Source organism: Klebsiella sp. CN_Kp066, from assembly GCF_040065135.1.
Lineage (GTDB): Bacteria > Pseudomonadota > Gammaproteobacteria > Enterobacterales > Enterobacteriaceae > Klebsiella > Klebsiella oxytoca.
In genome coordinates this window covers 1-57,671 of record NZ_JBEAIU010000001.1, presented here as the reverse complement: position 1 = coordinate 57,671, position 57,671 = coordinate 1, and the positions used below count along the sequence as shown (strand labels likewise).

48 protein-coding genes and 1 pseudogene (1 of these 49 running past the window's edge) are annotated in these 57,671 nt (G+C 56.8%); 24 read left to right on the top strand and 25 right to left on the bottom strand.

Annotated features, from left to right (window positions below):
- Both ABLV75_RS00245 and ABLV75_RS00240 read right to left on the bottom strand, forming a co-directional pair.
- Positions 1 to 752, bottom strand: partial view of a hypothetical protein gene (locus tag ABLV75_RS00245; RefSeq protein WP_004099976.1) — the 5' portion only. It extends 286 nt beyond the left edge of the window; only the first 752 of its 1,038 coding nucleotides appear in the window; its start codon is at positions 750 to 752; the stop codon falls past the left edge of the window.
- A 193-nt stretch (positions 753 to 945) separates the two neighbouring features.
- Positions 946 to 1,812, bottom strand: a complete 867-nt coding sequence (locus ABLV75_RS00240; protein WP_004099973.1) for a helix-turn-helix transcriptional regulator — start codon at positions 1,810 to 1,812, stop codon at positions 946 to 948.
- A gap of 109 nt (positions 1,813 to 1,921) precedes the next feature.
- Here ABLV75_RS00240 and ABLV75_RS00235 point away from each other — a divergent pair, with 109 nt between their 5' ends.
- A complete protein-coding gene (locus ABLV75_RS00235) occupies positions 1,922 to 3,349 on the top strand; it encodes an MFS transporter (protein ID WP_004099971.1) in 1,428 nt (475 codons plus the stop codon).
- Positions 3,350 to 3,426: 77 nt separating this feature from the next.
- Complete coding sequence (locus ABLV75_RS00230; protein ID WP_004099968.1) at positions 3,427 to 4,671, top strand: mechanosensitive ion channel family protein; 1,245 nt, start codon at positions 3,427 to 3,429, stop codon at positions 4,669 to 4,671.
- A 3-nt stretch (positions 4,672 to 4,674) separates the two neighbouring features.
- On the opposite strand, the gene ABLV75_RS00225 is transcribed toward ABLV75_RS00230, so the two are convergent.
- Positions 4,675 to 5,655: a LacI family DNA-binding transcriptional regulator gene (locus tag ABLV75_RS00225; RefSeq protein ID WP_004099966.1), complete on the bottom strand. Its 981-nt coding sequence runs from the start codon at positions 5,653 to 5,655 to the stop codon at positions 4,675 to 4,677.
- A gap of 211 nt (positions 5,656 to 5,866) precedes the next feature.
- Here ABLV75_RS00225 and ABLV75_RS00220 point away from each other — a divergent pair, with 211 nt between their 5' ends.
- On the top strand, positions 5,867 to 6,265 hold the full coding sequence (locus ABLV75_RS00220; RefSeq protein WP_032704823.1) for an NUDIX domain-containing protein: 399 nt from the start codon (positions 5,867 to 5,869) through the stop codon (positions 6,263 to 6,265).
- A 279-nt stretch (positions 6,266 to 6,544) separates the two neighbouring features.
- On the opposite strand, the pseudogene ABLV75_RS00215 reads toward ABLV75_RS00220, so the two are convergent.
- Both ABLV75_RS00215 and ABLV75_RS00210 read right to left on the bottom strand, forming a co-directional pair.
- A pseudogene (locus ABLV75_RS00215) lies at positions 6,545 to 7,158 on the bottom strand (helix-turn-helix domain-containing protein); the annotation flags it as partial.
- A gap of 258 nt (positions 7,159 to 7,416) precedes the next feature.
- Positions 7,417 to 8,346, bottom strand: coding sequence for a LysR family transcriptional regulator (locus tag ABLV75_RS00210; RefSeq protein ID WP_016809118.1), 930 nt, complete (start codon positions 8,344 to 8,346; stop codon positions 7,417 to 7,419).
- A gap of 180 nt (positions 8,347 to 8,526) precedes the next feature.
- Here ABLV75_RS00210 and ABLV75_RS00205 point away from each other — a divergent pair, with 180 nt between their 5' ends.
- Together ABLV75_RS00205 and ABLV75_RS00200 are read left to right on the top strand one after the other, a co-directional pair.
- Positions 8,527 to 9,276: an SDR family oxidoreductase gene (locus ABLV75_RS00205; RefSeq protein ID WP_004099957.1), complete on the top strand. Its 750-nt coding sequence runs from the start codon at positions 8,527 to 8,529 to the stop codon at positions 9,274 to 9,276.
- A gap of 127 nt (positions 9,277 to 9,403) precedes the next feature.
- Complete coding sequence (locus ABLV75_RS00200; protein WP_004099955.1) at positions 9,404 to 9,820, top strand: Exc2 family lipoprotein; 417 nt, start codon at positions 9,404 to 9,406, stop codon at positions 9,818 to 9,820.
- A gap of 36 nt (positions 9,821 to 9,856) precedes the next feature.
- Here ABLV75_RS00200 and ABLV75_RS00195 read toward each other — a convergent pair whose 3' ends face one another.
- The 9 genes from ABLV75_RS00195 to ABLV75_RS00155 all read right to left on the bottom strand — a co-directional run bounded on the left by ABLV75_RS00195 (position 9,857) and on the right by ABLV75_RS00155 (position 21,701).
- The gene (locus tag ABLV75_RS00195) at positions 9,857 to 11,008 is read right to left on the bottom strand and encodes a Gfo/Idh/MocA family oxidoreductase (RefSeq protein WP_004099953.1); all 1,152 of its coding nucleotides are present in this window, start codon (positions 11,006 to 11,008) and stop codon (positions 9,857 to 9,859) included.
- Positions 11,005 to 12,033, bottom strand: coding sequence for a sugar phosphate isomerase/epimerase (locus ABLV75_RS00190; protein ID WP_004099952.1), 1,029 nt, complete (start codon positions 12,031 to 12,033; stop codon positions 11,005 to 11,007). The genes ABLV75_RS00195 and ABLV75_RS00190 overlap by 4 nt, the downstream gene beginning before the upstream one ends.
- A gap of 16 nt (positions 12,034 to 12,049) precedes the next feature.
- Positions 12,050 to 13,291: an MFS transporter gene (locus ABLV75_RS00185; protein ID WP_004099949.1), complete on the bottom strand. Its 1,242-nt coding sequence runs from the start codon at positions 13,289 to 13,291 to the stop codon at positions 12,050 to 12,052.
- A gap of 150 nt (positions 13,292 to 13,441) precedes the next feature.
- A complete protein-coding gene (gene pheP, locus ABLV75_RS00180) occupies positions 13,442 to 14,818 on the bottom strand; it encodes a phenylalanine transporter (protein WP_004099947.1) in 1,377 nt (458 codons plus the stop codon).
- 140 nt (positions 14,819 to 14,958) lie between these two features.
- A complete protein-coding gene (locus tag ABLV75_RS00175; RefSeq protein ID WP_004099945.1) occupies positions 14,959 to 17,160 on the bottom strand; it encodes a TonB-dependent siderophore receptor in 2,202 nt (733 codons plus the stop codon).
- Positions 17,161 to 17,217: 57 nt separating this feature from the next.
- Entirely contained in the window at positions 17,218 to 18,300 is a 1,083-nt protein-coding gene (locus ABLV75_RS00170; RefSeq protein ID WP_004099942.1) for a YncE family protein, read from the bottom strand.
- Between the two features lie 341 nt (positions 18,301 to 18,641).
- Positions 18,642 to 19,595: an aldo/keto reductase gene (locus tag ABLV75_RS00165; RefSeq protein ID WP_004099940.1), complete on the bottom strand. Its 954-nt coding sequence runs from the start codon at positions 19,593 to 19,595 to the stop codon at positions 18,642 to 18,644.
- A 131-nt stretch (positions 19,596 to 19,726) separates the two neighbouring features.
- Positions 19,727 to 20,503: an ABC transporter substrate-binding protein gene (locus ABLV75_RS00160; RefSeq protein WP_004099939.1), complete on the bottom strand. Its 777-nt coding sequence runs from the start codon at positions 20,501 to 20,503 to the stop codon at positions 19,727 to 19,729.
- Between the two features lie 19 nt (positions 20,504 to 20,522).
- On the bottom strand, positions 20,523 to 21,701 hold the full coding sequence (locus tag ABLV75_RS00155; protein ID WP_004099935.1) for a M20 aminoacylase family protein: 1,179 nt from the start codon (positions 21,699 to 21,701) through the stop codon (positions 20,523 to 20,525).
- A gap of 1,473 nt (positions 21,702 to 23,174) precedes the next feature.
- Here ABLV75_RS00155 and ABLV75_RS00150 point away from each other — a divergent pair.
- From ABLV75_RS00150 to ABLV75_RS00130, 5 genes are all read left to right on the top strand, one after another.
- Complete coding sequence (locus ABLV75_RS00150; protein WP_004099933.1) at positions 23,175 to 23,732, top strand: fimbrial protein; 558 nt, start codon at positions 23,175 to 23,177, stop codon at positions 23,730 to 23,732.
- A gap of 161 nt (positions 23,733 to 23,893) precedes the next feature.
- A complete protein-coding gene (locus ABLV75_RS00145; protein ID WP_004099932.1) occupies positions 23,894 to 24,604 on the top strand; it encodes a molecular chaperone in 711 nt (236 codons plus the stop codon).
- A 128-nt stretch (positions 24,605 to 24,732) separates the two neighbouring features.
- On the top strand, positions 24,733 to 27,180 hold the full coding sequence (locus ABLV75_RS00140) for a fimbria/pilus outer membrane usher protein (protein WP_227499026.1): 2,448 nt from the start codon (positions 24,733 to 24,735) through the stop codon (positions 27,178 to 27,180).
- Between the two features lie 16 nt (positions 27,181 to 27,196).
- Positions 27,197 to 28,528, top strand: a complete 1,332-nt coding sequence (locus ABLV75_RS00135; protein WP_004099930.1) for a fimbrial protein — start codon at positions 27,197 to 27,199, stop codon at positions 28,526 to 28,528.
- Positions 28,529 to 28,557: 29 nt separating this feature from the next.
- Positions 28,558 to 29,250, top strand: coding sequence for a molecular chaperone (locus tag ABLV75_RS00130; protein ID WP_348854868.1), 693 nt, complete (start codon positions 28,558 to 28,560; stop codon positions 29,248 to 29,250).
- A 95-nt stretch (positions 29,251 to 29,345) separates the two neighbouring features.
- On the opposite strand, the gene ABLV75_RS00125 is transcribed toward ABLV75_RS00130, so the two are convergent.
- On the bottom strand, positions 29,346 to 29,843 hold the full coding sequence (locus ABLV75_RS00125) for an RcnB family protein (RefSeq protein ID WP_004099918.1): 498 nt from the start codon (positions 29,841 to 29,843) through the stop codon (positions 29,346 to 29,348).
- A 311-nt stretch (positions 29,844 to 30,154) separates the two neighbouring features.
- The gene (locus tag ABLV75_RS00120) at positions 30,155 to 30,544 is read right to left on the bottom strand and encodes a hypothetical protein (RefSeq protein ID WP_004099916.1); all 390 of its coding nucleotides are present in this window, start codon (positions 30,542 to 30,544) and stop codon (positions 30,155 to 30,157) included.
- Positions 30,545 to 30,933: 389 nt separating this feature from the next.
- Here ABLV75_RS00120 and ABLV75_RS00115 point away from each other — a divergent pair, with 389 nt between their 5' ends.
- From ABLV75_RS00115 to ABLV75_RS00095, 5 genes are all read left to right on the top strand, one after another.
- The gene (locus ABLV75_RS00115; protein ID WP_348854864.1) at positions 30,934 to 31,857 is read left to right on the top strand and encodes an aminoimidazole riboside kinase; all 924 of its coding nucleotides are present in this window, start codon (positions 30,934 to 30,936) and stop codon (positions 31,855 to 31,857) included.
- Positions 31,858 to 32,021: 164 nt separating this feature from the next.
- The gene (locus ABLV75_RS00110) at positions 32,022 to 33,539 is read left to right on the top strand and encodes a carbohydrate porin (RefSeq protein ID WP_004111112.1); all 1,518 of its coding nucleotides are present in this window, start codon (positions 32,022 to 32,024) and stop codon (positions 33,537 to 33,539) included.
- Positions 33,540 to 33,674: 135 nt separating this feature from the next.
- Positions 33,675 to 35,045: a sucrose-specific PTS transporter subunit IIBC gene (locus ABLV75_RS00105; RefSeq protein WP_004111111.1), complete on the top strand. Its 1,371-nt coding sequence runs from the start codon at positions 33,675 to 33,677 to the stop codon at positions 35,043 to 35,045.
- Positions 35,045 to 36,445, top strand: a complete 1,401-nt coding sequence (locus ABLV75_RS00100; protein ID WP_017146431.1) for a sucrose-6-phosphate hydrolase — start codon at positions 35,045 to 35,047, stop codon at positions 36,443 to 36,445. Before ABLV75_RS00105 ends, ABLV75_RS00100 begins: the two co-directional genes overlap by 1 nt.
- Before the next feature lie 30 nt (positions 36,446 to 36,475).
- The gene (locus ABLV75_RS00095; RefSeq protein ID WP_004099902.1) at positions 36,476 to 37,480 is read left to right on the top strand and encodes a LacI family DNA-binding transcriptional regulator; all 1,005 of its coding nucleotides are present in this window, start codon (positions 36,476 to 36,478) and stop codon (positions 37,478 to 37,480) included.
- A gap of 1 nt (position 37,481) precedes the next feature.
- Here ABLV75_RS00095 and ABLV75_RS00090 read toward each other — a convergent pair whose 3' ends face one another.
- From ABLV75_RS00090 to ABLV75_RS00075, 4 genes are all read right to left on the bottom strand, one after another.
- The gene (locus tag ABLV75_RS00090; protein WP_004099899.1) at positions 37,482 to 38,321 is read right to left on the bottom strand and encodes a PRD domain-containing protein; all 840 of its coding nucleotides are present in this window, start codon (positions 38,319 to 38,321) and stop codon (positions 37,482 to 37,484) included.
- A complete protein-coding gene (locus ABLV75_RS00085) occupies positions 38,318 to 39,742 on the bottom strand; it encodes a glycoside hydrolase family 1 protein (protein WP_004099893.1) in 1,425 nt (474 codons plus the stop codon). The genes ABLV75_RS00090 and ABLV75_RS00085 overlap by 4 nt, the downstream gene beginning before the upstream one ends.
- Positions 39,739 to 41,619 (bottom strand): beta-glucoside-specific PTS transporter subunit IIABC, encoded by a 1,881-nt coding sequence (locus ABLV75_RS00080; RefSeq protein WP_004099888.1) that lies wholly within the window; start codon positions 41,617 to 41,619, stop codon positions 39,739 to 39,741. Before ABLV75_RS00080 ends, ABLV75_RS00085 begins: the two co-directional genes overlap by 4 nt.
- 211 nt (positions 41,620 to 41,830) lie before the next feature.
- Positions 41,831 to 42,760 (bottom strand): LysR substrate-binding domain-containing protein, encoded by a 930-nt coding sequence (locus ABLV75_RS00075; RefSeq protein WP_004111106.1) that lies wholly within the window; start codon positions 42,758 to 42,760, stop codon positions 41,831 to 41,833.
- Between the two features lie 171 nt (positions 42,761 to 42,931).
- Between ABLV75_RS00075 and ABLV75_RS00070 the strand changes: the two genes are divergently transcribed.
- From ABLV75_RS00070 to ABLV75_RS00040, 7 genes are read left to right on the top strand one after another with little or no spacing between them, the layout of a single operon-like run.
- Positions 42,932 to 43,882, top strand: coding sequence for a branched-chain amino acid ABC transporter permease (locus ABLV75_RS00070; protein WP_032705050.1), 951 nt, complete (start codon positions 42,932 to 42,934; stop codon positions 43,880 to 43,882).
- A 10-nt stretch (positions 43,883 to 43,892) separates the two neighbouring features.
- Complete coding sequence (locus ABLV75_RS00065) at positions 43,893 to 44,999, top strand: ABC transporter ATP-binding protein (RefSeq protein ID WP_004111103.1); 1,107 nt, start codon at positions 43,893 to 43,895, stop codon at positions 44,997 to 44,999.
- Entirely contained in the window at positions 44,996 to 45,763 is a 768-nt protein-coding gene (locus ABLV75_RS00060; RefSeq protein WP_016809094.1) for an ABC transporter ATP-binding protein, read from the top strand. The genes ABLV75_RS00065 and ABLV75_RS00060 overlap by 4 nt, the downstream gene beginning before the upstream one ends.
- Positions 45,756 to 46,475: an ABC transporter ATP-binding protein gene (locus tag ABLV75_RS00055; RefSeq protein WP_004099871.1), complete on the top strand. Its 720-nt coding sequence runs from the start codon at positions 45,756 to 45,758 to the stop codon at positions 46,473 to 46,475. Before ABLV75_RS00060 ends, ABLV75_RS00055 begins: the two co-directional genes overlap by 8 nt.
- Before the next feature lie 27 nt (positions 46,476 to 46,502).
- The gene (locus ABLV75_RS00050; RefSeq protein ID WP_004099869.1) at positions 46,503 to 47,660 is read left to right on the top strand and encodes a branched-chain amino acid ABC transporter substrate-binding protein; all 1,158 of its coding nucleotides are present in this window, start codon (positions 46,503 to 46,505) and stop codon (positions 47,658 to 47,660) included.
- 17 nt (positions 47,661 to 47,677) lie between these two features.
- The gene (locus ABLV75_RS00045; RefSeq protein WP_004099867.1) at positions 47,678 to 48,160 is read left to right on the top strand and encodes an L-2-amino-thiazoline-4-carboxylic acid hydrolase; all 483 of its coding nucleotides are present in this window, start codon (positions 47,678 to 47,680) and stop codon (positions 48,158 to 48,160) included.
- Positions 48,157 to 49,401 (top strand): Zn-dependent hydrolase, encoded by a 1,245-nt coding sequence (locus ABLV75_RS00040; RefSeq protein ID WP_004099863.1) that lies wholly within the window; start codon positions 48,157 to 48,159, stop codon positions 49,399 to 49,401. The genes ABLV75_RS00045 and ABLV75_RS00040 overlap by 4 nt, the downstream gene beginning before the upstream one ends.
- A 45-nt stretch (positions 49,402 to 49,446) precedes the next feature.
- Here the strand turns inward: ABLV75_RS00040 and ABLV75_RS00035 are convergent, their stop codons facing one another.
- The 4 genes from ABLV75_RS00035 to ABLV75_RS00020 form a co-directional block, all read right to left on the bottom strand.
- Positions 49,447 to 50,469 (bottom strand): ABC transporter permease, encoded by a 1,023-nt coding sequence (locus tag ABLV75_RS00035; protein WP_024273870.1) that lies wholly within the window; start codon positions 50,467 to 50,469, stop codon positions 49,447 to 49,449.
- A 19-nt stretch (positions 50,470 to 50,488) separates the two neighbouring features.
- A complete protein-coding gene (locus tag ABLV75_RS00030) occupies positions 50,489 to 51,973 on the bottom strand; it encodes a sugar ABC transporter ATP-binding protein (protein WP_004099860.1) in 1,485 nt (494 codons plus the stop codon).
- 24 nt (positions 51,974 to 51,997) lie between these two features.
- Positions 51,998 to 52,921, bottom strand: coding sequence for a sugar ABC transporter substrate-binding protein (locus tag ABLV75_RS00025; protein ID WP_004099858.1), 924 nt, complete (start codon positions 52,919 to 52,921; stop codon positions 51,998 to 52,000).
- Positions 52,922 to 53,370: 449 nt separating this feature from the next.
- Positions 53,371 to 54,390 (bottom strand): LacI family DNA-binding transcriptional regulator, encoded by a 1,020-nt coding sequence (locus ABLV75_RS00020; RefSeq protein ID WP_004099857.1) that lies wholly within the window; start codon positions 54,388 to 54,390, stop codon positions 53,371 to 53,373.
- Positions 54,391 to 54,493: 103 nt separating this feature from the next.
- Between ABLV75_RS00020 and ABLV75_RS00015 the strand changes: the two genes are divergently transcribed.
- Positions 54,494 to 55,501, top strand: coding sequence for a Gfo/Idh/MocA family oxidoreductase (locus tag ABLV75_RS00015; RefSeq protein ID WP_004099856.1), 1,008 nt, complete (start codon positions 54,494 to 54,496; stop codon positions 55,499 to 55,501).
- Positions 55,502 to 55,544: 43 nt separating this feature from the next.
- Here ABLV75_RS00015 and ABLV75_RS00010 read toward each other — a convergent pair whose 3' ends face one another.
- Positions 55,545 to 56,576 (bottom strand): Gfo/Idh/MocA family oxidoreductase, encoded by a 1,032-nt coding sequence (locus ABLV75_RS00010; RefSeq protein ID WP_004099855.1) that lies wholly within the window; start codon positions 56,574 to 56,576, stop codon positions 55,545 to 55,547.
- Between the two features lie 161 nt (positions 56,577 to 56,737).
- On the opposite strand from ABLV75_RS00010, the gene ABLV75_RS00005 reads away from it, so the two are divergent.
- Complete coding sequence (locus ABLV75_RS00005; RefSeq protein ID WP_004099854.1) at positions 56,738 to 57,607, top strand: extended-spectrum class A beta-lactamase OXY-2-4; 870 nt, start codon at positions 56,738 to 56,740, stop codon at positions 57,605 to 57,607.
- Positions 57,608 to 57,671: the final 64 nt, after the last annotated feature.

Sequence of the window (57,671 nt, the reverse complement as noted above, 5' to 3'; positions counted from 1 at the left end):
TCATAGTTGCCAAAAATCGACAGGATCCACAGGGCGATAAACAGATAGATCAGCCCCATCGCTTTACTGACGGTAAACAGCTGGCGCTGGCGCAAAGCGTGTTGCGCGCCGTAGCAGAGCGCAAGCAGCGCGCCGCCGAACAGCACGAAGCGGATCGGGTAGTTCATGCCCAGCCAGTAGGCGCCCCAGCCCGAAACGTAGCCGGTTTCTGCACCGAACCAGTTGCCCAGCGACAGCAGAAAAAAGAGCCACACCAGCCCGGAGCGAGCAAAAAAGCCAATCGCGCCGTAAATCAGGCATCCGGCCAGGAACAGCGGCGCGATATGACCGCTGCCGGTATCCAGACGTTCGCCAAGCTGCCACAGCGCCACGGCGGTAAAAATAACCCCCAGAAAGAGGATCGCCTCAGTGCTGTAGTGCCACTGCGTTTCCCGCCGCTGGCGGCGAAAACCCCAGGCGTAGCAGGCCACCGCCAGCAGCGCGGGCAGGATGATTCGCGTCAGCGCCGAGCGGCTGAACAGGCTCAGCAGAAGCTCAATCAGGGCGCTGTCGGCAAACAGGCTGCCCAGCGCGACCAGCACGCAGGCCAGCGCGGTCCAGAACGCATAGCGGCTCAGCCGCTGCCAGTCGAAGGGAGAGACGCGCAGCGTTTGCGCCAGCCGCTGGCTATCCTCAGGGGCTAAATCGCCGCTGGCCTGCCACGCCTTTAGCGCGCGCTGAATAATGCGCTGCTCTTTACGGGTAATATTCATGGGCATTCCTTGAGACTGATGACAAACCTTTTTTTGGCTATTGTGCTCGCATTTCTGCCGGGCGGCGCCTTGCCGGGCCTACGAAAAACCGCAATATCAACCTGCTATGCAATGCGCTGTAGGCCTGCGCAAGCATCGCGCCGCCGGGCAGTTCCTGAAGATTGAACTTTGTCAGCAATCTGATTCCTTGTCATTAGTGTTTATCCAGCCACGCCAGCGCCCGTTCGCCCATTTCATCCATCGGCAAATAGACCAGCAGGCGCGAGCCGTTACGCGGGGCCGAGTACCAGTACATCTGCTGCAGGCTGAAGCGTCCGAGCTGCGGATGGTTAAAGTTTTTCACCTGATTTTCCACCCCGCGCACCTCATAGCGCTGATGCCAGAGGGACTCAAACTCCGCCGACGCGGCAAAAAAGCGCGCCAGCTTATTCTCCCACAGCGGATCGCCGCGGTGCTCCGCCATCGCCGCGCGAAAATAGGAGACAAACGTCGCCAGCACATCGCGATTTTCAATACGGCTGCGCCAGGTTTCATTGGTCAGATACAGATAAATACAGTTGCGATCCTCTTCCGGAATGGTGGCGAAATCGATACCCATCAGGCGGCAGAAGCTGTCGTTCCAGGCCACAATATCGAAGCTCGGCTTCTGAATACTGGCGGGCTGCGGCATCAGGCTATCAAGCATCCGCCGGGTGCCGGGGCTGATGCCTTCGCATACCGTGACCTGCGCGGCTTCCGGCGGCGTCAGTCCGGCCAGGACAAACAGGTGCCGGGTCTCCAGCGGGCTGCACTGCAGCGCGTTCGCCACCGACACCAGCACGGCCTCGGACGGATTAACGTCCCGCCCCTGCTCCAGCCAGGTGTACCAGGTGACGCCGACCTCCGCCAGCATCGCCACCTCTTCCCGCCGCAGACCCGGCGTGCGTCGTCGGCCAACGCGCGGCAACCCCAGGCGCTGCGGATCGAGGCTCTCACGCCGGGCGCGCAGAAATGCCCCCAGCTGTTTACGGGCATCATCGGGCGCGGCGATCGTCGATTCACGTTGCGGCATGGTCGTCATAAAACCTCCAGCATGGTAGTGCCAATACCAGTATAAGCAGGAACTGGTACCCGTTTAATTTATCGGTGATGCTACGGCCATCCGCTGAATGACGCAATGGAGAGATCCGATGAATTCGTCTGCTGTTTCACCCGGCCGCGCCGGTTTATTCCTTCTGTTGACCGGCCAGATGCTGCCGCTGATCGACACCTCGATCGCCAACGTCGCGCTGGACTCCATCACCCAATCGCTGAACGCCAGCGCCACCCAGCTGGAGCTGATCGTCGCGCTGTACGGCGTCGCCTTTGCCGTCTGCCTGGCGATGGGCAGCAAACTTGGCGATAACTATGGCCGCCGCCGTCTGTTTATGTGGGGCGTGGCGATTTTTGGCGTCGCCTCCCTGCTGTGCGGAATGGCAAACTCTATCACCACGCTGCTGGCGGCGCGCACGGTCCAGGGCGCCGGCGCGGCGCTAATCGTGCCGCAGATCCTCGCCACGCTGCATATCACCCTCAAAGGCAACGCCCACGCCCGGGCCATCAGCCTGTACGGCGGCATTGGCGGTATCGCCTTTATCGTCGGTCAGATGGGCGGCGGCTGGCTGGTCTCGGCGGATATCGCCGGTTTAGGCTGGCGGAATGCCTTCTTTATTAATGTGCCGATCTGCCTGCTGGTGCTGGCCTTTAGTCCGCGATACGTCCCGGAGACCCGGCGCGAAGCGCATTCGCGCATCGACTGGCAGGGCACCTTCAGCCTTGCGCTGATCCTCTGCTGCCTGCTGTTTCCGATGGCGCTGGGGCCGGAGCTGCACTGGCCGTGGACGCTGCAGCTGATGTTAGCTGCGGTGCTGCCGCTGCTGGTCTGGATGCGGGCCAGCGCGCTGAGCAAACAGCAGCGCGGCGAGCAGCCGCTATTGCCGCCTCGCCTGCTGAAGCTCACCAGCATTCGCTTTGGCATGGCCATCGCCCTGCTCTTTTTCAGCGCCTGGTCCGGATTTATGTTCTGTATGGCGTTGACCATGCAGGCCGGTCTGGGAATGGCGCCGTGGCAGTCCGGGAATAGCTTTATCGCGCTCGGCGTGGCCTACTTCATCTCCGCGCTGTACGCGCCGAAGCTGATTGCCCGCTACAGCATGGGACGCATTTTGCTGACTGGCCTGTCGGTGCAGATTGTCGGCCTGCTGCTGCTGTGCGCGACCTTTTATCGCCTCGCTACCCACACCAGCACCCTGGCGCTGGTCCCCTCCACGGCGCTTATCGGCTACGGGCAGGCGCTGATCGTGAACAGCTTTTATCGCATCGGGATGCGCGACATCAGCGCTTCTGACGCCGGGGCCGGGAGCGCAATTCTCAGCACCCTGCAGCAGGCGACGCTGGGCCTGGGCCCGGCAATTCTCGGGTCGCTATTCTTAACTCTCGCCCAGCGCAGCGGCGGCGACTATCCCCGGGCGCTGATCGATTTCCTGGCGGTGGAAGTGGTGATGATGCTGGTACTGGGCGCCATCGCGCTGTGGCTACGCCGACACCTTAACGTCCGTCCGGCGGTAGCGACGCCATAATTCACATCGGCGTAACCTGCGATTTGCATAATAGACATCCAGCGGTCATCATAACCGCTGGATGTAAAGGAGACGTTATGCAGGAATTAATATCGCACATCGCCGCATTAGGCATCAAAATTACCCCCACCACCTCACTCATTATTATCTTCGGCATTATTTTTCTGACGGCGATTGTCGTTCACCTTATTCTGCACAAAGTGGTGCTGCGTACCTTCGAAAAGCGGGCGCAGGCCAGCAGCCACCTATGGTTGCAAATTATTACCCAGAACAAATTATTTCATCGTCTGGCCTTCACCCTGCAGGGGATTATCGTCAATGTGCAGGCGGTGCTATGGCTACAAAAAGGCAGCGAGGCGGCGGAAATACTCACTACCTGCGCGCAGCTGTGGGTGATGATCTACGCGATGCTGTCCTTCTTTTCGCTGCTGGACGTAGTGTTCAATTTATCGCAGAAATTCGCCACCGCTTCTCAACTGCCGCTTAAAGGGATATTTCAGGGAATTAAGCTGGTCTGCGCGATTATTGTCGGCATTCTGGTTATCTCCTTACTGATTGGCCAGTCGCCGGCGATTCTGATTAGCGGCCTCGGCGCGATGGCCGCGGTACTGATGCTGGTGTTCAAAGACCCGATTCTCGGCCTGGTGGCAGGTATTCAGCTCTCCGCCAACGATATGCTCAAGCTCGGCGACTGGCTGGAGATGCCGAAATATGGCGCCGACGGCGCGGTGATCGACATCGGCCTGACCACGGTGAAAGTGCGCAACTGGGACAATACCATCACCACCATTCCCACCTGGTCGCTGGTTTCCGACTCGTTTAAAAACTGGAGCGGTATGTCGGCATCCGGCGGTCGCCGGATTAAGCGCAGCCTGAATATCGATACCACCAGCATTCATTTTCTCGATGAACAGGAGCAGCAGCGCTTAATTCAGGCCCGGCTGCTGAAGCCGTATATGGATTCGCGTCATCAGGAAATTAGCCTGTGGAACCAGCAGAACGCCACCGACCAGTCGGTGCTAAACCAGCGCAAAATGACCAATATCGGCACCTTCCGCGCTTATTTGCAGGAGTATTTACGCAACCATTCGCGCATCCGTAAGGACATGACGCTGATGGTGCGCCAGCTGGCTCCGGACGCCAGCGGCCTGCCGATTGAGATTTACTGCTTCACCAACACCGTGGTGTGGGCGGAATATGAGAGCATTCAGGCGGATATTTTCGACCACGTTTTTGCCGTGGTTGATGAGTTCGGCCTGCGTATTCACCAGTCCCCCACCGGCAACGATATTCGTTCGCTGGCGGGCGCGGTATCCGGGTAAAACTCAGGTGCTGGCGCGGGGGATCACGCGCCAGTCCATCATCACCCGCTCGACCGCAGCGTCGGGATTATCGATTCTCTTCATCAGTAGCGTCACGGCGGTACGGCCAATCTCGCGCGAAGGCTGTTCCACGGTGGTCAACTGCGGTGATACCACTTCGGCCAGTTCGGTACCATCAAAACCGATTACCGCAATATCTTCCGGCACCCGCAATCCGGCCTGAGCGATAGCCCGCAGCGCGCCCGCCGCCAGCGAATCTGAGACCGCAAATACCGCATCCGGTTTCTCTTTCTGCGCCAGCAGCGTTTCCATCGCCCGGGTACCGGCGGCGGCGCTCAGGTCGCTGGCGTAAGTGACCTGTTGATACGCCAGTTCGCGAACGTGCAGCACGCTTTTGTAGCCGCGCTCGCGCAGGCGCGAGTAGCGATAGCTGAGATCGTGGTTGATTAAGGCAATGCGTTTTCGCCCGCCGTCAACCAGCCGGGAAACGGCGCCCTGCGCCGCGTCGACATCGTTGATGCCGACGCAGGAGATGCTGCCGTTATCGGCATATTCCGCGCACTGTACCCAGGGCGCGTCGCCGATCATGGTGGTCAGTTCCGGCAGGCTGGAGAGCGCGTTCATGGTGATGATGCCGTCGACCATTTTGCCGGAGAGCAGCTGCAGGCCAGAGGTAGAACGGGCCAAATCCGAGCCGGAATTACACAGCAGGATCCGGTAGCCGTTCTTTTCCGCCTCTTCTTCAATACCCTTGACCACCTCGGCGCAAAAGGGGTTAGCGATATTAGAGACCATCACCAGAATCATATTGCTGCGGGCCGTTCGCAGCTGGCGGGCCAGCAGATTAGGCTGGTAGTTACTCTCTTTGATCGCCTGCAGCACACGTTCGCGATTCTTCGCTTTAACGGTATCGCTGTTATTCAATACCCGCGATACCGTCGCCACCGAGACGCCCGCCAGGCGAGCGATTTTCTGAATTGACATAGAGGCTGCACTTCCCGCATAGACGTTATATTTCGCAGGCTATCATAAATGAGCGCCGCCCGCGCCGTCAGCAGGTTTTGCGAGAATTGACGGGATTGATTAGCACGCTAAGGCCGTTATCATGATGGCCCAGGCGTTGTTTCGCGAGAAGCGAAACGAACGCGGGTCGTTGAACACTATCGGTATATAACTGGGGTATCTCTTGAACACCATAAAAAATATTCACATCGCGGCGGCAACGATCGTCGACGGTCAAGGACGCTGTCTTTTAGTACGCAAACGAGGGACTGAGTACTTTATGCAGCCCGGTGGAAAGCCTGAAATCGGGGAAACCCCGGAAGCGGCGCTGATCCGCGAGCTCGAAGAGGAGCTCAACTTTAGCGTTTCACCTGAAGAACTGGTTCCGGTCGGCCGTTTCACCGATACGGCGGCAAACGAGCCGGGCCATACGGTCTCTGCGGATATCTTTCAGATAGCCACCAACAGAGCGAATTTTACGCCGACGGCCGAAATAGAAGAAGTTATCTGGTATACGCCGGGCCAGGATCGGCATATTAAGCTTGCTCCTCTTACCGAGAATCACCTGCTTCCTCTGCTGAAAGAGGCGTAAGCGCCCGGGCGCATCGAAAATATTGGCTCATTTGTCTGCAAGTCAAAATCCACGCTGCCATCGTCCCGGTGGCGCTACGGCGGCTTCCAGACAAAGCCAGTTCAGGCTGAAGCGCCCCATTTCACCGAGAAGCATTGCCCGCTTCTTCCGGTGAAGATTTAGCACATCCTTCTGATTTACTTCCCTGCAAACTGCGACGTGTTTTAGCGCTTAAAAACGCCCGGTTTTGTACGCCAGATCATATTTCGCCAGACAATCCTTTCCCCTATAATCCAAAAGAAAGCGGTAGACGCTGCGGGTATCGCACGCCATGATGTGGGCGATATCCTGACTGGAGTGCCCGTCCGCCAGCAGGCGCAGCGTCTTCATTTCATGCTCCGTCAGCGACGGTGTGCGCCGGCAGCGAAGATTTCGCCCCAGCATGATGCGTTTTATTTTCTTGATTAAGCTGCTTAAGCTATCGTTGACCTCTACCACCGACCATAATAACCCGGAGCGCAGCATCCAAAAATTAGCCATGGGCAGCATGCTCTTATCCGCGAGTAAAATAACTTTCAGCCCGGTCTCCTGCAGTTTTTCAGCCCACTCCTCATGCAGAAAATACAAAATATTGTCGAGGGAGAAATCCACCACCACCATTCCTTCAGGCAGAAAACAGGTAATTTCACGGAAAACCAAATCATTAACCGCTCGCTTAAAATAATAGTTTTTATCTGGCCATACAGAAAATTTCCTCTCTCCGCAAAGGGATCGCTCCATTTTATCTTCCGCTTCAATAGGGCAGTTTAAACCACACGCCATACATTTAATCTCATGGTCACCTGCCGGCATTACGCTTACCTCTTGAGTGGCTAAAAATATTTTCCAAAAGATACAGATGGAATATCAAACATACTATAAACAAAAATCCCTGCCGCTATTATATTTACTATAAATATAGAAAACAAAAGACTAATTTATACTTCCAGACCGCAAGGAAAATAACGTTAACAGATCCTATTAAATATTTTAATAGAATCTCCATATAATTTAACTATATCATATAATATATATCAAAACATATCTGACCTGATTCCCTTAGTCGAAGCGAGCATAATATTTTTTGTGACTTAATTTATCATCACGCAATACATAAAATTCGCAGGCTATCATCATTCTTTGGTTCTTGTGGGCAATGACCCCTTCACCGCCGCCGGGAATGTCTCCGCCAGCCAGTCGATAAATACGCGCAGTCGGGATGTGACATGGCGATTCTGCGCATAAACCACGTGAAAGGGATAAGGAGCCGGACGCCATTTATTCAATATTTCCACCAGTAATCCGTTCGCCAGCGCATTTCTCAGCGAATATGAGAAGGTCTGAACAATCCCCAGCCCAGCCTCCGCTGCCGCAATATGCGTGTTGCTCTCATTTACGCCAAGGTGATGTTCCGTTTTGATCTCTTGCGCGATGCCGTTAGCCAGAAAGCGGAACGGGAAGGCTCTTCCGCTGGCGGGAGATAAATAGCTGACCAGCCGATGTCCGTTCTTCAACTCATCGGGATACGCGGGAACACCATAAAGCCTGAAATAGTCCGGCGTGGCGCAGGTCACGATCGTCGCTTCGCCGATTTTGCGCGCGATTAGGGTCGAGTCGTCCAGCGGACCTCCTCTGATCGCGCAGTCGATATTGCCGCTGATAAGGTCCGAGGGGCTGTCGGCAACCGCCAGGTCGATACGAATATCCGGATAGGTTGCCATAAAATCAGCCAACAGCGGGATCAGCACGTCGCGAGCGGTGGAGCCGCCTACCGCGACGCGCAGATGCCCTTTTGGTTTATTGCGGGCAGCGCGAAATGAGGCATCCACCTCATCCAGTTCTTTCAGAATCCGCACCGCTTTTTCATAGTATTCACGCCCTTCCGGCGTGACGGTAATGCGTCGGGTCGTGCGCTGCAGCAGGCACACGCCAAGATGCGATTCAAGCTGTTGAATCGCTTTACTCAGGGTGGCATTGGGCATATTCAGGGAGTCTGCGGCCCGGGTAAAACTGTTGGCTTCGACAACGCGCGTAAAAACTTTAAGGGCTGAAAACCGATCCATTATTCATTTTTCCTGATAATAGCCGCTGATTATTCACCAGTGTGAAGAGTGTTTTTCACATTACTCCGTTTTTTGCATCCGTGGCTGACGGTAGAGTGACTCCCGTACTCAGTCGCCAGGTGGTCACGGTAAGTGGATGACTCAATTGGCATATTCATACTTTAGTTAAGGAAGTGCACCATGAGTAAAAAACTTTCGGCAAAAATCGCGTTAGTCACCGGCGGCACCTCGGGTATCGGCCTGGCATCAGCCCGGGAGCTGGCCTCGCAGGGAGCGACGGTCTATATCACCGGTCGCCGTCAGGAAGAGCTTGATGCGGCGGTCGCGTTAATCGGTCCCGCCGCCAGCGGGATCCGCGCCGATGCCTCGATATTAAGCGACCTCGATAGGGTGTTTTCGACCATTGCCAGTGAATCAGGGCGACTGGATGTGCTTTTTGCCAATGCGGGCGGCGGCGATATGATGCCGCTGGGCGCCATAACGGAAGAGCACTTCGATCGCATTTTCGCTACCAACGTGCGCGGCGTGCTGTTCACCGTCCAGAAGTCCTTGCCGCTGTTGACCCAGGGGGCTTCCATCATCCTTACCGGCTCGACCGCGGCGGTGAAAGGCACCGCGAACTTCAGCGTGTACAGCGCCAGTAAGGCCGCCGTGCGTAACCTGGCCCGCTCATGGGCGCTGGACCTGAAGGCGCGCGGTATCCGCGTGAATGTGGTCAGCCCGGGGCCCGTCCGTACGCCCGGCCTGGGAGGACTTGTCGCGGAAGAGCAGCGCCAGGGACTCTTTGATATGCTGGCCGCCGACGTCCCGCTGGGCCGCATTGGCGAGCCCGAGGAGGTCGCTAAAACCGTCGCTTTTCTGGCGTCAGACGACGCGAGCTTTATTAACGCCGCTGAAATCTACGTTGATGGCGGGCTGGCGCAGATCTAAAAAATGCTGCCTGAAGACCCTTGGATTCATAGGTCTTCAGGTGCTACCGTGCATCTATAATTAGCCGTTTTGTTCTGTAGCCGAATGATCGGTGTACCTGTTCTAATAATTATGGATGATGATATCAATGAAACTTCAAATAGCGCTTATCGCGCTCGGCTGTTCGCTCACCGCCCTTTCCGGTTGTACCTCCTCAAAATCTTCACCGGAACGCCACGCTTACTATTTTGTCTCACACCGCAACGATTTCGTCGGCGGTAACTTCGCCACTAACCGTCAGGAAAACTACCGCTTAAATCTGCCGACCTTTACCGAAATCTATGCCCGTGGCCAGCAGGACAAAAAATCGGGAATGAGCGAAAGCGATGCCCGCCGTACCGCCGACGCAATCAGGCAGCAGGTGGCTGAGGGCACAAAAACCCAGCACGCGTTCACCGGTAACGCCAGCGATAAATGGGACAACGAAATGGAAAATAAGGATGCCGTATTGTTCGGTAACGAACTGGCCGGGACGTATCTTGATGGCTATTTTGGCGTGAAATAACACAGCGGGTGCGCGAAATGCGCACCGCGCCTTCTGCTATCTTTCCACCTTCACCCAGCGCTGCTGCTGATGGCTTTTCACTATCGCCGCAATGATGTACATCACGTCCGCCCCCTCGTAGAACGAAGCGAAACGCCGCGACGATGCCGGCGGCATTCGACCGGCGCGCACCGCCTGATAAAAGCTCAGCATCATATTTTTAAACGCATCGGGCCAGCCTTCATTATGCCCGCCGGGGAAATGGGCGCTGGCGGCGGCCTCGCCGAGCATCAGACTCGGATCGTCGCTGAGCAGTTGGTTTGGCCGCTGGCGATGACCAATCCACAGCCGCTGCGGCACCTCCTGATCCCAGGCCAGCGAACAGCGGCTGCCGCCGATCTCCACCGTCAGGCCGTTTTTTCTCCCGGCGCTGACCTGCGAAACGATAAAGCTCCCCTTGCTGCCATCGTCGAAGCGAAACAGGACCGACCCCAAATCTTCGGTATCGACGGGCCGCGCTTCATACGCGGTACCATCGCGATGCTGGCTGAACGTCGCGTCGCCGGCCACGGGCACCTGGCGCGTCGGCCAGACGATAGACAGATCCGCCATCACCTCCACAATGCGTCGGCCGGTCATAAACTGCACCGTATCGCACCAGTGGGAACCAATGTCGGCCATCGCCCGCGAGGCCCCGCCCTGCGCCGAATCCACGCGCCAGTTATAGTCACTCTCCAGCAGCATCCAGTCCTGCAAATAGCTGCCGTGCGCCGCAAACAGCCTCCCGACGTCGCCGTTGCGCATCATCGCCGCCGCCTGCTGCACCATGGCAAACTGGCGATACACAAAGCTGACCCCATGAACCACCCCGGCGCTTTCCGCCAGCGCCACCAGCTCGCGGGCCTCCTCGATGGTCATGCAGAGCGGTTTTTCTGAAAAAACGTGCAGACCGGCGGAGAGGATCTGTCGGTTAATCCGCGCATGCAGGTGGTTCGGCGTACAGTTATGCACCACCTGCAATCCGGGATGCGCCAGCAGCGCCTCGACGCTACCGTAGGCGTGCGCCACGTTGAGCTGGCGCGCCTTCTGCTGCGCCACTTCCAGCGAACCGTCGCACAATGCCACCACCTCGATGTCGCCTACCCGACGCAGCGCTTCCAGATGCGCCGGCCCGATAAACCCGGAGCCAATAATGCCGACCTGAATCATTCTCCTCCCTCCTTGCCTGCGGCAAAATCATCAAACGCCCGCCCGGAGACCGGGATGATATGGCGGCGGATAAACTCGCTGCCTTCGCGCGCGCCAACCTCCGCATCCTTCAGGCAGCACTCCCACTCCAGCACCGCCCAGCCGTCAAAATCATATTCTGTGAGCTTGCTGAAAATCGTTTTGAAATCGATCTGCCCGTCGCCCAGCGAACGAAAACGCCCCGCTCGCTGCTGCCAGTTCTGATAGCCGCCGTAGACCCCACTGCGCCCGCTGCGGCGGAATTCGGCATCTTTGACGTGAAACGCTTTGATCCGCGAATGATAGATATCGATGTAACCCAGGTAGTCCATCTGCTGAAGATGTAGATGGCTGGGGTCATAGAGCATATTGCAGCGCGGATGGTTATCGACCCGCTGCAGGAAACGCTCAAATGTCACGCCATCATGCAGGTCTTCGCCGGGATGGATTTCGTAGCAGACATCCACGCCCTGCTCGTCAAAAACGTCCAGCAGCGGTCGCCAGCGCCGGGCCAGTTCATCGAAGGCCTCATCGAGAAGCGGCTGATTATGCGGCGGCCACGGATAAAAATAAGGCCACGCCAGCGCGCCGGAAAAGGTGGCGTGCGCCTTGAGCCCCAGACGCGCCGAGGCCACCGCCGCCTGGCGCACTTTCTCGACCGCCCACTGCTGGCGCGCCTGCGGGTTACCGCGCAGCGCGGCGGGCGCAAACGCGTCAAAGGCCTTATCATAAGCCGGATGGACGGCCACCAGCTGTCCCTCAAGATGAGTGGACAGCTCGCTGATCGCCAGGCCCTGTTCCGCCAGTATGCCGCTCACCTCATCGCAGTAGCTCTGACTTGCGGCGGCGCGTTCAACGTCGAAAATCGCCGGATGGTTGCAGGGGATCTGCAATGCCTGATAGCCCAAACCTGCGGCCCACTGCGCCACGCCCTCCAGGGTATTAAACGGCGCCTGCGGGCCGATAAACTGCGCCAGAAAAATGCCCGGTCCTTTAATGGTTTTCATACCACCTCCTGAAAAATTAACGCTGCTCTTTCTCGTTGTACTGGAAAGAGAAAAGGAAAATCAGCGCGATAACCGCAGCGGCCACCGCCGGGATCCACCAGAAGGTCACCCACGCCTGCGGCACGCTCTGGCCGGCGACCAAATGGTTATACAGCGCGCCGGAGATCTGCGATCCCAGCAGCATACCGATGCCATAGGTGAACATAACAATCATGCTCTGCGCCTGGCCTTTGACCTTCTCACCGGCCACGCGATCGGTATAAATAAAGCCGACTACAAAGAAAAAGTCGTAGCAGACGCCGTGCAGCAGGATGCCGAGATAGAGCAGGAACCGCCCCTCTTCGCTGACGCCAAGGGCAAAGAAGGCGTAGCGTACGAACCACGCCGCCATGCCGATCAGCAGCATGAATTTAACCCCCAGGCGGCGGAACAGCAGCGGGATCACCAGCATAAAAAAGATTTCTGACATCTGACCGAAAGACATCGCGGTGCTGACGTCCGCCACCCCGGCATCCGCCAGATAAGAGGCGGTGTAGGCGTAGTAGGTCCCGAGCGGAATCGAAATCAGCGTCGCGCAGAGGGAGAAAATGAGGAAGTGGCGCGTTTTTAGCAGCGCGAAAGCGTCGGCGCACAGCAGGTCGCGAAACTGTACCGGCGTCCCCTTCGCCGGAGCCGGCGTATGCGGCAGCGTCAGACTATAAACGGCCAGCGCCACCGAGCAGAGCGCCGCCAGGGTAAAAATACCGGTGGTATCGGAGATACCGGTGACGCCGATAAAGATACCGGCGATGATCCAGCCGATAGTGCCGAAGACGCGCACCACCGGGAAGGTTTTATCGACGTTCGCCAGGCTGTGGAAAGCGATATTGTTGGTCAGCGCCAGCGTCGGCATATAGCACAGGGTATAGCCGAACAGCAGGCCGATCAGCAGCGCGCCGTTTTGCGCCACCAGCGCCTGCGGAACAAACCACAAAATAACCGCCCCGGCCAGATGCATTACCGCCATCACCTTCTGCGAAGCGAAAAAGCGATCGACCAGCATCCCCAGCACAAACGGTGAGAGAATAGAGGCAATCGGCCCGGCGGAGAAGGCATCGCCAATCAGCAGCGACATCTCATAGCGGGTCATCACCAACCCCAGCGTCACCGACCAGCTTCCCCAGATAAAAAACTGCATAAACATCATTAACGACAGCCGCGGCACCAGAAAACGGTGGGCTACGCGGGGTGTTTCACGACCTTCGGTTGTTGTGACCATTTCGACCGCCCTCAAAAAGTAATCGATTACAAATACGCTCAAATAAAAAGTAATCGATTACAAAAAGAAGATCGCGAGCAAAATACGCTAAGCGCGAAGAAGATCACAATAAAAAGAGATAATGCCCCGCCGGACGACGGGGCGATCGCCTTACGCCGAACGGCGCAGGGTTTTAAAGGCCACAAACAGGAACAGGATCCAGACCGGCAGCAGAATCGCCGACAGGCGCATACCGTCAATCGTGCACATCAGCACCAGGATCAGCCCAAGAAAGGCGATACAGATATAGTTGCTGGCGGGCGACAGCAGGGCTTTAAACTTCGATTCGCGCCCTTTGCGCCGCTGGGCGGCGCGGAACTTCAGGTGTGCCAGACAGATCATAATCCAGTTCAGCAGCAGCGTCGCTACCACCAGCGCCATCAGCAGACCGAGAGCTTTTTGCGGCAGCAGGTAGTTAAGCAGCACCACCAGCGAAGTAATGACTCCCGATAGCAGCAGGGAGTTAACCGGCACTCCGCGCTTGCTGACGCGGGCGAGAAACTTCGGCGCATTGCCCTGTACCGACAGGCCAAACAGCATCCGGCTATTGGAATAAACGCCGCTGTTATAAACCGACAGCGACGCTACCAGAATGACGAAGTTTAGCGCTGAAGCCACCACGTTACTGTCCAGATTATGAAAGATCATCACGAACGGGCTGCTGTCGGATTTAATTTCCACCCACGGATAGAGCGCCAGCAGAACCACCAGCGAGCCGATATAAAACAGCAGGATACGGTATACCACCTGGTTAACCGCTTTCGGGATGCTCTTTTCCGGATTATGGGCTTCCGCCGCGGTAATGCCGATGAGCTCCAGCCCGCCGAAGGAAAACATAATGACCGCCAGCGACATGATCAGGCCGTGCCAGCCGGTGGCGAAGAAACCGCCGTGTTTCCACAGATTATCAATGCCCGCTTTGCTGCCGCCGTGGCCGCCGAACAGCATCCACAGGCCAAAGCCGATCATGCCGATAATCGCCAGCACCTTGATCAGCGCAAACCAGAACTCCGCTTCGCCGTACAGACGCACGTTCACCAGGTTGACGGCGTTGATAATGATGAAAAAAGCGGCGGCCCAGATCCACGTCGGCACGTCCGGCAGCCAGTACTGCATATAGATCCCGGCGGCGGTCAGTTCCGCCATCCCGACCAGCACGAACATTACCCAGTAGTTCCAGCCGGAAAGAAAGCCGGCGAACGGCCCCCAGTACTTATAAGCAAAGTGGGCAAAGGAACCAGAAACCGGTTCTTCGACAACCATTTCGCCAAGCTGGCGCATGATCAGAAATGCGATGATGCCGGCGACGGCATAGCCGAGCAGTACGGCCGGTCCCGCCATTTGAATCGCCGGCCCAATGCCGAGAAACAGGCCGGTACCGATGGCGCCGCCAAGGGCGATAAGCTGAATATGTCGGTTCTGTAAACCGCGGTGAAGCGTCGGGCCGCTTTCCTCTACGGCATCCGACGGCGTTGACGCGTCTTTCACGTCGATCCCCTGTGTGTTTATATGAAGGGGCACCTTGTAACACTTATCCCCGTCATACTTCAAGCCGCAGATGCCCTGGCTTCATACGTTCATTGATTTATCACAAGGGGCGAGCAGCCCTGCCCGCCCCAGCGTTTTGCTTAGAACTCGTAGCCGACCGAAACCTTGAACGTCCGTGGTTCGCCACGGAACAGATAGGTTCCGCTGTCATCCGCGCCGGACCAGTAGTTCTCATCCGTCACGTTATCCACCCCCGCACGCACCGTCATCTGGTTCTGGTTCTGGTTAAGCGCCAGGCGATAGCGCACGCCGAGATCCAGGGTCGTGAAGCTATCAATCTTCTTGCTGTTCGCCTGATCGGCATACTGCGAACCGGAATGGTTGAGGCGCGCGGTGGCGGTCAGGCCGTCGATGGGCTTGATGTCATACTCTGCCCCAAGCACCGCGTAGAACCCCGGTACGCCGATCGCTGTTTTACCGTCGTTGATACCATCCTTGGTTTTCGACAGTTCGGCTTTCAGCCAGGTCGCGCTGGCGTTAAGGCGCAGACCGTACAGCGGTTCGCCGAAAACGTTAAATTCCACGCCGCGATTACGCTGCTCGCCGTTAAGGCCATAGCGTTTCTGGCTATCGAGGAATGCCGACGGCATTTTAATTTCAAACAGCGCCAGCGAGCCGCCAATGCGGCCAAAATCCGCCTTCATCCCGACTTCGTTCTGTTTGGAGTGAATAATTCCGACGCTTTCCCCATAGTTAGCGGCGGAGTTCGGCGCGTTGCTGCCCGGCTGCAGGGCTTCGGTATGGTTGGCGTATAGAGAGATAACCTGCCACGGCTTGTAGACCACTCCATAGGTTGGCATCCAGCGGCTGTCGTCATACGCATCGCTTTGCAGGCCGGTGGTTTTGTTGTAGTTACGTACCACCACTTTTTGATGACGCGCGCCAGCGGTGAACAGTAGCGTATCATCCAGCACGCCGAGGGTGTCGCTCAGCAGCCAGCCCTGGGAACGGGTACGGCCGCTGGTCAGCGGATCGTAATAATTACCGTCGGATGAAGAATAGGCCGGAGGCGCAACCTGCTGAGTATCGTAGATATTCACCAGCGGGTTATCCGCCGCCTTCGACATCCGCCATGCGGTTTTATCGTTTTGGGTTTTCGCCGAATAGCCGACGTTGACTTTGTGCGATACAAAACCGGTGGCGAACTCGCCGCGTACCCCGGCCATACCGCTGGCGGTATCAATATAGCGGTTGGTATCCAGGCGCCCCGCCGTGGCGTTGCCCGCCCGGTCGATGAGCTTCGACGCGCTATATAAGCCGATTTCATGGGCGTGCTGCGCGCCTAAAGAGGCATAGGCGGTCCATTTATCGACAATGTCGTATTCCATCCTCAGCATACCAAACTCATTTTCGATATCGCTGTAAGCCCATTTTTGCGTGTAGTTGTGGGTGTTATCCGGCAGGCGCGGAATAAAATCGACGCCCGAAATGTTGATCCCCATCGGGCCGCCGTGGAAGGTTTTTTTCTGATAGCCAAAGTCAAACGAGCTGCGCATGCGTTCGCCGCGATAATCGAGACCAATAGAAGCCAGCGTGGTTCTGCGTTTATCACTCTCCACCGCCGTCTCGCCTTCGCGGTGCACCAGGTTCACCCGCGCGCCGAACTGGTTATCGTCGCCAAAACGGCGACCCAAATCCAGCGAGCCGCCGACCTGAGAATCTGAGGTATAGTCCACGCCCACGCGAGCGGTCGGGATATCTTCCGCGCGCTTGGGTTCAAGGTTGATCATGCCGCCGACGCCGGAACTGGCTGCGCCGTTCAGCAGAGCGTTGGCGCCTTTAAAAATTTCGACCCGCTCAAGCATGGCGGTATCCACTACCTGACGCGGCACCACGCCCGCCAGCCCGCTCAGGGTCATATCGTCGCCGTCAAATTTAAGGCCGCGAATGCGGTAGGTCTCAGCGTAGTTACCGTAGCCCTGCACCGGCTGAACCCCGGCATCGTTACTCACTACGTCGGTGATGGTTTTCGCCTGCTGATCCTGAATCAGCTTCGAGGTATAGCCGATAATGCTGAACGGAACGTCCATCGCGTTTTGTTCGCCGAGCATTCCGAGGCGGCCGCCGTTGGCGACCTGGCCGTCGAGATAGGCGGGCACCACCAGGTCGCCGCCGGCTCTAAAGCGGCTGTCGGGCGTCGCCTGAACGACCATGGTTTCTTCGTTTTTCTGACGTTCGCCGGCGTCGTTTTCTACCGCAGCGGCTGAATGGGTGATCGCGCCAACGGTTAACGCCAGCAGCGTTTTTCGCAGTGGGAAGGCCGGAGAGCAGGAGCTACGCATAATTTGGTCCCATAGATAGGAAAATAAAGCCAGGGGCCCGTTGCCGGGCCAGATTTTTTATTTTGCGGTCAGGCCAATGCGGACAACGCTGTCCGGCCCTTTCGTCGAATGATCTTTATTGAACGGCTGTTTGACGGTGACAAACAATGTTTGCCCGTCGGCGGAGATCAGCAGGCTGTTGGGGTTAGCCGGAATATCCCATGATTTTTTTAACGCGTAGCTGCTGCCATCCAGGCTGATTACTTTGCCGGATTCACGCTGGGAAATATAAATCTCGTTGCGCTTTGGATTGAACTGCACCGCCAGCGAATCGCCCACTTCCAGCTGCTTAATCAGCTTACCGGTATGGATATCAAGCACCAGCGTGGTTTTCGCTTGCGAGTTGTCGGTGACGAACAGGCGGCCGGTGGCGCTATCTTCGGCCATATTCAGCAGCAGGGCTGGCTTAGCGCCCAGCGGCTTCCAGCGCTGCTCGATACGGTTGTTGCGTGGGTTAATCACCAACACCTCGCCGCTGCCGTTTGCCGCATAGAGACGTCCGGTTTGCGCAGAGTAGTGCAGGCCGGTCATCCATTTGCCGGTATTTTTAATCCGCGTTTTCAGCTTCAGCGTGTCGGCATCGACGACCCAGATTTGTGCCGGATCGGCCACCGCGCCGACGTAAAGCGTATTATTGAGCAACAGGATCTGCCGCGCGCCGTACGGGAATCCCTCTTTGTTACGCTCGCTGAACAGCAGGCGTTTTTTGACTTTGCCGCTGGCGGTATCAATGGCGCTAATGCCGCCGTCCAGCGAGTTGGTCACGTACAGCGTACTGCCATCCGGACTAAGCTGTACGGCAAAGTTTTTCTGGTCTGTGTGGGTCATACCGAGGGTTTTCAGGGTCGTCGGGTCCAGCCTATAGACCGCCCCGCCCTGCACATCTTTAAAGCCTTCAGCGCTGGCCACGTATAGCGCATCGCCTTTCGGGCTGAGCGCCATTTCATACAGCCCCTCCGCCAGCTCGCGCTTCAGCGGCTGTGCGGGGGTAACCGCGCTTTTTTCAGCCTCGTGTTGAGAAGCCGGAACGGTATGGGTGGCGGCGCAGCCGCTTAAGACAGCAGAAATAGCCAGCGCCAGCGCCGGGAGAGTGCATTTCATAAGATCAATCCTGAACAAAATCAACGATCCGATAGTGACTCCGCCGCCGAAATTAACGTTTCCGGTCTTGCGCCTGTGAGCCCCATCCTGTGCCTTCGCCGTTTCCCTGTGAGCCCGCGACGAACGCAGGTTATCTCCTGACAAAACCGCAAACAAGAAGAAGAATGAGAACTATACGCATTATCTTATCGTAATCAAGCCTGGCTTTTGGCGAATGGAAAAACGTTTCATTTTTCGGTGAAAGGGATTCGCCGCAGAGGGATGAGCTGAAGGTGAGGAACAATGCGCGACAAAACGCTGAGAGGCAGAGGGCCGGACCCGACAGGATCCGGCCTCAATGACTACGCGCTGGCGGTGTCCAGGCGCGCCAGCTGTTCCGCACTCAGGCTCAGCGCGGCGGCGCGGGCAAAGCTCTCTACTTGTGCAATGCTGGTGGCACTGGCAATAGGCGCCGTCACGCCTTCGCGGGTCATCAGCCAGGCCAGAGCGACTTCGGCAGGTTTAGCGCCATTTTGCTCCGCGACCTCATCCAGGGTATCAATAATACGCAGCCCGCGAGGATTAAGGTATTTACCGATGCGGCTGCCGCGCTGGCTTTGCGCCAGATCGGACTGCTGGCGGTATTTACCGGTCAGGAAGCCGGACGCCAGGCTGTAGTAGGTCACCACGCCGATCTCGCGGCTGACGCACAAGTCGCAGAGCGCGCCTTCAAAAGCCGAGCGATGATAAAGATTGTATTCCGGCTGCAGTACCTGCCAGGACGGCAGGCCGCTTTTACGCGACACCTCCAGCGCGCTCGACAGCTGCTGCGCGTCAAGGTTTGAGGCGCCCATCGCGCGGATTTTACCCGCCTGCTGCAGGGCGTGGAAGGCTTCGAGCGTTTCGGCAACCGGCGTTTCCGGGTCCGGCCAGTGGGCAAAATAGAGGTCAATATAATCAGTGTTCAGGCGACGGAGCGAATCGTCTACCGCCTGCTGGATCCAGGCTTTTTTCAACCCTTTATGGCCAGGAAGGCCTAAATCGGAACCCACTTTGGTGAAGATCTTCACCTTCTCGCGCATGCCTGGCCGCGCCTGTAGCCAGCGGCCGATAATGGTTTCAGACTCGCCGCCCCGGTTGCCATCCGCCCAGCGGGAGTAGACATCCGCCGTGTCGATAGCATCGAAGCCGTGGTCTATAAACGCATCAAGAATGGCAAAACTGGTTTTTTCATCGGTGGTCCAGCCAAAAACGTTACCGCCAAACACCAGCGGGGCGATGGAAAATCCGGTTTTGCCCAGGGGACGTGTGATCATGCCGTTCACTCCTTATCGCTTATATTCAGTATCCTTCGGAACGCCGTGAGGGCCAGAAAAGGACAATTACGGGATAGTAAGAAAAGGAAGCTTGAAGCGGGCTTTCCGCGCCCGCTGAATGCATAACAACATTATGTCCCGGAATAGACGTCAAAGCTAAAATATTTCCCGGCGAGCTTTTTATAAGTGCCGTCGGCAAGAATAGTGGCAATCGCGCCGTTAATCTCCTGGCGCAGAGCATCGTCCTCTTTGCGCAGGCCAATCGCCGCGCCGGCGCCGAACAGCTTGTCGTCCTTCAGGTGTCCGCCAACGAAGGCAAAATCTTTCCCCTGCGGCTGCTGCAGGAAGCTGTAGTCGGCCATCATGCCGGAAAGCACCGCGCCGTCAATACGCCCGGACTCCAGATCCTGAACCACGCGATCCGCCCCCTGATAGGCGACGATATTGATTCCTGCCGGACGCCAGTGCTGATTAACGTAAGTCTCCTGCGCCGATCCCTGCTCGACGCCGATGGTTTTGCCTTTCAACTGCTCGACGGTGTTTCCGGCCAGGCTGTTTTTACGCGCGACAAGGAATACCGGGCCGTTGTACAGCTTGTCGCTAAAGCCAATCTGCTCTTTGCGTTTCTCGGTCATATACATGCCGGAGAGGATCGCATCGAACTTACGCGCCTTCAGCGCCGGGATAATACCGTCGAAATTGCTTTCCACCCACACGCACTTCGCCTGCAGCTGTGCGCAAATCGCGTTGCCGAGGTCAATATCAAAACCCTGCAGCTTACCCTGCGGATCTTTCCATTCAAACGGCGCGAAGGTCGGGTCGACGCCAAAGCGAATTTCCTTATTTTCTGCGGCCAGGGCTGAGGTTGAGGCCATCAGCGCGACCCACAGCAGAAGAGATTTTTTCATTATTTATGGACTCCAGAGATCAACGGCAGTGTGTTTCAACTAACCGGGCAAACAGCGTCGCGCCGGTGGAAATAATATCGTCATTAAAGTCATAGCCAGGGTTATGCACCATACAGCTGCCCTTCCCGCCTTTCTCGCCATTGCCCAGCAGGAAGTAGCAACCGGGGCGCTGCTGGAGCATAAAGGCAAAATCTTCGCTGGCGTTCATCGGCGAGATGGATTCCAGCACGCCCTCCTCGCCAAAGACTTCCAGCGCCAGCGCTTTGGCGAATTCGGTCTCTTCAACGCTGTTGGTCAGTACCGGATAAGAGTCAAAGACCTCTACCTCGCTGCTGGCGCCGTAGCTTTTGGCGGTAAAATCAGCAAGCTCCTTGATGCGTTTAATCAGCAGGTCACGGATTTCCGGCTTCATCGCCCGCACGCTCAGCTCCATCACCACGTTCTCCGGAATGACGTTCGATGCAATGCCCGCCTGGAAAGTGCCGACGCTCACTACCGCGGTTTCGCCCGGCGGTACGTTACGCGCAACGATGCTTTGCAGATTCATCACCAGCGCCGCGCCGGTGACAATCGGATCGACGGTGCGCTCGGGGTGCGCGCCGTGGCCGCCGTAACCGGTAATGGTAATTTTTACCGTATCCGCCGAGGCCATAAAATTACCGGCGTAAAAGCCGACTTTCCCCACCGGCAGGCCCGGCATATTGTGCAGGCCGAAGATGCGCTCGCAGGGAAAGCGCTCAAACAGGCCGTCTTTAATCATTAAATCCGCGCCGCCGATAGCTTCTTCGGCAGGCTGGAATATCAGGTGAACCGTGCCGTTGAACTGACAGGCCGGAGAGGCGATATACTTCGCCGCCGCCAGCAGAATGGTGGTATGACCGTCATGGCCGCAGGCGTGCATTTTCCCGGCAACGGTGCTGGCCCACGGGAGATCGGTCGCTTCGAAAATCGGCAGCGCGTCCATGTCGGCGCGCAGGCCGATAGTGCGCGGAGAATCGCCTTTGCTCAAGGTTCCGACCACCCCGGTTTTCGCCAGCCCGCGGGTTACCGTATAGCCCCACTCGGTCAGTTTTCCGGCCACCAGCTCGCTGGTATTAAACTCTTCCAGACTTAATTCCGGATTGGCGTGTAAATAATGACGGATCGCAATCATTTCTTCTTCAGTGGCTTTAATTTCGGGAATTACACAGTCGGTCATGCCGGTCTCCGGGCAAAAAATGAGATATTCAGTTTGAATAACTTAACTTGTCAGAGGCTTAATGCAAGTAGGATTTGTGATAGAGGAAGGAGGCATCATCTTATTTACTCATAATGATGAATTTTGTGAATTCACGGTACTGGCTCAAGGCATAACTTTAGATATAGTTATTCTTTTTCAATAATCTAAAATTAACAGCGACGTCAGGAGATCAGACTATAAAAATAGCAACATTTCGCCATGAAACGTCTGACAAACCGCTTAACTAGAATATTTTACTCCATCCACCCCACCAGCAGTCAGACGGAACCAGGCCGCGCGGGTCGCTCCAGGAGGCTGAATATGCCGATCCCGTTTTCGGTAACCGAAAATCGTCTATCTCAACCTCAAACAGTGATGAGTTGCTCATTTTTCTGCATGAGATAAAGAGCTGAATTGACAAACCATCATAAAAATGCCGTACATGCATAATGTGAAATAGCGTCACAGTATTCCATTCAGCAAAGTTTTTTTAAACCATTGACGTTAAGACATCAGCCGCGCCGAGATCCCGCTTTATAAATAATTAAAGTCATATACTTCCGTTTGAAAGCCAGGCTGACAAGCGTAAAAGACTTATATTTGATTAACTAAGTCAATATCAGCCTTTAATCCGCTTCGCGGGGTTATTTCCCTATGGCGTACCCTCCTCCAGGGCTCGTATTGACAAGCGAATATGCCATAGATAAATAGCATTCACACAAAAAATATCACAACACCCAACAAATCAAATTTAATATAAACAGTCAATCAGGAGGTAATGACCAGGATTTTGATAGATGAAATGTATAACCGCACAATTGAACATTTATTTTATAGATATATAAACCCTGAATTAAAGACAATTTAAAACATACTAAAATCAGAGCTTTCAACTATGAACATGCACAACCTTAGAGTTTAATACCACAACATCGCTAATGTTTGCGCATTGGCAAAAACATTTATTTAGGAATATTCTTGGATAGATAAGAGCCCCAGGCCTTTTTGACTTGCACCAGGAGGTTTCCCATCTTTATAATCTTTTCACATTGAAAATATAAATTCACTGACGTGCGGCGTACTAAAGAATTACGTTAGCTCTAACCGTGGGAATGATAAATATGACAATACGGTTAGCACAAAGAGCCCGACAAACAGCATCGGTAACGAAAAGAAAAAACTGACAGATCATCACCGAAACAGAACATCCTATAAAAGAGGCGGCTTTTCTTTTCACAAGATACCACCAAAACTAAATATGTAACTTCAAGAAGCGTGAATATTACATGGACGCACGTTCTGTTAATGCTCCTGATAAAGACCGCAATATAGAGATAAAGAAACTTATTAAATAGTGTGTTGAAAGGCCTACATAGCCAGGCGAATAGCCAGTTGATGTAATAACGCCTCGTATCACGAGGCCTGTTTTGAAAATTAGATAAGGATATACAAATGACTAATCAGTTCAAGAAGATAGCAATTATCGCTGCTTTCGGTATGTTGCCTTGTGCAGCTTTTGCTACCCCAACCGTTACCTTTCAAGGGGAAGTCACCGACCAGACCTGTTCTGTCAGCATTAACGGGCAAACCAGCTCTGTCGTCATGCTGCCTACCGTAGCCACAACTGACTTCGGCCCTACCCTTGCCAATGGACAAACGGCTGGACTGACCCCATTCACCGTCTCCATCAGCGATTGTACTGCGCCGGCGACCGATATTAACATTGCCACGAAATTCCTTGGCTATGATGTGGATACCGGCTCCGGCGTTCTGGGCAACCGCGCAACCAGCGATGCCGCCGTCGGATTTGGTATTCAGTTAACGGCTTCAAGCGATGGTTCAAATCCGGTAGTGCTCTCTGGCCCAACGGCTGTTAACGGACTGGTACTGAAAGCAACCAAAACTGAAGCAAGCTACGAGTTCGGTGCACGTTATTATGTCGTTAAAGCGACAGGCGCTACCCCGGGTAAAATTACCTCTGTAGCCGAATATACGCTGAGCTACTTCTAATTGCGCAGCTCTGGCTGGCGAGACATTCTCGTCCAGCCAGAGTTTTCACCCGGTTTCTTTGTATCGTGTGCGATAGATTTCGCTGCGATACCAAACATATCTCTTCTGGCAGCAAATTAAACTCAGACTTAGGGTACTAATTTAATACAGGAAAGCGAAGGATGCGCATTTATTTCTCATTAGTAGCAATGCTTCTTTTATGCCTGAGTCATCATGTCTGTGCTAGCGTAGTGATGACCGGGACGCGTATTATTTATCCAGCTCAGGCTAGCAATAAATCTATCCAGCTAAAAAATCCGGACCAGCAACCTTATATTGTTCAGGTTCAGGTCGACGATGGCAGTGAAAAGAAACCCGCTGATGAAGAAGATAGCAACTTCCTGCTGACGCCCAATATATTTCGCATGGAGCCGGGCAGCGCGCAAACGGTTCTTCTAAAGTATATTGGCAATAGTCTACCGCAAAATAAAGAATCAATTTTTTATATGAATTTCACCCAACTTCCGGCGACAAAATCGGAAAAAAGTGGGAGTAATCAGCTCGTTTTAGCCATCACCAATCGGGTTAAAATTTTTTATCGCCCTCAGGGAATAGAAGGAACCCCGGGAGAGACGGCGAAGAAAATGACCTTTTCGCTTAGCGGCAAAAAAATAAAAGTCACTAATTCTGCTGGGTACTTTGCCGTTGTCCGTCGCGCCAGTTTAGTGATTAACGGTCGCGAAATTAAGCTAGCTGATAGGCAAATGGTCGCGCCGCAATCATCCGCAGAGTGGTTACCCTCAGCCCCGGTGTCCGGCCTCAAGGGCGCACGTCTGCGGTTAGTTTTGGTCAATGATTACGGCATAGATGTCATCAACGAGCGCACCTTATAGAACGCAATAATAAAAATGATACCGTACCGATTCGGAGGCGGAGTAGCGTGAAATACACTCTTGTTTTATGTTCTGTAATAGCATCAATCTCCGGATCGTACGCAGCGGATAGCACTCCGGAAAATGCATTGTCCGACTCATCTGCGGCCGATGATTATATTTTCGAGCCTGAATTATTTCGCGGTGGAAGATTCAGCCAGTCGGCTCTCGCACAGCTGGTGAAGAAAAATAGCATCGCTCCGGGGAAATACAGAGTCGATGTCTCTGTAAATAGCCACTTTGTCGATAATATTGAAGTTGAATTCATCAAACTCAATGACGATTCGGTTTCTCCTTGCTTACCTGAGACCTTTTTCAAAAGTGCGGGTATTAAACTTACGCCGCCAACCGCCGCCAATTCATCATCAGCCCCCCGCTGCTATTTTTTAAAGCAGGTAGTAAAAGGCGGTAGCGTGGATATGAACGTTGCGCAGCTACGTCTTAATCTCAGCGTCCCCCAGACAGAAATGGACAGAGCGCCTCGCGGGTACGTTGACCCGGAAGAGCTGGATTCGGGGACTTCAGTCGGTTTCGTAAACTATATCAGCAACTATTATCATGTTTCCTATTTCGGAAAGAATAGCGGCAATCAGGACTCGGCCTGGGCTTCGCTAAGTGGCGGGATCAATCTTGGAAAATGGCAGTATCGGCAGTTATCCAATTTAAACTGGAGCCGCGATGGCGGTAGTACCTGGAAAAATATCCGTAGCTTCCTGCAGAGACCTCTACCCGAATATGGCAGCCAACTCACGGCGGGCGAGCTGGTCACGGCAGGTCGTTTCTTTTCCGGTCTGAACTACCGCGGCTTCAGCCTTGCTACAGATGACCGGATGCTGCCTGATTCTCAACGCGGCTACGCTCCTGTTATTCGTGGCGTTGCCGTCACTAACGCCAAAGTATCCGTCCGTCAAAATGGTCAGGAAATCTACCAGACAACGGTCGCTCCGGGAACGTTTGAAATTACAGACCTCTATCCGACGAGCTATAGCGGCGATCTCGACGTTGAGGTGAGCGAAGCGGACGGATCGGTCAGCCGCTTCAGCGTCCCCTTCTCCGCCGTACCGGAATCGATGAGGGCGGGCATATCCCGCTACAACTTCGAGCTGGGGAAAACCCGCGATACCGGCGAGGAATCGCTATTCGGCGACATAACCTGGCAGCGAGGCCTCAGTAACGCCATCACTATGAACAGCGGTTTGCGCATCGCAGACTCCTACCAGGCAATCATGTTCGGCGGCGTTTACGGTAGCTGGCTGGGGGCCCTGGGCATGGACCTCACCTGGTCGCATGCAAAGGTGCCCGATAGCGGCTATACCGAAGGCTGGATGACGCACCTTTCCTGGAGCAAAACGTTTCAGGAGACGGATACGACGGTCTCCCTTGCCGGATACCGCTATTCGACCAGCGGCTATCGCGACCTTAGCGATGTGCTCAGCCTGCGCGATAGCACACATTATGGCGATAGCTGGCAATCGTCCACCTACAGCCAGCGTTCCCGATTCGATATTTCATTGAGCCAAAGCATTGGCCAGCTTGGCAGCCTGTATTTGTCGGGTTCGACGCAGGATTACCGTGATGGCCGCAATCGAGATACGCAGTTACAGTTTGGCTATAGCAACAGTTTTCACGGCATCAGCACCAACCTGTCCGTCGGCCGTCAGCGTATGGGCAGCTATGGCGATAACGGTAGCATGCAAACCATCACCTCGCTCTCATTCTCAATACCGCTGGGCACCTCCAGCACGCGAGCGCCGACATTAAGCACCTCCTGGACTCATTCGACCGATGGCGGCGATCAGTATCAAAGTTCGCTGAACGGGGTGATTGATGAACAGCAAACGGCCAGCTATGGCCTGAATATCAGTCGCGATCAGCAGTACCGCAACACCGTCTTCAGCGGCAACCTGCAAAAACGGTTCTCGGATACCACCGTTGGAGTGAACGCTTCGAAAGGCGACGGGTACTGGCAGGCATCCGGCAGCGCCCAGGGCGCACTGGCTATTCACTCCGGCGGCCTCACTTTCGGCCCGTATCTGGGCGACACTTTTGCCCTCGTTGAAGCGAAAGGCGCGGCGGGAGCGAAAGTGCTTAACGCTCAACAAGTGACGATTGATAACCAGGGTTATGCGCTGGTCCCTTCGTTGACGCCATATCGCTACAACCGGGTCACGCTGGATCCGCAAAATATGGACGGTAGCGCCGAGCTGGTGGATAGCGAAAAACGTGTTGCCCCTCTGGCAGGCTCCGTCAGCAAAGTGGTTTTTCGCACCCGTAGCGGTACAGCCTTGTTAATTAAAGCCCGATTAGCCAGCGGCGAATCATTGCCGCCGGGTTCGGATGTCCTGGATGAGGGCGGCAACGTCATCGGTATGGCGGGCCAGGGAGGACAAATATACGTGCGTAGCGAAAAAAGCCAGGGGCACTTTGTCGTCCGTTGGGGAGATAAGTCAGAAGAACGCTGCACGCTGCCTTTTGATATTTCTGGCGCGCAGCCAGAGCAGCCGATGGTCAGATTATCCTCAGTCTGTTCACGTTAATGGAGCCGAAGTAGAAATGAAAAATATCATTAAGCTGGGTATCACTCTGATGCTACTCCTGGCTGCCGCGCCAGGCTGGAGCCGATGCACCAAAACCAGCGCGCCACAAACGGAAGATGGGCGAACGGCAATCATTCCATTTGGAAAGATTAACCTCACTGATGAATATTTTATGCCGGTGGGATCATTACTGGCCAGCATCGTCGTTCCTCCCACTAACTATACCTATGGCGGAGCAACAGCCTCTACGGTGCTCTGGGAGTGTGATGAGGCAGATCTTTCCGGTATTTACTTCCTGGTGGCGACCAACGGTGACGATCGGGTTGGCGGTTACTATGATATTGGCGGTCCCGACGGGCTAAGCGATGTCTATGCGACGTGGTTCGCCTACGTTGGCATCCGTCAGACAATGGGCGGCGTCACCTTAACCCGCTACTGGAAGAAATTACCGCTCTCCAGCTGGAATACCACTTCTAATGGTAAGATCCAAATTCGTCTGCAGGATATACCGCCGCTGCAGGCCGAGTTGTATCGGGTCAGCACGCTGCCGGGCAAATCCGCCAGTTCCGCCTATTGTGGCAACAACAATGATAATGGTAGAGGTATTGCCTTTGGTAAAGCCGTAGGAGCGATTTATACCTGTACGCAGCCGAACAGCTATATTCAGCTTGCTGGCGACGCCTCAGTCTCTTTTTCCTTTAGTCATGACAAAGTAGGTGAGGACAGCGCATCAAAATTTGATTTCTGGGGCGCAGATAATGGATTTGGTTACGGCATGCGTACGGGCAGCGCCATTTACAGCGTTCCCACGTGCGTCGCCCGTAGCGCCACGCCCATCGTGATGCTGCCGACAATTTCGGTCCCGGAACTGGAAGCGGGAATGAAAGCCACCTCCTCCTTTTCAGTACAAGTTGAATGCAGTGATACCGTTCAGTCCGGCATTGGCGACACCCAAACAGCGATGGGTTTCCAGGTTTCTGAAGGTGCATACAGCGCAGCGCAGTCTCTCGGGCTGGTTAACGGCAGCGGCGGCGTCAGCGCGCTGGTATCCGACAACTACTTTTCCGCAGATATGGCTAAGGGCGTAGGCATTACGCTTGCCCATAGCAACAAGCCTGGCGAAGAGCTTATTTTTGTTGGCCAGCCCGGTTTTTCCAGCTTAACGCCGGGAGGCAATAATGCGGGCTGGTACCCGGTCATGCAGGGCGCAACCCAGGCCGGAAGCGTTAAAAGCGGTTATACCTATTACACTTACTCACTCATTGCCAGCCTGAAAAAGCTAAACGGGCAAAGCATCACGCCGGGTAAAGTCTACGCTACAGCTTATGTACTGGTGAAAATGCAATGATGAAGAGCGCCCTTATCTGCTTGCTGGGCATGCTTTCTGCCGCGCAGCTTTATGCCGGGATCATGCCTGCCGCCACCAGGATGGTCTATACGGAAGGACAGCGCGAAAAAACGCTGATGCTGGCAAATACCAATGCCTATCCGGTGATTATTCAAAGCTGGATCGACGATGGTGCGGGCCATCCTGATTTTGAACAGGCGCCGTTTGTCATCCTCCCCGCCGTTTTCCGTCTGGAACCCGAAGAGCGGCAGGGGCTGCGCATTATATATAACCAGGATCCCTTGCCGACGGATCGTGAGTCGGTGTTCTGGATTAATCTCTATGAGATCCCTCCGCTGGAGGGAAAAAAGTCGCAGGATGCTCGCCTGACGCTGGCAATGAATACCCAGTTAAAACTCTTCTGGCGACCGAAGGCCCTTGCAACTTCGCTTGAAGAGTCAACAGCAAAGCTGAACTTTCGGCTGCGGCAGGAAAATGGCGGTTGGGGAATAGAATGTGATAATCCTTCTCCTCTCAACGTTTCATTTACCTCTATTACTCTGTTAAACGGTGGTCAGGAAAAAGGGGTCAAAGCGCAGATGGATATGATGACAAAAGCCTATAGCCGTCGCATCTATCCGTTGGAAGCATTCGCTAACCCACCCACAGGCCAAAAGATCCGCTTTCGTTATTTAAATGATGACGGCGCTTCTGTTGAACACACCGTCTTACTTAAGCCCTAACTGAAAAGTCGCGGGAAAATATCTGTGAGGCAATTAAAGCCGTACCGCTCGCAGCGGTTCACCCGGCAGCGCCGCGCTAACCGGGTGGCTGGATATTAGTTATTCAGCGCGCCGTTAATCAGGATAGACGTAATAATCCCGGTCGCGGCGGCAATCAGCACATAGTTGCCGTCAATATACGACCAGTGCTGCCCGCGCGGTGGTGCCGGTAATCCGCGATCGTTCCAGTCGTTAATCCGATAATCATTACCGCGGAAACGTTCCGGAGCCGGCTGACCTTTGCGGAAATCGTGCCCGTTCCACGCAAAGTGATCCTGCTCATGACGCGCCTGAGGTCGACTATCATGCGCCTGGCCCCCGCGCCCTTTATCGCCGCGATCCGGGCCACGGTTATCACCGTTCCCCTGATGATTATTGCCCTGATGGTTGTTGGCCTGCGCCCCCTGCTGGCGGTTGCCGTCCGGGCCGCCGCGGCCGGCGTCTTGCTGCCAGACCTGCTGCTGACCGTGGCTGTTGCCGCCAGGGCCATCCGCCCATGAGGCGGAAGTAAAAGTACACGATAAAATAATTGCCAGTGAAAGAATCTTTTTCATAATACACCTCCTGATATATTTCCTTTCTACCGGGAAAATGTGGAGGAATAGTGAGTAACACTATAACCAGGACAATTCCTGGCTAATGTCCTTCATCGTTTAAGTTGTTTTTTGTCGGCTGCATTCATTCACCTTTGTTACAGCGTTACCCGCGCGCATGGGAAAAGATGAACTGGCCGCCTTAATGCTGCCCGGAATCCAGGGGGTAGAGCCGTATAACGTATTAATCAATATTATCCCGGTGCTGAATTAAATGCCCTGAATAACAAAAAAGGCCGCTTTCGCGACCTTTTTTAGCAAATAGTCAGTGATTATTCAGTGACTTTTGTTTTCAGCTCTTCGGCACCCTGCTTGGTTTTATCCCAGCCTTCTTTGCTGACCTCTTTGGTCTTATTCCAGCCTTTTTCGGTGCCTTCTTTAGTGGCGTTCCAGCCTTTCTCAGTCCCTTCTTTGGTTTTGTTCCAGGTTTTCTGCGCGCCTTCGCTGACTTCACTGCCTACGCTATCGCTTTTGCCTTCTGCCGCATGTTTGGCTTTCAGCTGCTGCTCTTCACCCTGGTGCTGGGCCTCGTGCAGTTTTTCCTTCGCGGTGTTCGCCCCTTCGTGGGCCGCCGCGACGGTATCATCGGTTGCGTGTGTCGTTGCAGCAAAAACAGGAGCTGCTACCAGAATCGCAGATAACGCAATCATTGCTTTTTTCATATTGTCCTCTCTCTAACGAACTTAATGTTATGAGTCGCATTCAGCATGGCACAAGATTCTGCCGTCTGGCTTTAGGGATTGTTCTTAAAACTATTTTAAGACTTTTCTATCCGCTTTTTACCTGTCGGGTCCAGATTCCGGCTGCTCAGCCAGCATTCCTTTCCTGGGCGACGTAGCGTAACCGTCCGGGCTGACGCTCGACGCCGCTATGCAGACGGCGGCGATCGGCATGACCCTCCGCGCGGCCAAATCACCGCGGTTTTGCAAGGCCGCTCACGTTTTTATACCCGGAATCGCACTTTTCCGCCTTCAACGTTCCCCTCACTCTGTCGCTATGCTTTAATGTGCTAAACCGGTTTAATTAAGTTTAGCTATGGAGAATTTTCAGCATGAATGCAAAAGTTTGGGTTCTGGGCGACGCGGTGGTGGACCTGCTGCCGGAGAGCGAAGGCCGCCTGCTGCAGTGCCCCGGCGGCGCGCCGGCTAACGTAGCGGTAGGCGTCGCCCGCCTTGGCGGAAACAGCGGGTTTATCGGACGCGTCGGCGACGATCCGTTTGGCCGCTTTATGCGTCATACCCTGCAACAGGAGCAGGTCGACGTCAGCCATATGCACCTCGACGGCCAGCACCGTACCTCCACCGTGGTAGTCGACCTTGACGATCAGGGGGAACGCACCTTTACCTTTATGGTGCGCCCCAGCGCGGACCTGTTCCTCACCGAAGAAGACCTGCCGCCGTTTGCCGCCGGGCAGTGGCTGCACGTCTGCTCTATTGCGCTCAGCGCCGAGCCCAGCCGCAGTACCACCTTCGCGGCTATGGAGCGCATCAAATATGCCGGCGGTCGGGTCAGCTTTGACCCCAATATCCGCCCGGATCTCTGGCAGGATCAGGAACTGCTGCACGCCTGCCTCGATCGCGCTTTGCGGATGGCCAACGTGGTGAAGCTATCGGAAGAGGAGCTGGTATTCATCAGCGGCAGTGATGATTTAGCGCATGGAATCGCCAGCCTAGCCGAGCGCTATCAGCCGGAATTGCTGCTGGTGACCCAGGGTAAAGCGGGCGTGCTTGCCGCCTTTCAGCAGCAGTTTACCCATTTCAGCGCCAGGCCCGTTGTCAGCGTGGACACCACCGGCGCGGGAGACGCATTTGTCGCCGGACTGCTCGCCAGCCTTGCCGCCAACGGGATGCCGACGGATATCGCCGCGCTGGAACCGACCCTCAGGCTGGCGCAAACCTGCGGCGCCCTGGCGACAACGGCGAAAGGCGCGATGACCGCCCTGCCTTATCAGCGCGATCTTAATCGCCAGTTTTAATCGTTAAAGCCGCCCTGCGCGGCTCACTTTGTTGCATCCATCACATTTATTAAACCGGTTTAGCAAATTCATTTTAAAAATGTTAAAGGTCGGGCTTAACATAGCGCCTAAACCGGTTTAGCAAAAAACACTACTTTTCATTTTACTTTTGGGATGCGACCAGCATGTATAGAAAAAGCACACTTGCGGTTCTTATCGCTTTGCTAACCGGCGCCGCCTCAGCCCACGCGCAAACGGACCTCAGCACCATTGAAGCCCGGCTCATCGCGCTGGAAAAGCGCCTGCAGGAAGCGGAAAACAGGGCGCAAACGGCGGAAAACCGCGCCGAGTCGGCGGAGAAAAAAGTCCAGCAGCTCACCGCGCAGCAGCAAAAAAACCAGGACACGACTCAGGAAGTGGCTCAGCGTACCGCCAAACTTGAGAAAAAGGCCGATGAGAAAAGCGGCTTTGAGTTTCACGGCTACGCCCGCTCCGGCGTAATAATGAATGATTCCGGCGCCAGCACCAAATCCGGAGCCTACATGACGCCAGCGGGGGAAACCGGCGGAGCAATCGGCCGTCTGGGAAACCAGGCCGATACCTATGTTGAAATGAATCTTGAACATAAGCAGACCCTGGATAACGGGGCCACCACCCGCTTCAAAGTGATGGTCGCCGACGGGCAAACCACTTATAACGACTGGACGGCAAGCACCAGCGATCTGAACGTTCGTCAGGCCTTTGTCGAACTGGGTAACCTGCCTACGTTCGCCGGGCCGTTTAAAGGCTCCACCCTGTGGGCCGGGAAACGTTTTGACCGCGACAACTTTGATATTCACTGGATCGACTCTGACGTCGTGTTTCTCGCCGGTACCGGCGGCGGTATCTACGACGTGAAGTGGAACGACAGCCTGCGCAGTAATTTCTCCCTTTACGGGCGTAACTTCGGCGACATCGATGATTCCAGCAACAGCGTGCAGAACTATATCCTCACCATGAACCACTTCGCCGGTCCGCTGCAGATGATGGTCAGCGGTCTGCGGGCGAAAGATAACGACGAGCGTAAAGATACCAACGGCAATCTGGTGAAAGGCGATGCGGCAAATACCGGCGTACACGCGCTGCTCGGCCTGCATAACGACAGTTTCTACGGCCTGCGCGACGGTAGCAGCAAAACCGCCCTGCTCTACGGTCACGGCCTGGGCGCAGAGGTTAAAGGTATCGGCTCTGACGGCGCCCTTCGTTCGGGGGCCGACACATGGCGCATTGCCAGCTACGGTACCACGCCGATCGGCAAAAACTGGTCTATCGCCCCGGCGATCCTGGCGCAAAGCAGCAAAGACCGCTATGTCGATGGCGATAGCTACCAGTGGGCAACATTCAACATGCGCCTGATCCAGGAGATCAATCAGAACTTCGCCCTCGCCTACGAAGGCAGCTACCAGTATATGGATCTCAAACCCGAAGGTTATAACGATCGTCATGCGGTGAACGGTAGCTTCTACAAGCTCACCTTCGCTCCAACCTTTAAGGTCGGCAGCATCGGTGATTTCTTCAGTCGTCCGGAGATTCGTTTCTACACCTCCTGGATGGACTGGAGCAAAAAACTGAATAATTACGCCAGCGATGACGCGCTGGGCAGCAACGGTTTTAACTCGGGCGGCGAATGGTCGTTCGGTATGCAGATGGAAACCTGGTTCTGACGGTTACATCAGACGACAGGAACCGCCGGGGCGGCAAAACGCCTTCGTCGCCCCGGACACAATAACGACGCAGAAACTGCGCCCCCGTGAACACGGGACGACAACACGAAAATGTTTACGCATTCAGAGGGTACTATGGATTTTGAACAGATTTCCCGCTCGCTGCTTCCGCTTCTGGGAGGCAAGGAAAATATCGCCAGCGCCGCGCACTGCGCCACGCGTCTGCGCCTGGTGCTGGTTGATGACGCGCTGGCTGACCAGCAGGCCATCGGCAAAATTGAAGGGGTTAAGGGCTGCTTTCGTAATGCCGGGCAGATGCAGATTATTTTCGGCACCGGGGTGGTGAATAAAGTCTATGCCGCTTTTATTCAGGCGGCAGGTATTAGCGAGTCCAGTAAATCGGAAGCCGCCGACATCGCGGCGAAAAAGCTTAACCCGTTCCAGCGCATCGCCCGCCTGCTGTCAAACATCTTCGTGCCGATTATCCCGGCCATCGTCGCCTCCGGTCTGCTGATGGGCCTGCTGGGAATGGTCAAAACCTACGGCTGGGTTGACCCAGGCAACGCCATCTACATCATGCTGGATATGTGCAGCTCGGCGGCGTTTATCATTCTACCGATTCTGATTGGCTTTACCGCCGCCCGCGAATTCGGCGGTAACCCCTATCTCGGCGCAACGCTCGGCGGCATTCTGACCCACCCGGCGCTGACGAACGCCTGGGGAGTCGCCGCCGGTTTCCATACCATGAACTTCTTCGGCCTCGAAATCGCCATGATCGGCTATCAGGGTACGGTGTTCCCGGTGCTGCTGGCGGTCTGGTTTATGAGCATCGTTGAAAAGCAGCTGCGCCGCGCGATCCCCGATGCCCTGGACCTGATACTGACGCCGTTCCTGACGGTGATTATTTCCGGTTTTATCGCCCTGCTGATTATCGGCCCGGCCGGTCGCGCGCTCGGCGACGGTATTTCGTTTGTCCTCAGCACCCTGATTAGCCACGCCGGCTGGCTAGCTGGTCTGCTGTTTGGCGGTCTCTATTCGGTTATCGTCATTACCGGTATTCACCACAGCTTCCACGCCATCGAAGCCGGACTCCTCGGCAATCCCTCCATCGGCGTCAACTTCCTGCTGCCGATTTGGGCGATGGCTAACGTCGCTCAGGGTGGCGCCTGCCTGGCGGTGTGGTTCAAAACCAAAGACGCAAAAATTAAAGCCATCACGCTGCCCTCAGCGTTTTCCGCCATGCTGGGCATCACCGAGGCGGCGATTTTTGGTATCAACCTGCGCTTTGTGAAGCCGTTTATCGCGGCGCTGATCGGCGGCGCGGCGGGCGGCGCGTGGGTAGTATCCATGCACGTCTACATGACCGCGGTAGGCCTGACGGCGATCCCCGGCATGGCCATCGTGCAGGCCAGCTCGCTGCTGAACTACATTATCGGAATGGTTATCGCCTTTGGCGTCGCCTTTACGGTTTCCCTGGTGCTGAAATACAAAACGGACGCTGAATAATGTCACTTCCATCACGGCTGCCTGCGATTTTGCAGGCCGTTATGCAGGGCCAGCCGGGCGCGCTGGCCGATAGTCACTATCCGCGCTGGCACCATGCGCCAGTTACCGGGCTGATGAACGACCCCAACGGCTTTGTCGAATTTGCCGGACGCTATCACCTGTTTTATCAGTGGAACCCGCTCGCCTGCGATCATAAATTTAAGTGCTGGGGGCACTGGAGCTCCGCCGATTTGCTGCACTGGCAGCATGAGCCGATTGCGCTGATGCCGGACGAAGAGTATGACCGTAACGGCTGCTACTCCGGCAGCGCGGTGGATAACAACGGTACGCTCACCCTGTGCTATACCGGCAACGTGAAGTTTGCCGATGGCGGCCGAACCGCCTGGCAGTGCCTGGCAACGGAAAACGCCGACGGCACCTTCCGCAAAATTGGCCCGGTCCTGCCCCTGCCGGAGGGCTACACCGGCCACGTACGCGACCCGAAAGTCTGGCGGCACGAAGGACGCTGGTACATGGTACTGGGCGCGCAGGATCGGCAAAAGCGCGGCAAGGTGCTGCTGTTCAGCTCCGCAGACCTCCATCAGTGGACGAATGAGGGCGAAATCGCCGGCTACGGCCTCAATGGCCTCGACGACGCCGGTTATATGTGGGAGTGCCCGGATCTGTTTCCGCTCGGCGACCAGCATATTCTGATCTGCTGCCCGCAGGGGATGGCTCGCGAAGAAGAGCGCTTCCTCAATACCTATCCGGCGGTATGGATGGCCGGTGGTTTCGACTACGACCGCGCCGCTTTCAGCCACCGCGAGCTGCACGAACTGGACGCCGGGTTTGAGTTTTATGCCCCGCAAACCATGCAAACCCGCGATGGCCGCCGTCTGCTGGTCGGCTGGATGGGCGTGCCGGACGGCGAAGAGATGCTTCAGCCGACTCTTGCCAACGGCTGGATCCATCAGATGACCTGCCTGCGTGAGCTGGAGTTGATCGACGGTCAGCTCTACCAGCGTCCGCTGTGCGAGCTGACCGCTTTGCGCGGCGAAGCGCACGGCTGGCTGGGGAACGCCCTGCCGCTGGCGCCGATGGAAATCGCCCTGCAAACCGCCCGGAACGATACGTTAAGCCTCGATTTCGGCGGCGCGTTGACCCTTGAGCGCGATACCCGCGGGATTCGCCTGGCGCGACGCAGCCTCGCCGGCGACGAGATGCACTATCGTTACTGGCGCGGCGAGGTCCGTTCGCTGCGGATTTTCATCGACCGGTCGAGCGTGGAGATTTTCATCAACGACGGCGAAGGGGTGATGAGCAGCCGCTGCTTCCCGGCTTATCCGGCGCAGCTGATTTTCTCCGGCAGCGCGCCGGACGCATTCTGCTACTGGCCGCTGCGAACATGCATGGTAGAATAAGCGTTTTGCTTTCAGGCTCATGGCGTCGTAATGAAAACCAAACGCGTAACCATTAAAGATATCGCCGAACTGGCGGGCGTTTCCAAAGCGACCGCCAGCCTGGTGCTGAACGGTCGTGGCAAAGAGCTGCGCGTGGCGCAGGAAACGCGCGAGCGCGTGCTGGCGATTGCCCGCGAGCAGCACTATCAGCCGAGCATCCACGCCCGCTCGCTGCGCGACAACCGTAGCCACACCATCGGCCTGGTGGTGCCGGAAATCACCAACTACGGCTTTGCGGTCTTTTCCCATGAGCTGGAGATGCTGTGCCGCGAAGCGGGCGTCCAGCTGCTGATCTCCTGTACCGATGAAAACCCCGGTCAGGAGAGCATGGTGGTCAATAACATGATTGCCCGCCAGGTTGACGGTCTGATCGTCGCCTCCTGTATGCACAACGATGCCGACTACCTGAAGCTCAGCGAACAGCTGCCGGTGGTGCTGTTTGACCGCTGTCCTAATGAAAGCGCGCTGCCGCTGGTGATGACCGATTCGATTACCCCAACGACGGAGCTGATTTCCCGCATCGCGCCTCAGCATAGCGATGAGTTCTGGTTTTTAGGCGGTCAGCCGCGTCTGTCGCCCTCCCGCGATCGTCTGGCCGGGTTTACGCAGGGTCTGGCCCAGGCGGGTATTGAATTGCGCCCGGAGTGGGTGATCAACGGCAACTACCATCCCAGCTCCGGCTATGAGATGTTCGCCGCCCTCTGCGCGCGTCTGGGAAGGCCGCCAAAGGCGCTATTTACCGCCGCCTGCGGGCTGCTGGAAGGGGTGCTGCGCTATATGAGCCAGCACCATTTGCTCGACTCCGACATCCACCTGGCGAGCTTTGACGATCACTATCTCTACGATTCGCTGTCGCTGCGTATTGATACCGTACAGCAGGATAACCGCCAGCTGGCCTGGCACTGCTACGATTTAATCAGTCAGCTGATCGAGGGCAACACGCCTGAACCGCTACAGCGCTACCTGCCGGCGACGCTGCAGTTTCGGCATCGGTGATTCACGCATCCAGCCCCGCGATCCGCACCAGATGAACGGTGAGCCACAGCAGCTCGTTGCCGCCGAGGGTGATATCGAGCTGGGCTTTGACGTAATCGCGGATTAGCAGCGCGCAGCGGTAAGCGTCCGGATACGCCTTAATCACCTGCACCAGCAGAAAGCTGTCCCGCGCGCCGTCCAGCTCCCCCTCCTGTAAACGCTGGAGGAAAAACTGCATATGGACCAGAAAGCGCGAGTAGTTTATCGATTCGGTGTCTATCTGCTGCTTAAAGTGGTACTGCACGAGATTAAAAATATCCTTCAGCATTTTCACCGACTGCATGGTCTGCGCTACGTCGTCGCCCTCGCTCTGGCCGTTAACCAGATGAAAGGCGATATTCCCGGCTTCCTCCTCCGGCAGTTCAATCCCGTACTGCTGGCGAATAATCGTCACCGCCTCACTGGCGACGCGGAACTGCTGCGGATAAAAGCGCCTGACTTCCGGCAGCAGGCGGTTCTGAATAGCGATACCTTTGCGGCTGCGCTCGATGGCGAAAGTCAGATGGTCGGCGAGGGTAAAGAAAATCTGCTCGCGGACTTTGCTGGCGAGCTGCATATTGGCGCGGGAAATAATCATTGCGGCCATCTCAATGACCTCATCCGGAATGGCGGAGAGCGCCTCAAGATAGCCGCTGCGCGCGCCGAGCGCCTGGGTTACGAATAGCTTCTCTATCTTCTCCGGGGCGATTGCATCGCCGGGCCTGCTATTGAAACCAATGCCTTTCCCCATGACGATAACCTCCCTGTTATCGTCGTCCATCGAGAGCACGAGGCTATTATTGAGCACCTTCTGAACAATCATCTCTGCGACTCGTCGTGGTTGCCGTTTTGCGCGATGACATCCTTATACCACCAGAAGCTGCGTTTGCGGATCCTTTGCAGCCGCTTCAGGTCATCCTCGCCGCGATCGACATAAATAAAACCGTAGCGCTTGGCGTATCCCTGATGGGTGCTGACCACGTCAATCGCCGCCCACGGACAGTAGCCCATCAGCTCGACGCCGTCGGCAATCGCCAGCCGCATCTGTGCGATATGCGCGTCGAGGAAGGCGATGCGATAGTCGTCATTCACCGTCCCGTCAGGCTCCAGCTTGTCCGGCGCGCCCATCCCGTTTTCGCTAATCAGAATCGGCAGACCATAGCGCTCGCACACTTTACGCAGCGTCAGACGCAGCCCTACCGGGTCGACCACCCAGCCGTAGGGGGTTTTGCCGACCCATGGATTTTCCGCCGGACGATAAACCCCCTCTTCGCCCAGCATAATTTGCTGATCGCCCGCGCGGGGCGCAACGTCCCCGCCGTCGCCCCGGCAGGCGGCAATGGTGGCGGTCGAGTAGTAATTAATGGCGATAAAGTCCGGCCTCCCCTGCTGCAAAATCAGCGCATCCTCCGGCTGCCGATTCGGCGCGAGGCCGCGATCCTGCATATAGGCCCACGCCAGGGCGTTGTAGCGCCCATGCACCGCAACATCCAGAAAGCTCCAGCAGCGCAGCGTCTCCCAGTTATGCGCGGCGATGGCGTCCTCCGGCTTACAGCTTTCGGCGTACATCGACGTGGTGTTTATCGCCGGGCCGATGCGCAGCCCGGGGAACTCACGGTGGCACAGGGCGAAGATCTGCGCCTGGGCCAGCATCATATGATGATTCTGCTGGTACAGCGCCTTCTTATCCGGCAGTTCACGATCGGCGGGCACGCCAATCGCGCCGGGATGCAGAATCATGGTGTTCTGTTCGTTGATGGTCAGCCAGAGCGGAACTTTGGCGGCAAACTCGCTGAACAGCAGCCTGGCATAGCGCACGAATGCCTCCCCGGTTTTGCGGTTCAGCCAGCCGCCTTTTAGCTCCAGCGCCCACGGCAGGTCGAAGTGGTAGAGCGTCACGATGGGGGTGATCCCGTGGCGCGTCAGGGCGTCGATCAGGCGGTGATAAAAGGCCAGCCCATCCGGATTCACCGGGCCATCGCCGTCAGGTATCACCCGCGACCAGGCCACCGAAAAACGGTAGGCCTTCAGCCCCATCTGCGCCATCAGCGCGACGTCCTCCTCCACGTGATGATAGTGGTCGCTGGCGATGCGGAAGTCCGCCGTTCCCGGCGGATGGCTAAGCATGTCGACTACCGACGGTCCTTTACCGTCTTCATTCCACGCGCCCTCAACCTGATAGGCTGAGGTGGACGCGCCCCACAGAAAACCGTCCGGGAACCGGGCCTGCTGTTGATAAATCATGCCTGCGCCTCCTTAACGGATTGCACCATCAGCGTCTCGCCGTAATCCACCCGGGCGGCGTCGGTAAAGCGCAGAGCGTGCTGCCCATCGCCGTTGACCACAATGACTGGCGTAATCAGGTCGTATCCGGCCTGTTCGATGGCGGGAATATCAAAGCGGATCAGCACCTGCCCCGCCTCCACCCTATCTCCCACCTTCAGCGATGAGCTAAAGTGCTGGCCGTTAAGATTGACGGTATCAATACCGATATGGATCAGCAGCTCAACCCCGCTGTCGCTCTGCAGGCCAACGGCGTGGCAGGAGGGCAGGAACATCATCACCGTGCCGCTAAACGGCGCGCGCAGTACTCCCTCTTCGGGACGAATCGCCAGCCCCTCGCCCAACAGACCGCCGGAAAAGACGTCGTCATTCACTTCACTGAGCGCCACCACCTGACCGCGCAGCGGGCTTAATACTTCCGTCTCCCCCTCGATTTTAGCGCTCGCCGCAGGCTGCGGCGCTTCGTCCACCGCTTCTTGTTCCTCAGGAACATCTTTGAAGGCGAGAAACCAGGTCAGGGTAAAGGTCACCACGATGGAAATCGCGCAGGTCACCAGCGCATGAACGATGTTCATCGGGTTTTCACCGATAAACGCCGGTAGCGCCGCGAGGCCTGGCGAGACAAACGCGTAGCGCACCAGCCCGCTCACCCCGGCATAGACCCCGGCGCAGCCGCCGCCGATCATCGCGGCAATCAGCACGCGGCGGAACTTGAGCAGCACCCCGTACAGCGCCGGTTCGGTGATCCCCAGCAGTGCGGTAAATCCCGACGAGGAGGCCAGCTGGCGCAGGTTGCTATTTTTGGTTTTCAGCGCCACGCACAGCGTCGCCGCGCCCATCGCCACGTTTGAGGCCAGCATCCCCGGGCCGTTAATCATCTCGTAACCGCTTTTACTCAGCTGACCGGTGGCGATCGGCGTCATCGCCCAGGCGGTGCCGGTAATGATCAGGAAGGGCTGCAGGGTGCCCATCAGCATCGGGATTAACCAGCTGGCGTGGCGGTCGATAGCGCCCGCCCCCGCGGCCACCAGGTCGTTAAGCAAAATGCCCGCCGGGCCGACCACCACCAGCGCCAGCGGCGCGGTAATCAGCAGAATCAGCATCGGCTTAACGAAAAACTTGATAATCGATGGCGACACTTTTTCGGCGAAGCGCTCCACCCACGACATCAGCCACACGGTCAGAATAATCGGCAGCACCGAACCGGCGTAATCGGAAAGCAGGACGTTGATGCCGACAAAATCCACCGCTTTACCGGCCGCCAGCATCTGGCCGATGCCCGGATGCAGCAGCACGCCCGCGAGGGTCATCGCCAGAATCGGGTTGCATTCAAACTTCAGCGATGCGCCGTAGGCCAGCAGCACCGGCAGGAAGAAGAAGGCGGCGTCGGCAATAATATTCAGCAACTGATACGTCGAGCTGGTTTCGCTAATCACCCCGGTGAGCTTGAGAATGGCCAGCAGCGCTTTAATCATCCCCGCGCCGGTAATCGCCGGGATCACCGGGGTAAAGGTGGTCGAAATAACGCTGATAATCCGGGCGACGATGCCGGCCGGCTTCGCGTTTTTATCGCCGCCTGCAGGGCCTTTTTTCTCCGGCAGCGCCTTATTGAGCAGGCGATAAACCTGCTGCACCTCATTGCCGATAACTATCTGGAACTGGCCGCCCTTCTCCACTACGCTGATCACGCCGGGGAGGGCGCCAATCTGCGCATCGTTAACCTTTGCGCGGTCGTTGAACTCCATGCGCAGCCGGGTCGCGCAATGGGTGAGCATACGGATGTTCTCCGCACCGCCCACCGCGTGGAGGATTTTGTCTGCTGTTTCTTTATAGTTCATAGTGTTCCCTGGTGTTGGGGCAAAAAAAAAGACCAAAACAGAGACGCTCCCCTTGGCGGGAGAGCATTTCTATTTTGGTCTTGCCTGCTTTCGCAGTAGCACGCCATCATAAAAATGGGTTATTTCGGCGGATTATCTAAGCGGCCTTTGATGAATTCAATGATGACCGGACAAAAGTGTGAGCTGGATTAAGTAAATTCTTAAGTAAATATCAGCCGAAGGCCTGCTGACGAAGCCAGCTTTGTAATAGTTTGCCATTGGGGGTCATCTCGCTATCCTGGCGCACGCAGAGATAATAATCCCGGCCATCATCTATTGCCGCATCGAAGATTTTCACCAGCTCGCCGCTCTTCAGATAGGGAGCGATCAGCGGCTCGCGCATTAGCGCACAGCCCAGCCCGGCCTGTACGCCCGCCAGGGTTAGCAGACCATCCTCAAACATCGGCCCGGTCGATCGCGGCGGGCGCTTCACTCCCTGCTGCACAAACCACTGGTTCCACGTGGTGCGCTCCTCATCATGCAGCAGCGGCATCTGTAACAGCTGTTCCGGGGTATCAATATGCCCATGGAGGCGGAGAAAAGCCTGACTGCATACCGGAACCATTCTGCCGGAGATCAGCTTTTCGCTTTGATAGCCAACCCAGTGACCGTTGCCAAAGCGGATCGACATATCGGAAGCGTCGCTAAGATAGTTGCGGTGGTTGGCGTAAACCACGTTGATTTCGGTATGCGGATTCGCGTGCACGAATGACGGCAGCCGGGGAATAAACCAGCCCATGCCAAACAGCGGGATCAGGCTGATCGTCACCTGCTGGGTTTGCACCTGATCGACCAGGTGCTCAGTGGCCTGACGCAGCACGTTAAACGCCGCGCGGATCGAGCGGTAATACTCCCGCCCCTGCTGGCTGAGGGTCAGCCGTCGCCCCTGACGTGCGGTGAGCGGGATCTGCAAATAGCCTTCCAGCACTTTGAGCTGATGGCTGACCGCCGAGGGCGATATCGCCAGCTCCTGCGCCGCCAGGGTTACGCTGCCGAGGCGTGCGATCGCCTCGAAGGCGCGCACCGCCCGCAGCGGGGGATCGTTGGCCAACGTACTCTCCGACCAGCTAACCGGCCCCTCTGATTGTTCTGTTTTTTTCATATGTTGATTTTCTTAGCGCATTTCGCTATCCGATGCATTATTTAATTATATTTAAAATCATAAAGATAGTTAACCACACATTTATAATAAGAAAGAATATATGCGTATTTTACAATCTAATTCATTTGTTGGATGGTAGCTATTATTTGAGCATCTTGTCGGAACAATCAGTTGGACACACTCATACAACAAATCATCAACGGGGTCATGCTCGGCAGCATCTACGCCCTGATCGCGCTCGGCTACACCATGGTGTACGGCATCCTGCGCATTATTAACTTTGCCCACGGCGATATTCTGATGGTCGGCGCGTTGACCACGCTTTCCGGGATGCACGCGCTGAACGCCCATTTCCCCACTTTGCCGCCACTGGCGCAGCTGGGGCTGGCGCTGCTGCTGGCCATGGCGGTCTGCGCCCTGCTGGCGATGGCGGTCGAACGCTTTGCCTACCGCCGCCTGCGTAACGCCCCGCGCCTGGCGCCGCTGATCTCCGGGATCGGCGTCTCGGTACTGCTGCAAACCGTGGCAATGATCGTCTGGTCGCGTAATCCGCTGATGTTCCCGCAGATCCTGTCAATGGATGCCATCGCCGTGACCCACGGCAGCGCAGCGCATCCGCCGGCTCTCGTTACCGTCACCGGTATCGTCACCGTCGCGCTGGCCTTCGCGGTGATGCTTGGCCTGTGGCTGCTGGTGGAGTACACCCGTTTAGGTCGCGGTATGCGCGCGGTAGCGGAAAATCCGCGTATCGCCACGCTAATGGGCGTTAACCCTAACGCAATTATCGCCCTCACTTTCGCCATCGGCGGCATATTCGCCGCGCTCGCTGGCGTCATGATGGCCAGCAACTACGGCAATGCCAGCTTCTCCATGGGCTTTCTGCCCGGCATTAAAGCCTTTACCGCCGCGGTACTCGGCGGCATCGGTAATATTCGCGGCGCGATGATCGGCGGCCTGCTGCTGGGCCTTATCGAATCTCTTGGCGCAGGCTATCTCGGGGACCTGACCCACGGCGTCTTCGGCAGCAACTACCAGGATATCTTCGCCTTTATGGTGCTGATCCTGGTGCTGGTCTTCCGCCCGGCCGGTTTGCTCGGCGAACGCGTCGCGCACCGGGCTTAGGAGAAAAATCATGACAACGGCACAACTCGATACGCCTGTCGTCTCCCGCCGCTTCTGGTCCGGGATGACCCTGTTGGTCTGCGCGCTGCTGGTCGCGCCGATGGTCGCCAGCCAGCTCGGCGGCAACTACTGGGTGCGAGTCATCGACTTCGCCCTGCTCTACGTTATGCTGGCGCTGGGGCTGAATATTGTGGTCGGCTACACCGGCCTGCTGGATATGGGCTTTATCGCCTTTTACGCCGTCGGCGCGTATCTGGCGGCGCTGCTGGCCTCGCCGCATCTGCTGGACGTCTTCCCGATTTTAAATAGCTGGTTTCCGGACGGCCTGCACACCTCCTGGCTGGTGATTATTCCGCTCGCCGCGCTGGTGGCGGCAGGCTGCGGTATCGTGCTGGGCGCGCCGACGCTCAAGCTGCGCGGCGACTATCTGGCCATCGTCACCCTCGGGTTCGGTGAAATTATTCGCATCCTGATGCGCAACCTCGACCGTCCGGTCAACATCACCAACGGCGCAAAAGGCATTTCCGGGGTCGATTCGCTGAATCTGTTCGGCCTCAAGTTTAGCGGCGTCTATCACTGGTTTGGCTTTAAAGTCCCGGCGCTGTGGCTGTGGTACTACCTGCTGATGCTGGCGATCGTGGCGATTATTTTCGTCTGCCTGCGGCTACAGCATTCACGCATTGGTCGGGCCTGGCACGCCATCCGCGAGGACGAAGACGTCGCCCGCGCGATGGGCATCAACCTGCGTAACTACAAACTGCTGGCATTCGCTATCGGCGCCTCATTCGGCGGCGTGGCGGGTGCGCTGTTCGGCGCATTTCAGGGCTTTGTTTCGCCGGAATCCTTTACCCTGCAGGAGTCGATTGCGGTCCTGGCGATGGTGGTGCTGGGCGGGATGGGGCACATCCCCGGCGTGATCCTCGGCGCGGTGCTGCTGACCGCGCTGCCGGAGCTGCTGCGCAGCCAGGCGGCGCCGGTACAGCAGGCGCTGTTTGGCGAAGTGCTGATTGACCCGGAAGTATTGCGCCAGCTGTTCTACGGTCTGGCGCTGGTGCTGGTCATGCTGCTGCGCCCGCAGGGCATCTGGCCCGCGCGACATCAAGGAGCAAAAGCATGAGCCTGTTAAGCGTACGCCATATGACCAAGCGTTTCGGCGGTCTGACGGCGGTCGACAACGTATCGCTGAGCATCAACGAGGGCGAAATCTACGGCCTGATTGGCCCCAACGGCGCGGGAAAAACCACCTGTTTTAATCTGATTACCGGGCTTTACCCGGCGGACAGCGGCGAGTTCGCTATCGGCGGCGAAGCCTATTTTCCGAAGAATATTGAGAAAGTGACCGCCGCAGGGATCGCCCGCACTTTTCAGAACGTGCGGCTGTTTAACGACATGTCGGTGCTGGAGAATGTAATGGTGGGCCGCCACGTGCGCACCCGTAATGGCCTGTGGGCCGCGCTCTCCCGCCATAAACGCGCCCGCGCCGAGGAAGCGCAAACCCGCGAGCTGGCCTGGCACCTGCTGGATTATACCGGTATCGCGCAGTTCGCCCACTACCGCGCCTGCGACCTCGCCTACGGCCACCAGCGGCGGCTGGAGATCGCCCGCGCGCTGGCGACCGATCCGCGCCTGTTAGCGCTGGATGAACCAGCGGCCGGGATGAACGCCGCCGAGAAGATGGCCCTTGGCGAACTGCTGCTGCGTATTCGCGACGACGGCAAAACGCTGCTGATGATTGAGCATGACGTCAAGCTGGTGATGGGGATCTGCGATCGCCTGATGGTGCTGGATTACGGCAAAACGTTAACCAGCGGCACGCCGGATAGCGTACGCCGCGATCCGGCGGTGATCGCCGCCTGGCTGGGAGGCAGCGCCCATGTCTGATTTATTAACCGTTAACCAGCTTAGCGTCCACTACGGCGGCATCCAGGCGGTGCGCGACGTCTCATTCAGCGTGAAAGAGAGCGAGCAGACCACGCTTATCGGCGCCAACGGCGCGGGCAAAAGCTCCACCGTCCGCGCCATTACCGGGCTGGAACCCTTTAGCGGCGAAATTCTGTTTAACGGCAAACCGATACGCAAACGCCGGGCCGAATCCCTGCTGCGCGAAGGACTCGTGATGGTGCCGGAAGGACGCGGCATCTTTGCGCGCATGACGGTGCTGGAAAACCTGCAAATGGGCGCCTGGCTACGACGCGACGCGGCGGCGGTAAAACAGGAGATGCGCGCCATCTTCGCTAATTTCCCGCGCCTCGCCGAACGCCAGCATCAGCTGGCGGGGCTGCTCTCCGGCGGCGAACAGCAGCTGCTGGCGCTCAATCGCGCCCTGCTCAGCCAGCCGCGCCTGCTGATCCTCGACGAGCCGTCAATGGGCCTGGCGCCGCTGATGGTCGAGAACATTTTTCGCGTTATCGCCACCCTGCGCCAGCGCGGCGTCGCGCTGTTGCTGATCGAGCAGAACGCACGCCTGGCGCTGGAGGCGACCGACAGCGCCTGGGTGATGGACAGCGGCAGCATCGTCGAACGCGGTCAGTCGCAAACGCTGCTGGCCGACGATCGTATTGCACAGATTTATTTGGGCGAAATGCCCGTTTAACACACCAACCAGCATCAGGGAAAAACAATGAAAACCGTAAAAATCAGCGCGCTCAGCGCCGCTATTCTGCTCAGTGGTTTTGCCTCATCCGCCGCGTGGTCCGCGGCCAGCGAAACCGTCATTATCGGCCTGGCAGGCCCGCTCACCGGCCCTTCCGCGCGTATCGGCAAGGATCTGGAAAACGGCGCGCAGCTGGCGATTGACGATATCAACAAGCAGCACCCGACCATCGGCGGCAAGGCGGTGACCTTCAAGCTGCAATCGGAAGACGATCAGTCCGACCCACGCACCGCCGTCGCCGTCGCCCAGCGTCTGGTGGATAGCGGCGTCGCGGGCGTCGTCGGCCACTGGAACACCGGCACCAGCATTCCCGCTGCGCGGGTTTACCACGATGCGGGCATCGCCCAGGTCGCGCCGGTCGCCACCGGGCACGCCTACACCAAACAGGGTTTCGACACCAGCTTCCGCGTGATGGGCCACGACGATGACGGCGGACAGTTTGCCGGACAGTACGCGGTACAAACCCTGAAGGCCAAACGCATTGCGGTTATTGATGACCGTACCGCCTTCGGCCAGGGGCTGGCGGATGAGTTTATTAAGTCGCTGGAAGCGCAGGGTATCAAAATCGTTGACCGTCAGTATGTCGATGACAAAACCGTCGATTTCAGCGCCGTCCTGACCGCCATCCGCAGCAAAAACGCCGACCTGATTTTCTTCGGCGGCGTCGATAGTCAGGCCGCCCCGCTGGCGCGCCGCATCAAACAGCTGGGCATGAATGCCACCCTGATGGGCGCAGGCGGCTTCGTTAGCCAGACCTTCCTCCAGTTGGCGCAAAAAGAGGGCGACGGCGTGGTGGCGCTGGAGCCGGGACTGCCGGTTGAGCGGATGCCGGGCGGTAAAGCCTTCGAGCAGGCCTACCAGTCACGCTATCACACCCATATCGAACTGCACGCGCCGTTCGCCTATGACGCTACCCGCGTGCTGGTCGCGGCGATGGAAAAAGCCGACTCCGTCGATCCCGCCGACTATCTGCCCGCCCTGCGCGCCATTAACTACGCCGGCGTGACCGGACAAATCGCCTTTGATAAAGAGGGCAACCTGAAATCGCCAACCTTTACCGTTTATAAAGTCGTCGACGGCAAATGGCAGCCGCAAACCGTACTCGGCGGCGCAACAACGAAGTAACGCAGTGAGGCAATGTGATGAGTGATAATAACGAGCTGGGCATTCTCGCCCGCCGCAAAATTGAAGCAGAAATAATCAAGCCGATTTACGACATCCTGGTGCGGGAGATAGGTAAGGCTCGCGCCCAGGCGGTCATCGGCGAAGCGATTGAAAACGCTGCGATTGAGGCGGGGAAAGCCTTTGCCCGCCAGGAGCCGAACGGCGCGGATATTCGCAGCTTTGTCGCGCTGCAGTACCTGTGGGAAAAAGATAACGCCCTGGAGGTCAAGGTACTGGACGCCGACGACCAGCAGTATAACTACAACGTGAACCGCTGCCGCTACGCCGAGATGTACCACGAAATGGGCCTCGGCGAAATTGGCCATCTGCTCTCCTGCGCCCGCGACGATAAGTTTATCGTCGGCTATGCCCCGGATGTGGAGCTGACCCGTACCACCACCATTATGCAGGGCGGAAAGTGCTGCGACTTCCGCTATCGCGTGAAAAAGGATAAGCCATGATAACCGTCAACGGCGCACGTCTGTGGTCGACGCTCAACGAGATGGCGCAGCTCGGCGCCACGCCGGCGGGCGGCGTGACCCGACTGGCGCTTAGCGAAGAGGACCGCCAGGCACGCAATCTGCTGCGCCAGTGGGCGCGTGAAGCTGGCTTCCCCTGCGAAGTCGACAGTATGGGGAATATGTTTATTCGCCGCCGCGGTAAACATTCGCATCTGCCCCCGGTGTTGACCGGTTCGCACGTCGATTCCCAACCGCTCGGCGGCCGCTATGACGGCATTTACGGCGTCCTCGCCGGGCTGGAGGCGCTGCGCACGTTGAACGACCGCGGCATTGCGACCGAACGCGATATCGTGCTGGTGAACTGGACCAACGAAGAAGGGGCGCGCTTTGCCCCGGCGATGCTGGCGTCCGGCGTCTGGGCCGGGCAGTTTAGCGAGTCCTTCGCGCTCGCCCGCGAAGATCGCGACGGCATCAGCGTCGGCGAGGCGCTGGAGGCTATCGGCTATCGCGGGGAGCGTCCTGCCGCCGCCTGCCCGCTCCACGCCTGCTACGAAGTGCATATCGAACAGGGGCCGATTCTGGAAGAAGAAGGCGTTGATATCGGCCTCGTTCACGCGGCAATGGGCCAGCGCTGGTTCAACGTCACCCTGGAGGGCTTTTCCGCCCACGCCGGAACCACGCCGATGGGCAGCCGCCGCGACGCGCTGACCGCCTTCGCCGAGCTGGCGCTGGCGGTGGAGCAAATCGGCATCGCCCATAATCCAGACGGGCGCGCGACTATCGGGATGGCGCAGGTCATTCCGGGATCGCGCAACGTAGTACCGGGAGGCGTGGCGTGCAGCGTCGAATTTCGTCATCCGCAATCCCCGGCGCTGGAAGCCATGGAACGGGCGCTGCATCGTGCCGCTGAAGCGCTGGCGGCGCGCGGCGTGGCGGCAAACGTCGAGCGCATTTTTGATTATGCGCCCATTGCTTTTGATCGCGAGTGTCTGGCGCGCAGCCAGCGAGCGGCGGACGAACTGGGCTATAGCGCGCGAACCATGGTCTCCGGCGCCGGTCACGATACCTGCTATATCAGCAAGGTCGCGCCCGCTAGCATGATTTTCATTCCCTGCGAGAAGGGAATTAGCCACAACGAGGCGGAAAATATTCTGCCCGCGTGGGCCGAGAAAGGGGCTAACGTGCTGCTCAACAGTTTACGCCTTGCCGCCGATGAGCTGCCCGCTCGCAGCGCGACGTAAAACGCGATACAGCCCACGCCAGCCAGGGCCGTGGGCTATTGCCGATCAATGCTTTTTGCGGTTGCGGCGCATATCGATAGTCACCGCCGCGACGATAATGATGCCTTTGATAATATCCTGCACGTAGGCGTCAACGCCGACAAAGGTAAACCCGCTCTTAATCAGGCCGAGGATCATGGCGCCGATTAAAGTGCCGGTGATGCGCCCTACCCCGCCCATCAGGCTGCTGCCGCCGATAACCGCCGCGGCGATCGCATCCAGCTCGTAGGACATTCCCATGCTCGACTGGCCGCTGCTGACGCGCGCCGCCAGCACTACGCCTGCAAGGCCGGAGAGCGCCCCGGCGATGGTATAGACGATCACCAGGTATTTATTCACGTTGATACCGGAGACCTTCGCCGAGGTCATATTGCCGCCGATAGCATAAACGTATTTACCGTAGCGGGTATGCTTCAGGGCGATGTGGAAGACCGCAGCAACGACGAAGAAAATAATCACCGGCATCGCGCCCTGACCGATGGCGGTGAAGCTGTCGGATAAGAAGCTAATCGGGTTGCCCTGAGTGTAATACTGCGCCAGACCGCGCGCCGACACCATCATCCCCAGGGTGGCAATAAACGGCGGGATGCCGGTGCGGGTCACCAGAAAACCGTTGGTTAAGCCGCACAGAAGACCGACGCCGATGCCGGCGCCAATCGGGATTATCGCCGGCATATTGACCAGCGACGGGAACATCGGCGACAGGCTGTCGGAGGTTTGCGCGAGGCTCGCCGCCACCACGGCGGCGAGCGCGATCACCGAACCGGAGGAGAGGTCAATCCCGGTGGTAATAATGACCTGAGTAACCCCGACTGCGATAATACCGATAATCGCTACCTGTAAAACAATTAATATCAGGCGATTGGTGTTTAATAAAAAGGACTGGTCGCGGACGTACCAGCCAGCAATTTCAAAAGTCAGGGCAATCACCAGCATGACGATAAATATGCCGGTATCTTTCGGCAGCCGGTGGCGTAATTGCCCAAAGAAAGAGGGTTTCTCATCGATCGGGGTCGCCGTTATTTTCATATTGCTCATTCTCTGTGCCTCAATGGGATGCCAACGACAAAATGGTTTCCTGATCGGCGTCCTCTTTATCGAGGATGCCGGTAATCCGTCCTTCATGCATCACCATCACCCGGTCGCTCATCCCGAGGATTTCAGGTAATTCAGAAGAAACCATAATGACCGCCACGCCGCGGTTGGCCAGTTCGCTAATCAGATGATATATTTCCGCTTTCGCCCCGACGTCAATTCCGCGGGTCGGCTCATCGAGAATGAGTATTTTCGGCTGAGCCAGCAGCCAGCGGGCAATAAGCACCTTCTGCTGATTGCCGCCGCTAAGGTTATTAATAATCTGATCCATGGTGGGGGTTTTAATATTCAGGCGGCGGATCTGCTCCATGCAGTCCTCGGCCATTTTGAGGTGCTGAACAAAACCGGTTTTACCGATATATTCCGGCATTTTGACGATACTCATATTCTCCAGCACCGACAGTACGAGGAACAGGCCGGACTTTTTGCGGTCTTCCGTCAGCAGCGCCATCCCTTTTTCAATCGCCGTCGAAGGCGAATCAATAGTGACCGGCATACCGTCAATCAGCACTTCGCCGCTATCGGCTTTCTCCATGCCGAACAGGCTTTCCATCACTTCGCTGCGCCCGGCCCCCACCAGCCCCGCCACGCCGAGGATCTCCCCGCGGCGCACGCTAAAGTTGATATCGTGAAAGACCCCCTTGCGCGACAGGTTGCGCACGGTCAGCACCTCTTCGCCAATGGTATTATTGAATTTGGGAAAGAGCTGGGTAAGCTCCCGCCCGACCATCCGGGTAATCAGCGACTGGCGGGTAAACTCGGTGGTAGGTTGACTTCCTACCCAGGTGCCGTCGCGAAATACGCTGATCTCATCGGTAATGGTGAAAATTTCATCCATCTTATGGCTAATATAAATAATGGCTTTTCCCTGCTGGCGTAAATCGCGAATAATGGTAAACAGATGCGCCACTTCGCTCTCAGTTAATGCCGAGGTCGGTTCGTCCATAATCACAATATCCGCATTCCACGAAACCGCTTTGGCAATCTCCACCATCTGCTGGGCGGCGATGCTTAATTCCCCTACCAGGCGATCGGCGGATAAACGAATATTCAGTTTATTCAGTAGTTCCTGAGTCTGCCGGGCAAGCTGGCGATGATCGACGAAACCGTATTTCATCGGCTCGCGGCCGAGCCAGATATTTTCCGCCACCGTCATATGCGGTACCAGATTAAGCTCCTGATGGATCATCGAAATCCCGGAGCGCAGCGCATCCATCGTATCCTGAAACTGGACCGGCTCCCCTTTGACGCGGATCGCGCCCTTATCGGGACGGTAGATCCCGATCAGGCATTTCATCAGCGTGGATTTCCCGGCGCCGTTTTCGCCCATCAGCGCGTGCACCGTCCCCGGGCGCACGCGTAATGAGACGTTGTCGAGCGCCTTCACGCCGGGGAAGAATTTGCTGATCCCTTCGGCTTCAAGTGCAAAAGCGTTCATACTTCACCTCCGTACCCTGAATGACTATTTCTGGTTGCGATTGATGAATTCAGCCATGTTGTCTTTGGTGATCAGCTGGTAAGGGACGTCGATGACCTTTTCCACTTTTTCGCCATTGGCCAGCTTAATAGCGGCATCTACCGCGCCTTCGCCCTGCCCTTTGGCATCCTGGAAAATCGTGGCGATCATCTTGCCGTTTTTAAGCATTTGCAGGGCATCTGGCGTTCCGTCCACCCCGGCAATCAGGATATGGTTGGGGTTTTTCCCCAGCGCCTGCAGCGCGCCGATGGCCATTTCATCGTTATTGGAGGCGATCGCCTGAATGTCTTCGCCGCTGGTCATCCAGTTGCTGACTACGTCAACGGCGTCGTTACGCATAAATTTGGCGGTCTGCTTCTGCACGATTTTGATATCGGGGTATTTCGCCACCACCTCTTCGACCCCTTTGGTCCGGTCGCGGGTCGATTCATTCGCCAGGTCGCCGAGCAGAATGGCGACGTTGCCCTTGCCGTTCATCGCTTTGGCTAGCGCTTCCATCTGTAAGCGCCCCGCCAGCACGGAGTCGGAGCCGACGTAGGCCATTTTATCGGTCAGCTGCGCCTGCGGACGACGGTTAACGAAGATCAGCGGAATGCCCGCTTTGGTCGCCTGGTCCATAATCGGTTTGACCGCGTTGGTATCGACCGGGTTAACGATAATGGCGTCGACGCCCTGGCCAATAAAATTCTGCACCTGCTGTAGCTGCTGCGAGACGTCGCCCTTCGCATCTTCCATCTGTGACTTCACGCCCTCTTTTTGCATCTCTTTTTGCATGGCGGTGCGCAGAATGGTCAGGAAGTTGTCATCAAAAAGCGCCATAGAAACACCGACCGAAATATCTTTCGCCATCACGACCGCTGGCAGCATGCAGGCTATCAAAGAGGCAACAACCGTTTTCTTGATATTCATAGTTGATCCTTTATTCACAGGTACATCGGTTAGGTAAGGTAAAATGAAAAATTAGTTTCATTAATTGTGCATTAAGCGCCTGCTTTTTCAGCGTTTCGGAAAAACAGGCTTCGCGCTACGTCATTTTTTAATGCCGACCGCCATCACAAAATTCAGTTGTTTTAAAATGATTTTCTGAAACATCAGTCCATTTATCACGAGGTGAAAATTACAGACCGTTTATTTCATTAACAACACATATGAAACGTTTATAAGTAAATAACCGAAATGAAAATTTTAAAACTGCGTGTTAACAGAACTTTGACACACATCTAACATTGACGCATAAATGCGCAAAAAATGAGAGGCAGGCGACGGTTTGCCGCCCGGCGCGGCGATAGCGGCAGCGGTTTAAAACGGGACAGGAGATACGGTGTAAAAAGGGATGTCGCCCGGCAGGCCGCGGGCGCTCAGTCGACGTTTTCAGCGCTATAGAGGATAAACTCGACCTTGCCGTCACGAAAGAGATGGGGCTGATAGCCGGTTTCCAGGTGGCGCAGGGCCAGCTCCACCGCCAGCCTGGCATGCTGATGAGGATTTTGATCGACCGTCAACGCCATCCCACCCTGCGCCAGCTGTTCGCGGGTGGTGCTATAGCGTTCATGAGTAATCCAACAGCACTTACCATAACGGCGATGGCGGGCCAGCGCCTGCGCCACCAGACTATTGCCCAGACCGGTATTGTAGATGCCCACCGCGTCGCGGTTACGGTTCAGGGCTTCTTCCAGCAAACGGTCGATCCGCTGCCGGTTATCCTCACCCGCCAGCACCTCACCAAGCTGCAGATGCGGAAAGCGCTGGCTTATCACCTCGCGAAATCCCTGAATCCGCGAGCGGTGGGCGCTGAAATCCTGACGACCGCAGAGCATCAACACTTCCCCGGGCTGATGGGCCATCAGCCCCATCATCATGCCCGCGGTACGTCCCGCCTGCTGCTGATCGATTCCCACATGGCAAAGCCTCTGCGCGCCGGGCAGGTCGGTGACCAGCGTAATTACCGGTACGTTTGCTTCGCGACACTGGCGCAGGGCTTCATAGACCAGCGGATGTTCGTTGCCGAAGACAATTATCGCATGGCGCTTTTTACTGCTGCGAAGAAGGCTTTTCGCCAGTTTTTCCGGGGAGGATTCCGCCACCAGCGTGCGGTGCAGCGTCAGTCGGCGATAGCCAAGGCTATCCGCCACGTCGGCGAAATCCTGCGTCAGGCGAGAGAAAAAGCGCGAGTCGTTAGCGCTCAGGAACACTTCGATTTGCCAGGGCAGACGACGTTCTTCCGGCAAAATACGCTTTAAACCGGCTTCACGCGCCGCCTGCAGCACCCGGCGCGTGGTTTCCGGCGACACGCCGCCGCGTTCGTTAAGCACCCGGTCAACCGTCGCCACGCCCACGCCGATCCGTTTAGCCAGCGCCGCCAGTGAAATGCTTTTCATCGTTCCCCTCACCCATGATGGAAATCCATCAAAACGCCCGTGTTGGTCAGTGTAGCAAACAGATTAATTTGGCAACGCTAAATCCCTCTTTATGGAGAACAAAATGACCTGCATTCGTTTTGCGTTATTAGGCAGCGGTTTTATAGGCCAGGTTCACGCCGCCAACCTCGCTCGCCATGAGCGAACCGTTCTGGCCATGGTGGCAGACGCCGAGCCCGAGCGGGCGAAAACGCTGGCCTCCCGCTACGGCGCGCGGGCAACCACCGTCGCCGAGGCCATCAGTAGCGATGCCATTGATGCGGTGCTCATCGCCAGCTCGACCCCTTCACATGCGGAACTGCTGGAGGCCGCAGCGCGCGCCGGGAAGGCCGTTTACTGCGAAAAACCGATCGACCTTTCGCTGGCCCGTGCGCGCCAGGTTGTCGACAGGGTTTTGCCGCTCGGCGTGCCGGTGACCGTGGGCTTTAACCGCCGCTTTGACGCCAGCCACCAGCAGCTGCGTCGCCAGGTCGAGGCTGGCGTTATCGGTAAAATTGAACTGGTGCAGATGGTGTGCCGGGCATCGGTTATGCCGCCGCTGGCGTATCTGCGCAGCTCCGGCGGCCAGATGCGCGACCAGGCAATCCACTTTTTCGATCTGCTGCGTTTTCTTACCGGCGATGAAGTGACAACGGTTGCCGCCATGGGAGAGGCGCTGGCGCTGCCGGAGCTCGCCGGGATCGGCGATGTCGATACCTCCATTCTCATGCTGCGGATGCGCGGCGGCGCGCTGGCGCAGCTGGACAACACCCGGCGCACCGGCCACGGCTACGATGAACGCATCAGCCTGCTCGGCCCGGAGGGCGTACTGGAGTCCGGCAGTCAGGCCTCGCGCGGCGTGACGCTGTGGCAGGGAGCGCGCTGCATTCAGCCCGGCCTCTATCCGGACTGGTTCAGCCGCGTCGAGGAGTCGTACTACGCGCATCTGGATGCTTTTGTCCGCTCGTCAGGCGGAGAAGAGGAGCCGGACCTGCCGGGGCTGCTGGACGGGCTGCGGGCGCAGGCTATCGCCGAAGCCGCCGTGCTTTCCCTGCAGCAAGGGCAATTTGTCAGCGTCGAACCGCTGGCGTAAAAAAGCCCCGTATGCGGTCGGCATACGGGGCAACGGCGCGCCGTTAACGCTCCTCGTTAAATATTACGCCAATCTGCCGCCGCACTTCATCCATGACGCTCAGGTTTTCCAGAACTCTGGTCAGCGGGCGAATCGGCGAATCCGTGAGCCCTTGCCCCACGCACCAGGCAAAATGTTCGGCCTGATAAAACAGCTGGTCGTAGCGGTTGCGCGGCTCTTCCCAGCGCAGTACCTGTCCCCCCTGGCTGGCGGCGAGGGTAAAATTCCCCGGCGCATAGAATTGCCCGTCAAGGACCAGGGTCGCGTCGCGCCCGGCCACCACCGCGCCGCCCGGCGTATTGCTGAATAGCGTGGTGTTGAGCAATCCCTGTAAGCCGTTTTCCCAGTTAAACAGCATCGAAATTTGCCCATTGATGCCCCTTTGGGCGGGGCGCCCGCGGGCGACAATGTCCTGCGGCACGCCGCCGACCATCACGCTGAATGAGGTCAGATAGCTGCCGAGATCCATCATCGGTCCACCGGCAAGATCGGCATTAAAAATGCGATGATCCGGAGTAAAATATTCACCGTGATCGGCGAGCAGCGTATGCAGATCGCCCAGCGCGCCGTCATCCAGCAGCTGGCGAATCACGTCATATTTCGGCGCGTAATCGCACCACATCGCCTCCATCGCCAGCTTCCCCTGTTTCAGGGCTTCTGCTTTTAGCGCCGCGCCTTCCCGCCGGTTCAGCGCAAACGGCTTTTCAATCAGTACATGTTTGCCCGCCTGCAGAACCCGCAGCCCGTCCGGGAAGTGGTGGTTATGCGGGGTGGCAACGTAAACCGCATCAATATCCGGTCGCGCCAGCATCTCGTCCAGCTGAGCGTAAGCCTGCGGAATCCCCCAGCGGGCGGCAAAGCTATCGGCCTTTTGTTGCGTCCGCGAGGAGACGGCAACCACCCGCTGGCGGCTGAGCTCTTTTAACGATTTCACAAAGCGCTCGGCAATCCAGCCGGGGCCAATAATGGCCCAGCGCAGCGAGGGGATCGCCGCAGCGGCAGGATGGCGCGGTTTCGGTAACTGTGACGGGAACATAGCGGCTCCTTATTTTTATGGGTCTGGCGAGACACTATAAGCAGGCGCTGGAAGGACAAATATCGAATTGATGATGGAATTCCATCATCAATAAATTGCTTGTCAAAATAGCGGGAGTCGCAGATAGTCCGCTGCGACTTATCACTCTCAAGGAATCAGAAATGATAAAAAGTTCGTGGCGTAAAATTGCAATGCTAGCCGCCGTTCCGCTGCTGCTGGCGAGCGGCGCACTGTGGGCCAGTACCGATGCTATCCATCAGAAGCTGACAGATCTCGAGAAGCGTTCAGGCGGCAGGTTGGGCGTGGCGCTAATCAACACGGCAGATAATTCTCAAATCTTATATCGCGGCGACGAGCGTTTTGCCATGTGCAGCACCAGTAAAGTGATGGCCGCCGCCGCGGTATTAAAACAGAGCGAAAGCAATAAAGAGGTGGTAAATAAAAGGCTGGAGATTAACGCAGCCGATTTGGTGGTCTGGAGTCCGATTACCGAAAAACATCTCCAGAGCGGAATGACGCTGGCTGAGCTAAGCGCGGCGACGCTGCAATATAGCGACAATACGGCGATGAATCTGATCATCGGCTACCTTGGCGGGCCGGAAAAAGTCACCGCCTTCGCCCGCAGTATCGGCGATGCCACCTTTCGTCTCGATCGTACGGAGCCCACGCTGAATACCGCCATCCCGGGCGATGAGCGTGATACCAGCACGCCGCTGGCGATGGCTGAAAGCCTACGCAAGCTGACGCTTGGCGATGCGCTGGGCGAACAGCAACGCGCCCAGTTAGTCACCTGGCTGAAAGGCAATACCACCGGCGGGCAAAGCATTCGCGCGGGCCTGCCTGAAAGCTGGGTGGTCGGCGATAAAACCGGCGCCGGAGATTACGGCACCACCAATGATATTGCGGTTATCTGGCCGGAAGATCACGCTCCGCTGGTATTAGTCACCTACTTTACCCAGCCGCAGCAGGATGCGAAAAACCGCAAAGAGGTGTTAGCCGCAGCGGCAAAAATCGTGACCGAAGGGCTTTAAGCCGGGAACAGGCCCGTTCTGCAACACTCTGTACTCTGCTCCCGGGGGCGGCGCTCAACGCGCC

Coding starts and splice junctions, on each gene's coding strand:
- ABLV75_RS00240 (WP_004099973.1), bottom strand. CDS start 1,812: ATGACGACCATGCCGCAACGTGAATCGACGATCGCCGCGCCCGATGAT.
- ABLV75_RS00235 (WP_004099971.1), top strand. CDS start 1,922: ATGAATTCGTCTGCTGTTTCACCCGGCCGCGCCGGTTTATTCCTTCTG.
- ABLV75_RS00230 (WP_004099968.1), top strand. CDS start 3,427: ATGCAGGAATTAATATCGCACATCGCCGCATTAGGCATCAAAATTACC.
- ABLV75_RS00225 (WP_004099966.1), bottom strand. CDS start 5,655: ATGTCAATTCAGAAAATCGCTCGCCTGGCGGGCGTCTCGGTGGCGACG.
- ABLV75_RS00210 (WP_016809118.1), bottom strand. CDS start 8,346: ATGGATCGGTTTTCAGCCCTTAAAGTTTTTACGCGCGTTGTCGAAGCC.
- ABLV75_RS00205 (WP_004099957.1), top strand. CDS start 8,527: ATGAGTAAAAAACTTTCGGCAAAAATCGCGTTAGTCACCGGCGGCACC.
- ABLV75_RS00200 (WP_004099955.1), top strand. CDS start 9,404: ATGAAACTTCAAATAGCGCTTATCGCGCTCGGCTGTTCGCTCACCGCC.
- ABLV75_RS00195 (WP_004099953.1), bottom strand. CDS start 11,008: ATGATTCAGGTCGGCATTATTGGCTCCGGGTTTATCGGGCCGGCGCAT.
- ABLV75_RS00190 (WP_004099952.1), bottom strand. CDS start 12,033: ATGAAAACCATTAAAGGACCGGGCATTTTTCTGGCGCAGTTTATCGGC.
- ABLV75_RS00185 (WP_004099949.1), bottom strand. CDS start 13,291: ATGGTCACAACAACCGAAGGTCGTGAAACACCCCGCGTAGCCCACCGT.
- ABLV75_RS00175 (WP_004099945.1), bottom strand. CDS start 17,160: ATGCGTAGCTCCTGCTCTCCGGCCTTCCCACTGCGAAAAACGCTGCTG.
- ABLV75_RS00170 (WP_004099942.1), bottom strand. CDS start 18,300: ATGAAATGCACTCTCCCGGCGCTGGCGCTGGCTATTTCTGCTGTCTTA.
- ABLV75_RS00165 (WP_004099940.1), bottom strand. CDS start 19,595: ATGATCACACGTCCCCTGGGCAAAACCGGATTTTCCATCGCCCCGCTG.
- ABLV75_RS00160 (WP_004099939.1), bottom strand. CDS start 20,503: ATGAAAAAATCTCTTCTGCTGTGGGTCGCGCTGATGGCCTCAACCTCA.
- ABLV75_RS00155 (WP_004099935.1), bottom strand. CDS start 21,701: ATGACCGACTGTGTAATTCCCGAAATTAAAGCCACTGAAGAAGAAATG.
- ABLV75_RS00150 (WP_004099933.1), top strand. CDS start 23,175: ATGACTAATCAGTTCAAGAAGATAGCAATTATCGCTGCTTTCGGTATG.
- ABLV75_RS00145 (WP_004099932.1), top strand. CDS start 23,894: ATGCGCATTTATTTCTCATTAGTAGCAATGCTTCTTTTATGCCTGAGT.
- ABLV75_RS00135 (WP_004099930.1), top strand. CDS start 27,197: ATGAAAAATATCATTAAGCTGGGTATCACTCTGATGCTACTCCTGGCT.
- ABLV75_RS00130 (WP_348854868.1), top strand. CDS start 28,558: ATGCTTTCTGCCGCGCAGCTTTATGCCGGGATCATGCCTGCCGCCACC.
- ABLV75_RS00125 (WP_004099918.1), bottom strand. CDS start 29,843: ATGAAAAAGATTCTTTCACTGGCAATTATTTTATCGTGTACTTTTACT.
- ABLV75_RS00120 (WP_004099916.1), bottom strand. CDS start 30,544: ATGAAAAAAGCAATGATTGCGTTATCTGCGATTCTGGTAGCAGCTCCT.
- ABLV75_RS00115 (WP_348854864.1), top strand. CDS start 30,934: ATGAATGCAAAAGTTTGGGTTCTGGGCGACGCGGTGGTGGACCTGCTG.
- ABLV75_RS00110 (WP_004111112.1), top strand. CDS start 32,022: ATGTATAGAAAAAGCACACTTGCGGTTCTTATCGCTTTGCTAACCGGC.
- ABLV75_RS00105 (WP_004111111.1), top strand. CDS start 33,675: ATGGATTTTGAACAGATTTCCCGCTCGCTGCTTCCGCTTCTGGGAGGC.
- ABLV75_RS00100 (WP_017146431.1), top strand. CDS start 35,045: ATGTCACTTCCATCACGGCTGCCTGCGATTTTGCAGGCCGTTATGCAG.
- ABLV75_RS00095 (WP_004099902.1), top strand. CDS start 36,476: ATGAAAACCAAACGCGTAACCATTAAAGATATCGCCGAACTGGCGGGC.
- ABLV75_RS00090 (WP_004099899.1), bottom strand. CDS start 38,321: ATGATTGTTCAGAAGGTGCTCAATAATAGCCTCGTGCTCTCGATGGAC.
- ABLV75_RS00085 (WP_004099893.1), bottom strand. CDS start 39,742: ATGATTTATCAACAGCAGGCCCGGTTCCCGGACGGTTTTCTGTGGGGC.
- ABLV75_RS00080 (WP_004099888.1), bottom strand. CDS start 41,619: ATGAACTATAAAGAAACAGCAGACAAAATCCTCCACGCGGTGGGCGGT.
- ABLV75_RS00075 (WP_004111106.1), bottom strand. CDS start 42,760: ATGAAAAAAACAGAACAATCAGAGGGGCCGGTTAGCTGGTCGGAGAGT.
- ABLV75_RS00065 (WP_004111103.1), top strand. CDS start 43,893: ATGACAACGGCACAACTCGATACGCCTGTCGTCTCCCGCCGCTTCTGG.
- ABLV75_RS00060 (WP_016809094.1), top strand. CDS start 44,996: ATGAGCCTGTTAAGCGTACGCCATATGACCAAGCGTTTCGGCGGTCTG.
- ABLV75_RS00055 (WP_004099871.1), top strand. CDS start 45,756: ATGTCTGATTTATTAACCGTTAACCAGCTTAGCGTCCACTACGGCGGC.
- ABLV75_RS00050 (WP_004099869.1), top strand. CDS start 46,503: ATGAAAACCGTAAAAATCAGCGCGCTCAGCGCCGCTATTCTGCTCAGT.
- ABLV75_RS00045 (WP_004099867.1), top strand. CDS start 47,678: ATGAGTGATAATAACGAGCTGGGCATTCTCGCCCGCCGCAAAATTGAA.
- ABLV75_RS00040 (WP_004099863.1), top strand. CDS start 48,157: ATGATAACCGTCAACGGCGCACGTCTGTGGTCGACGCTCAACGAGATG.
- ABLV75_RS00035 (WP_024273870.1), bottom strand. CDS start 50,469: ATGAAAATAACGGCGACCCCGATCGATGAGAAACCCTCTTTCTTTGGG.
- ABLV75_RS00030 (WP_004099860.1), bottom strand. CDS start 51,973: ATGAACGCTTTTGCACTTGAAGCCGAAGGGATCAGCAAATTCTTCCCC.
- ABLV75_RS00025 (WP_004099858.1), bottom strand. CDS start 52,921: ATGAATATCAAGAAAACGGTTGTTGCCTCTTTGATAGCCTGCATGCTG.
- ABLV75_RS00020 (WP_004099857.1), bottom strand. CDS start 54,390: ATGAAAAGCATTTCACTGGCGGCGCTGGCTAAACGGATCGGCGTGGGC.
- ABLV75_RS00015 (WP_004099856.1), top strand. CDS start 54,494: ATGACCTGCATTCGTTTTGCGTTATTAGGCAGCGGTTTTATAGGCCAG.
- ABLV75_RS00010 (WP_004099855.1), bottom strand. CDS start 56,576: ATGTTCCCGTCACAGTTACCGAAACCGCGCCATCCTGCCGCTGCGGCG.
- ABLV75_RS00005 (WP_004099854.1), top strand. CDS start 56,738: ATGATAAAAAGTTCGTGGCGTAAAATTGCAATGCTAGCCGCCGTTCCG.